At 59.5% G+C, this 57,671-nt stretch carries 51 protein-coding genes (1 of these 51 running past the window's edge); 19 read left to right on the top strand and 32 right to left on the bottom strand.

Annotation, left to right across the window (positions count from 1 at the left end):
* On the bottom strand, window positions 1-907 hold the 5' portion of the coding sequence (locus INR99_RS08250; protein ID WP_194115866.1) for an Asd/ArgC dimerization domain-containing protein. It extends 5 nt beyond the left edge of the window; only the first 907 of its 912 coding nucleotides appear in the window; its start codon is at window positions 905-907; the stop codon falls past the left edge of the window.
* A gap of 115 nt (window positions 908-1,022) precedes the next feature.
* Between INR99_RS08250 and INR99_RS08245 the strand changes: the two genes are divergently transcribed.
* A complete protein-coding gene (locus INR99_RS08245; RefSeq protein WP_194115865.1) occupies window positions 1,023-1,457 on the top strand; it encodes a hypothetical protein in 435 nt (144 codons plus the stop codon).
* Here INR99_RS08245 and INR99_RS08240 read toward each other — a convergent pair.
* From INR99_RS08240 to INR99_RS08165, 16 genes are all read right to left on the bottom strand, one after another.
* Window positions 1,454-3,484 carry a hypothetical protein gene (locus INR99_RS08240; protein WP_194115864.1) on the bottom strand — a complete coding sequence of 677 codons (2,031 nt, stop codon included), beginning with the start codon at window positions 3,482-3,484 and terminating at the stop codon, window positions 1,454-1,456. The two genes, INR99_RS08245 and INR99_RS08240, sit on opposite strands and share 4 nt — an antisense overlap.
* A gap of 151 nt (window positions 3,485-3,635) precedes the next feature.
* Window positions 3,636-4,544 carry a MerR family transcriptional regulator gene (locus INR99_RS08235; RefSeq protein ID WP_194115863.1) on the bottom strand — a complete coding sequence of 303 codons (909 nt, stop codon included), beginning with the start codon at window positions 4,542-4,544 and terminating at the stop codon, window positions 3,636-3,638.
* 12 nt (window positions 4,545-4,556) lie between these two features.
* A complete protein-coding gene (locus tag INR99_RS08230) occupies window positions 4,557-5,054 on the bottom strand; it encodes a nuclear transport factor 2 family protein (RefSeq protein ID WP_194115862.1) in 498 nt (165 codons plus the stop codon).
* Window positions 4,985-5,752, bottom strand: a complete 768-nt coding sequence (locus INR99_RS08225) for an SDR family NAD(P)-dependent oxidoreductase (protein WP_194115861.1) — start codon at window positions 5,750-5,752, stop codon at window positions 4,985-4,987. Before INR99_RS08225 ends, INR99_RS08230 begins: the two co-directional genes overlap by 70 nt.
* 11 nt (window positions 5,753-5,763) lie before the next feature.
* Window positions 5,764-6,282, bottom strand: a complete 519-nt coding sequence (locus INR99_RS08220) for a DUF3833 domain-containing protein (RefSeq protein ID WP_194115860.1) — start codon at window positions 6,280-6,282, stop codon at window positions 5,764-5,766.
* Window positions 6,279-7,571, bottom strand: coding sequence for an MFS transporter (locus INR99_RS08215; protein WP_194115859.1), 1,293 nt, complete (start codon window positions 7,569-7,571; stop codon window positions 6,279-6,281). The genes INR99_RS08220 and INR99_RS08215 overlap by 4 nt, the downstream gene beginning before the upstream one ends.
* Complete coding sequence (locus INR99_RS08210; RefSeq protein WP_228098172.1) at window positions 7,568-8,056, bottom strand: chalcone isomerase family protein; 489 nt, start codon at window positions 8,054-8,056, stop codon at window positions 7,568-7,570. The genes INR99_RS08215 and INR99_RS08210 overlap by 4 nt, the downstream gene beginning before the upstream one ends.
* Before the next feature lie 203 nt (window positions 8,057-8,259).
* On the bottom strand, window positions 8,260-9,480 hold the full coding sequence (locus INR99_RS08205) for an SAM-dependent methyltransferase (protein WP_194115857.1): 1,221 nt from the start codon (window positions 9,478-9,480) through the stop codon (window positions 8,260-8,262).
* Window positions 9,477-10,253 carry a DUF1365 domain-containing protein gene (locus INR99_RS08200; protein ID WP_194115856.1) on the bottom strand — a complete coding sequence of 259 codons (777 nt, stop codon included), beginning with the start codon at window positions 10,251-10,253 and terminating at the stop codon, window positions 9,477-9,479. Before INR99_RS08200 ends, INR99_RS08205 begins: the two co-directional genes overlap by 4 nt.
* Window positions 10,234-11,577, bottom strand: coding sequence for an NAD(P)/FAD-dependent oxidoreductase (locus INR99_RS08195; RefSeq protein WP_194115855.1), 1,344 nt, complete (start codon window positions 11,575-11,577; stop codon window positions 10,234-10,236). Before INR99_RS08195 ends, INR99_RS08200 begins: the two co-directional genes overlap by 20 nt.
* 214 nt (window positions 11,578-11,791) lie before the next feature.
* Complete coding sequence (locus INR99_RS08190; RefSeq protein ID WP_194115854.1) at window positions 11,792-12,643, bottom strand: methylated-DNA--[protein]-cysteine S-methyltransferase; 852 nt, start codon at window positions 12,641-12,643, stop codon at window positions 11,792-11,794.
* Window positions 12,643-13,521, bottom strand: coding sequence for a DMT family transporter (locus INR99_RS08185; protein ID WP_194115853.1), 879 nt, complete (start codon window positions 13,519-13,521; stop codon window positions 12,643-12,645). Before INR99_RS08185 ends, INR99_RS08190 begins: the two co-directional genes overlap by 1 nt.
* 234 nt (window positions 13,522-13,755) lie before the next feature.
* Window positions 13,756-14,559 (bottom strand): endonuclease/exonuclease/phosphatase family protein, encoded by an 804-nt coding sequence (locus INR99_RS08180; RefSeq protein WP_228098171.1) that lies wholly within the window; start codon window positions 14,557-14,559, stop codon window positions 13,756-13,758.
* A gap of 98 nt (window positions 14,560-14,657) precedes the next feature.
* Window positions 14,658-15,650: a hypothetical protein gene (locus INR99_RS08175; RefSeq protein WP_194115851.1), complete on the bottom strand. Its 993-nt coding sequence runs from the start codon at window positions 15,648-15,650 to the stop codon at window positions 14,658-14,660.
* A 256-nt stretch (window positions 15,651-15,906) separates the two neighbouring features.
* On the bottom strand, window positions 15,907-17,340 hold the full coding sequence (locus INR99_RS08170) for a hypothetical protein (RefSeq protein ID WP_194115850.1): 1,434 nt from the start codon (window positions 17,338-17,340) through the stop codon (window positions 15,907-15,909).
* 61 nt (window positions 17,341-17,401) lie between these two features.
* On the bottom strand, window positions 17,402-18,283 hold the full coding sequence (locus INR99_RS08165; protein ID WP_194115849.1) for a LysR family transcriptional regulator ArgP: 882 nt from the start codon (window positions 18,281-18,283) through the stop codon (window positions 17,402-17,404).
* A 98-nt stretch (window positions 18,284-18,381) separates the two neighbouring features.
* Between INR99_RS08165 and lysA the strand changes: the two genes are divergently transcribed.
* Together lysA and INR99_RS08155 are read left to right on the top strand one after the other, a co-directional pair.
* A complete protein-coding gene (gene lysA / locus INR99_RS08160) occupies window positions 18,382-19,617 on the top strand; it encodes a diaminopimelate decarboxylase (protein WP_194115848.1) in 1,236 nt (411 codons plus the stop codon).
* 159 nt (window positions 19,618-19,776) lie between these two features.
* Window positions 19,777-21,006, top strand: a complete 1,230-nt coding sequence (locus INR99_RS08155) for a mannosyltransferase family protein (protein ID WP_194115847.1) — start codon at window positions 19,777-19,779, stop codon at window positions 21,004-21,006.
* On the opposite strand, the gene scpB is transcribed toward INR99_RS08155, so the two are convergent.
* The 9 genes from scpB to INR99_RS08110 all read right to left on the bottom strand — a co-directional run bounded on the left by scpB (window position 21,007) and on the right by INR99_RS08110 (window position 26,919).
* Window positions 21,007-21,585 (bottom strand): SMC-Scp complex subunit ScpB, encoded by a 579-nt coding sequence (gene scpB, locus INR99_RS08150; protein ID WP_194115846.1) that lies wholly within the window; start codon window positions 21,583-21,585, stop codon window positions 21,007-21,009.
* The gene (locus tag INR99_RS08145; RefSeq protein ID WP_194115845.1) at window positions 21,572-22,447 is read right to left on the bottom strand and encodes a segregation and condensation protein A; all 876 of its coding nucleotides are present in this window, start codon (window positions 22,445-22,447) and stop codon (window positions 21,572-21,574) included. The genes scpB and INR99_RS08145 overlap by 14 nt, the downstream gene beginning before the upstream one ends.
* 6 nt (window positions 22,448-22,453) lie before the next feature.
* Entirely contained in the window at window positions 22,454-22,813 is a 360-nt protein-coding gene (locus INR99_RS08140; RefSeq protein ID WP_194115844.1) for a hypothetical protein, read from the bottom strand.
* 61 nt (window positions 22,814-22,874) lie between these two features.
* Window positions 22,875-23,543, bottom strand: coding sequence for a site-2 protease family protein (locus tag INR99_RS08135; protein ID WP_194115843.1), 669 nt, complete (start codon window positions 23,541-23,543; stop codon window positions 22,875-22,877).
* Window positions 23,544-23,663: 120 nt separating this feature from the next.
* Complete coding sequence (locus INR99_RS08130) at window positions 23,664-24,290, bottom strand: L-threonylcarbamoyladenylate synthase (RefSeq protein ID WP_194115842.1); 627 nt, start codon at window positions 24,288-24,290, stop codon at window positions 23,664-23,666.
* A 2-nt stretch (window positions 24,291-24,292) separates the two neighbouring features.
* Window positions 24,293-25,153, bottom strand: a complete 861-nt coding sequence (locus INR99_RS08125) for a 3',5'-nucleoside bisphosphate phosphatase (protein WP_194115841.1) — start codon at window positions 25,151-25,153, stop codon at window positions 24,293-24,295.
* Entirely contained in the window at window positions 25,140-25,424 is a 285-nt protein-coding gene (locus INR99_RS08120; RefSeq protein ID WP_194115840.1) for a SemiSWEET transporter, read from the bottom strand. The genes INR99_RS08125 and INR99_RS08120 overlap by 14 nt, the downstream gene beginning before the upstream one ends.
* A complete protein-coding gene (gene cysM / locus INR99_RS08115; protein WP_194115839.1) occupies window positions 25,421-26,299 on the bottom strand; it encodes a cysteine synthase CysM in 879 nt (292 codons plus the stop codon). The genes INR99_RS08120 and cysM overlap by 4 nt, the downstream gene beginning before the upstream one ends.
* 71 nt (window positions 26,300-26,370) lie before the next feature.
* Entirely contained in the window at window positions 26,371-26,919 is a 549-nt protein-coding gene (locus tag INR99_RS08110) for a hypothetical protein (protein ID WP_194115838.1), read from the bottom strand.
* 182 nt (window positions 26,920-27,101) lie between these two features.
* On the opposite strand from INR99_RS08110, the gene gltS reads away from it, so the two are divergent.
* A complete protein-coding gene (gene gltS, locus INR99_RS08105; RefSeq protein WP_194116092.1) occupies window positions 27,102-28,298 on the top strand; it encodes a sodium/glutamate symporter in 1,197 nt (398 codons plus the stop codon).
* A 10-nt stretch (window positions 28,299-28,308) separates the two neighbouring features.
* Here the strand turns inward: gltS and INR99_RS08100 are convergent, their stop codons facing one another.
* A complete protein-coding gene (locus INR99_RS08100) occupies window positions 28,309-29,607 on the bottom strand; it encodes an EAL and HDOD domain-containing protein (RefSeq protein WP_194115837.1) in 1,299 nt (432 codons plus the stop codon).
* Window positions 29,608-29,708: 101 nt separating this feature from the next.
* Complete coding sequence (gene ppsA / locus INR99_RS08095) at window positions 29,709-32,087, bottom strand: phosphoenolpyruvate synthase (protein WP_194115836.1); 2,379 nt, start codon at window positions 32,085-32,087, stop codon at window positions 29,709-29,711.
* 335 nt (window positions 32,088-32,422) lie between these two features.
* On the opposite strand from ppsA, the gene ppsR reads away from it, so the two are divergent.
* The 7 genes from ppsR (at window position 32,423) to INR99_RS08060 (ending at window position 39,217) form a co-directional block, all read left to right on the top strand.
* Window positions 32,423-33,241, top strand: coding sequence for a posphoenolpyruvate synthetase regulatory kinase/phosphorylase PpsR (gene ppsR, locus INR99_RS08090; RefSeq protein ID WP_194115835.1), 819 nt, complete (start codon window positions 32,423-32,425; stop codon window positions 33,239-33,241).
* Window positions 33,242-33,351: 110 nt separating this feature from the next.
* Entirely contained in the window at window positions 33,352-34,104 is a 753-nt protein-coding gene (gene minC, locus INR99_RS08085) for a septum site-determining protein MinC (protein ID WP_194115834.1), read from the top strand.
* 41 nt (window positions 34,105-34,145) lie between these two features.
* On the top strand, window positions 34,146-34,955 hold the full coding sequence (minD, locus tag INR99_RS08080) for a septum site-determining protein MinD (RefSeq protein WP_194115833.1): 810 nt from the start codon (window positions 34,146-34,148) through the stop codon (window positions 34,953-34,955).
* Window positions 34,956-34,958: 3 nt separating this feature from the next.
* The gene (gene minE, locus INR99_RS08075) at window positions 34,959-35,219 is read left to right on the top strand and encodes a cell division topological specificity factor MinE (protein WP_194115832.1); all 261 of its coding nucleotides are present in this window, start codon (window positions 34,959-34,961) and stop codon (window positions 35,217-35,219) included.
* Between the two features lie 81 nt (window positions 35,220-35,300).
* The gene (gene map, locus INR99_RS08070; protein WP_194115831.1) at window positions 35,301-36,110 is read left to right on the top strand and encodes a type I methionyl aminopeptidase; all 810 of its coding nucleotides are present in this window, start codon (window positions 35,301-35,303) and stop codon (window positions 36,108-36,110) included.
* 5 nt (window positions 36,111-36,115) lie between these two features.
* On the top strand, window positions 36,116-38,686 hold the full coding sequence (locus INR99_RS08065) for a [protein-PII] uridylyltransferase (protein WP_228098170.1): 2,571 nt from the start codon (window positions 36,116-36,118) through the stop codon (window positions 38,684-38,686).
* Window positions 38,687-38,692: 6 nt separating this feature from the next.
* Window positions 38,693-39,217, top strand: coding sequence for a M15 family metallopeptidase (locus tag INR99_RS08060; protein ID WP_194115829.1), 525 nt, complete (start codon window positions 38,693-38,695; stop codon window positions 39,215-39,217).
* Window positions 39,218-39,272: 55 nt separating this feature from the next.
* Here the strand turns inward: INR99_RS08060 and INR99_RS08055 are convergent, their stop codons facing one another.
* Entirely contained in the window at window positions 39,273-40,721 is a 1,449-nt protein-coding gene (locus tag INR99_RS08055) for an MltF family protein (protein WP_194115828.1), read from the bottom strand.
* 104 nt (window positions 40,722-40,825) lie between these two features.
* Between INR99_RS08055 and INR99_RS08050 the strand changes: the two genes are divergently transcribed.
* The 3 genes from INR99_RS08050 to INR99_RS08040 all read left to right on the top strand — a co-directional run bounded on the left by INR99_RS08050 (window position 40,826) and on the right by INR99_RS08040 (window position 47,343).
* Window positions 40,826-42,733: an ATP-binding cassette domain-containing protein gene (locus INR99_RS08050; RefSeq protein ID WP_194115827.1), complete on the top strand. Its 1,908-nt coding sequence runs from the start codon at window positions 40,826-40,828 to the stop codon at window positions 42,731-42,733.
* A complete protein-coding gene (locus tag INR99_RS08045; RefSeq protein ID WP_194115826.1) occupies window positions 42,730-45,642 on the top strand; it encodes a PAS domain S-box protein in 2,913 nt (970 codons plus the stop codon). Before INR99_RS08050 ends, INR99_RS08045 begins: the two co-directional genes overlap by 4 nt.
* A 111-nt stretch (window positions 45,643-45,753) precedes the next feature.
* Complete coding sequence (locus INR99_RS08040) at window positions 45,754-47,343, top strand: peptide chain release factor 3 (RefSeq protein WP_194115825.1); 1,590 nt, start codon at window positions 45,754-45,756, stop codon at window positions 47,341-47,343.
* A gap of 117 nt (window positions 47,344-47,460) precedes the next feature.
* Here the strand turns inward: INR99_RS08040 and INR99_RS08035 are convergent, their stop codons facing one another.
* Window positions 47,461-47,739: a hypothetical protein gene (locus INR99_RS08035; RefSeq protein ID WP_228098169.1), complete on the bottom strand. Its 279-nt coding sequence runs from the start codon at window positions 47,737-47,739 to the stop codon at window positions 47,461-47,463.
* Window positions 47,740-47,929: 190 nt separating this feature from the next.
* Between INR99_RS08035 and INR99_RS08030 the strand changes: the two genes are divergently transcribed.
* Complete coding sequence (locus INR99_RS08030) at window positions 47,930-48,784, top strand: dienelactone hydrolase family protein (protein WP_194115823.1); 855 nt, start codon at window positions 47,930-47,932, stop codon at window positions 48,782-48,784.
* Here INR99_RS08030 and INR99_RS08025 read toward each other — a convergent pair.
* Window positions 48,763-50,262, bottom strand: coding sequence for a mechanosensitive ion channel family protein (locus INR99_RS08025; RefSeq protein WP_194115822.1), 1,500 nt, complete (start codon window positions 50,260-50,262; stop codon window positions 48,763-48,765). The two genes, INR99_RS08030 and INR99_RS08025, sit on opposite strands and share 22 nt — an antisense overlap.
* Window positions 50,263-50,409: 147 nt before the next feature.
* Between INR99_RS08025 and INR99_RS08020 the strand changes: the two genes are divergently transcribed.
* Together INR99_RS08020 and INR99_RS08015 are read left to right on the top strand one after the other, a co-directional pair.
* The gene (locus INR99_RS08020; protein WP_228098168.1) at window positions 50,410-51,279 is read left to right on the top strand and encodes a lytic transglycosylase domain-containing protein; all 870 of its coding nucleotides are present in this window, start codon (window positions 50,410-50,412) and stop codon (window positions 51,277-51,279) included.
* A 207-nt stretch (window positions 51,280-51,486) separates the two neighbouring features.
* Window positions 51,487-52,512, top strand: a complete 1,026-nt coding sequence (locus INR99_RS08015; RefSeq protein ID WP_194115821.1) for an IS30 family transposase — start codon at window positions 51,487-51,489, stop codon at window positions 52,510-52,512.
* Window positions 52,513-52,794: 282 nt separating this feature from the next.
* On the opposite strand, the gene INR99_RS08010 is transcribed toward INR99_RS08015, so the two are convergent.
* Window positions 52,795-55,644 carry a calcium-binding protein gene (locus INR99_RS08010; RefSeq protein ID WP_194115820.1) on the bottom strand — a complete coding sequence of 950 codons (2,850 nt, stop codon included), beginning with the start codon at window positions 55,642-55,644 and terminating at the stop codon, window positions 52,795-52,797.
* 150 nt (window positions 55,645-55,794) lie between these two features.
* Here INR99_RS08010 and INR99_RS08005 point away from each other — a divergent pair, with 150 nt between their 5' ends.
* Together INR99_RS08005 and INR99_RS08000 are read left to right on the top strand one after the other, a co-directional pair.
* On the top strand, window positions 55,795-56,883 hold the full coding sequence (locus INR99_RS08005; protein ID WP_194115819.1) for a helix-turn-helix transcriptional regulator: 1,089 nt from the start codon (window positions 55,795-55,797) through the stop codon (window positions 56,881-56,883).
* A gap of 343 nt (window positions 56,884-57,226) precedes the next feature.
* Window positions 57,227-57,671, top strand: a 445-nt coding sequence (locus tag INR99_RS08000; protein WP_194115818.1) for a transposase, incomplete at its 3' end; no start/stop codon positions are given.

Raw genomic sequence — 57,671 nt, 5'->3', positions numbered from 1 at the left:
GCCGGCTGGCCGCCAGTTGCAGCAGAACCGCCAGAACGGTCATCGCCTGCAGGCGGCTGTTATCCGCCAGCAGCCACAACTGCAGCGTACGGCCATCGGCGCTCAGCGCCACATCACCGACCCAGACCTTGTCCGCGCCGATGACATCCTGCGTAGCAACCAGCTGGCCCTCGGGCAATACCAGCAACCCTTCATTGGCCGCCAGCGCCGCACGCACTTCCGCATCGCTCATGGCGGATTTCAGCCGCATGGTCAGCGATGCACTCATGCCGTAGAACACCGGCATGTGGATCAACTGCAGCGTATCCAGCTGCAGGCCTTCGGTCATCTTGCCAAGCTGGCTGGCAATGCCGCCACGCAATGCGGCGGAGAAATCCGGCAGCAAGTTGAAGGCGATGCGCTTGGCAAAGACCTTGCTGCTGATGTCACCATGGGCAAACAGGCTGCGCACCTGTGCCGAGAGTTCATCCACACCGGCCTGGCCGCTGGCCGATACCGGCAGGAAAACGCTGGCGGAGGCGGCCTCGATACCACCGGCTGCAGCCAGCGATTGCAGCGGCCTTGCCAGCTGCAAGGCGGCTATGTGCGGCAGGCTCAAAAGCCGCCCCTTGTCACCAGCCGCCACGCCGGCATTGCTGGCATCCAGCACGGTCAGGCCGGCCGCCAGCGCCTGTGGAATCGCGGCTTGCGCCAGTTCGGGATCCGCCAGGCACAGCAAGAGGTCGACATCGGCAAAATCGAAATCATCCAGACCAATCACCGGCCATACGTCATCACCATGCTCGAGCAGGCTGCCATCATCCTGGGCGGCCAGCGGATAGAGTGCGCTGATCACCAGCCCGCTGTCGGCGAGCAATTCGAGAAAGGTCGGGGTTGCGCCAATCAGCGCCACTTTCAATCCGGCCATCGGCAGTACTCCATATGAAACACAAAAGGCGATTGTACCAGCCCGGTCAAGCCCTGCTGCAGGCGCTCTGCTAGTCTCGCGATAACGCTTAGCCCGACTGTCCCTGCACGCTGCCATGCCCCGCCCGACATTAGACTTGTACGACGAATCCGCCAGTGCCCTGTTTGACGCCATCCGGCTGGATGGCTGGTGGGCACTGGGTACGCTGCTCGTGAGCGGGGCCTTTTATATCGCGGCTCCGGCCATGGCGCAGATGGCACATCAAAGCAGCGCAGCAAACCGCCAGTTTGCATTGCTGCTTGGTGGCCATGCCTTACTGCGCTTTGTACTGGCGCAACTGGCACAACAGCGGGAGCGCTGGCTCTGGGCCAGCGCATTGGCTTCACTGCCCGCCTGGGTCGTACTGCTGATGGTGATTGTGCTGACAGCCGGCACGCCCATGTTGCTTGCCGGGGCAATTTGCCTGGTCCTGATACTCTATGCGAGCTCGCTGCGCATTATTCCCAGGCTGCTTGTCATCCTGCGCTGGCCAGCCCCGATGGGACGCTAGGATTTCCAGCCTTCGGCCGGCCAGTTTCCAGGCTGGGCCTTGTCCTGCAAGGCTGCCGGCAGCGCCCAGCGCACCAGCCACCGGTCGCTGAGCGCATACAGAAACCGCCCGTCCGGCGAGAAAGCCAGTCCCCGCAGATAGCCATTCCCGATTCCCGCCGGCAATTGCAGATTCACCGGGCTGGTCCCCTTGGCAACATCCCACAGCCCGAAGCGGTTATTGAACTTGCCATCCCACTCCTGCCCCAGCGCCAGCAGGCGGCCGTTGGCCGAGCGGGCCATGACCGGCATCACATTGCCAGGCTGATCCAGTGCGGCTGAAAAACGGATTTTACCCAGCCGGGTATCCACGATATACGCCCCCCAGCCACGCCGCCGTTCGCCATCTGCCTCAATCACGTCACGCAGCCACGGCCGGGCAATCCAGCCGGCATCCGGGGCGGCCAGCGCCGACGCGGTCCAGTAGCTGCTGCGTACATCCTGCGGCAGGGGAATGCTGCGCATTGTCATGCCAGTGGCGAGATCCAGCTCGGTCAGCCCCCAGTCATCGGCAGCCCACTCGCTGGCAGTAAAGTGCCCATACACGGGCTGCAGCTTGCCCACGCCTTCCCGCCCGGAAAAATTCGCGCGCAGGGTCTTGGCCAGCAGCTGCTGCGGCTCGCCCTCGGGGCGCCACTGGCTGATTTGGTAATCCGGTACCGCGTCATAGAATCGCGGCAGTTGCGCGCTATCGAGCTGCCACACAAACCAGTCTGCGTCATCCCCCGGCATGGCCTGGCTGAACACCTCGCCACTTTGCAGATCGTAGCGTTGCATGTATAACGTTTCGCGGGTGCGGGCACTGAACCAGAGGGTTCTGCCATCGCGCGCCAGCGCCAGCCTGAAACTGCTCTCCTTCGGGATCTGCCACAGCTGCTGGCTCTGCACGCCGCTGCTACTAAAACGATGGCGGTACACAGTACTGACATGCGACGAATCTGAATCTGCAGCGGTCGCGCGGCGGGTCTCGGCCAGCAGCAGATCACCGTCTGGCAGTACCAGCAAGGCTGAAGGGCTGGCATTCTTGTTACCCCAGTCAAAACCCTCGCCGACCAGCGCTACCGCCGCAGCGGACGCGGCAGGCACTTCGCGATAATCGGGCAAAGGCGCAGCGGCCGCGGGCTTAGCCCAGTAGAGCGGCGAATCAGCAACCAGGGTATCGGCTGGCAACGCAGCCAGCAGGCGCGACAGACTGGCATAGGGCACTACCCTATAAGACAAACGTGCTGACTTGCCACAGCCTCCCATCATGCAGAGCTCAATCTTGAACGGGTTGTAGTCCGGGTTGCGGTAGCTGTCCTCGCGGCTGAGCGTCACTGCGGTATAGCTTGCCCCCAGCAAGCGGCTGACATCGTAGATCCGGATGGTTTCGCTGCGTATCTGGTCGCCAGAGCGCGAGCGCTGCTCCAGACTGGCCTGCCACACGGTTTGCGGGCTGCGCAGTTCGGCTGCGGCCCTGGCGGCCGGAACCCGAAGCACACTGCCTTGCAATTGCTGCACGCGGCGCTGATTGAGCGCCTCAAGATCGGCCGGCAGGATGGCGCCGCTGGCAAGCCCTTTCTGCCAGTACGGATCAAGCCGGGCGTCGCTGACTTCGGGCAGGATTTCGGCATGATGCGAAAGATACAAGCCCCACCAGCGATCACCCTCAGCCAGATCCCTTCCGCCAAACCCGGCTTGACTATCCAGCAGAACGGCGGTGGTTTCCTGCAACCTGAATCCTTCGCGCTTGAGTACCCCGGCAAGGCGGGCCTGCACATCACTTGCCGGCAAGGGCACCAGCAACACCGCCTGTGTGGCCCGCTCCGGCCTGCCACGACGGCCAGCGGGTACGGACCAGTGCAGCAAAGATTCACCGTTTTGGGCTGCGACGGGTTCCCAGTTTGCACTGGCGGGCCCGCTTTCGCTGGGGCGGCTGGCAAGCGGCATGGCCTGTGCCGGGATGCACAGGAGCAAAAGGCTAGCAAGGGCAAGCTGAATGACGCGCATTTCTTTTCCGGGGCTGACAATTGGGTCCATCATGCCACGGAAAAACATCACAACTCTGCCAATTTCCGTCAGCTCGCCCACTGAACTCCAGGCGCGCAGAAAATGCGCTGCGTGTGCTCTGCAGCGGCCAGAGCGTTACCTCGAGCCGCGTTCAGGCACGCGTACGCCACTCAGCCACAGCCGGGGCGATGGCATCGAGGCGATCAAAAATCTGCAGGCCGGGTACCGGCAACTGCACGCCGCGCAGCCCTGCTCCGCCCGCCCAGATGGTCACCGACGCGGCCAGCGCCTGCCGCAGACCTAGCAAGGCGATGGAGGCGTCGGTGGGGGTGCAGTTGGCGCTGAAAGACAGCACCAGAATGTCGACGCCATAGCGTTCGCTGGCACGCAGGATTTCCTCGAACGGCATTTCCACGCCAAAGGACACGCATTCGCAGCCATTTAGGCGCAGCAGGCCTTCAACCATCAACAGCCCAAGGCTGTGCGCCTCGCCCGGGATGGTGGTGAGCATCACGCGCGGGGCCTGCCGCGTCGCCGGCAGCCGCCCGATCTCCTCGCGCAGCACGACCTTGATGGCCTCGGTATAGAGGTGCTCCTGATGCACGGCCAGTTCGCCGCGCGCCCAGGCCTCGCCCACCGCAATACTGATGGGAGCCATGGCCTGCAGCAGAAAACCTGCCAGCCCTTGTCGCTGCAGCTGCAGGCGCAGGTAAGCGCGCACGGCCTCGGCATCGCTGCCGCGCAGGTGCGCCAGCAAGGGCTCGGCACCGCTAGCCGCTGCGTTTTCTGGGGGGGGCACAGCCAGCTTAACCCACTCGGCTTCCAGCTCGGGCAGCGGCAGGCCGACCAGCTTGCGCGGCCGGCCGCCGTGATCGATCAGCTGGCGCAGCAGCTTCAGCGTGGCAACATCGTCCGGGGTATAGCTGCGGTCGCCATGCTCATCGCGGCCTGGCTGCGGATACCCATAGCGACGCTCCCACTGGCGCAGCAATTCCTTGCTCACGCCGGTATCGCGTTCAACGTCGGCAATCGAATAGCGGAGTAATCGGGCTTCGTTCATCATTGCGCCCCATTATCGCATGCGCGCCGCCAGCCAGCGCATCAGCCCGCCCACCAGGGGAAGATGGGCATACAGGCCGCTGGCAGCATCCCAGTAATCCAGATGCGAGTGCACCAGCCCGTCCATGCCCAGCACCAGCCGGCTGCAGCCGTCAAACGACAGCTCCTTGCCGCGCAGGACAAAATCGAACTGCCATTCGACCATCGCATCCTGCCCGGTGCGCCAGTACCGCAGGATGCGGAATTGCGGCTGCGCCACTGCGGCAAACATGTGGCGGAAGATGGCGGCAATCGCCTCGCGTCCACGCACATCGTTGAACGGATCACGAAAGCGCGCCTCCGGCGCATAGCAGGCCGCAAGCGCCGGAATGCTCGCCAGATCCAGCGCCGCATAGCAGGCCAGCACGCGCGCCAGCCCCTCGGCCAGCAGGGTGTCATCGCCTAGCGGGCAATCCGGCGCAGCAGTGGTCGGCGCAGGGCAAAGGGCAGCAGTCGCAGCAGTTTCAGCCATAGGGTAAAGCGCCTCGGAAAATGGGTTTCGAATTCGCCACGTGCCAGACCGGCGACGATGGCATCGGCTGCCTGCTGCGGGGTCTGCAGCGCGGGCATGGCAAAGTCGTTGCGCGCGGTCAGCCGCGTGGCAACAAAGCCGGGGTTAACCAGATGGACAGCAATGCCCTTCTGGGCCAGATCAACGTGCAGGATTTCGGCCAGATTGATCAGCGCTGCCTTGTGCGGGCCATAGTTGATCGCCTCGGGCATGCCGAAATACCCAGAGGGGCTTGCCAGCAGAACCAAACGCCCGCTTTGGTTGGCGAGCAATACCGGCATAATCGTAGCAAGGCCGAGATACACGCTGTGCAGATTCACGTCCAACGCACGGCTGGCCGCATCAGCATCGAGCTGCCAGGCCCGCGTGGGCTGGTAATCGGCGGCGCAGTGCACCCATACGTCTACCCCACCCCAGCGTTGATGCAGAAAACCGATCGCCGCAGCCCAGCCCGCCTTGCTGCACGCATCAAAGGGCAGGCGCAGCGCATCGTCCGGCAACGCCAGTTCGTCCAGCACGGCAGCGCGGCGCGCACTGATCGCCACACGCGCCCCCAGCCGCCCCAGCGTTTCCGCCAGCGCGCGGCCAATGCCGCTAGAGGCGCCGATGATCCAGACGCGCTGGCCGTGCCAGTCGGTGAGCGGCGGATTGAGTGCCATTTCAGTCTCCCTCAGCGTTTCTTGAACGCCAGCGTGACTTCGCCCAGGTGGAAGCCGAACTTGCTCATGGCGGAGCGGTTGAGCAGCACGCCGTCCTGCTGCAGCCACATCCAGTCATCGAAACTGACTTCATACACCTTGTCGTCGACCGGCAGCTTCAGCGTGTACGCCCACTGCAATGCATTGCCTGCGGCGCGGCCAGTGGCCTTGCCGACCACATCGTCGGCGGTGCCGCTGTAGCGACCGTCAGCCTCTTTGGTGATCGTCCACACGCGCCGGCTGGTACTGCCGTCGCTGTAGCTGAAATGCTCATCGAGCACGCCGGTATTGCCCTGCCACCTGGCGTCGATCACCACCTTGAAGCGTTTGACGACCGTGCCGTCGCGCTTCTGGAACTGGCCCCAGCCGTCGATGGTGCCATTGAAATACTCTTCCAGCTTCAGCACCGGCTGCTGGTCGCGATAGGCATCGACCGAGACGCCGGCACAGCCGGCAAGGCCGAAAGTCAGAATGGCTAGCAGTTTTTTCATGATCGGCATTCCTGCAATGAAACGGGTTTGGTGACGGGGCAAGTCGCTGACTCATTCGCGGCATCGGCCACGGCAAATTCAGCGCGGTAGCGCTGCAGCAACCCGAAGGCCAGCAGTTTGAACACGCAGGGCAAGGCCGCGTAACACACGGCGAGCGCCAGCAGCCCCTGGCCGCTGCCCGAGGAAAAGCCCAGCAGCTGCAACAGCGGCAGCGACAGGCCCACCGCCAGCGCCAGCGCCAGCTTGCCGCACAGACTCCACCAGCCGTAACGCTGCGTGAGTGCCTCTTCACCGCCCAGCGCACCCAGCATCGCCGGCGGAATCACCAGATCGGCTCCCAGCAGCAGCCCGGTCAGCACGCAGATCGCGGCGAAAGGGATGACATCGCCCGCACCCAGCCAGGGCACCGGCACAAAGGCCAGCACACTGGCCAGCATTGCCGCGCGCCAGCAAATCAGCCGGCCGAAGCGTCCCGCCAGCCACACCCAGACTGGCAGCCCAAGGACGGCGGCGAAGAAGTACAGCGCCAGCAAGGGGCCCAGCCAGCGCTCGGCCTGCAGCACGTCGGCAATGAAAAATGGCGCCAGCGTCGCCGGCAGCGCGGCCGACACGGCATTAACCAGGTATACCGCCAGAAACTTGCGAATATTTGATTCTGCGGGCCATACCCCATGCCGTTTATCGGCAAGCATGGCAGGTGCAGCAAGCGCATGCCGTGGCAACAGCACGACCGCGAGCAAAAGCAGCAGCGCCAGCACCGCCAGGGCCAGCAGCAGCCACGCGGTCGCACCCGCAAGCAATGCGGGCAGCAGTGCGCTGGCAAGCAGCACGCCGACCAAGCCAAAGCCTTCGCGGCTGCCATTGAGCCGATTGCTCCCTTCCTGCGGGCCCCCCAGGCGCAGGCCCAGCGCCAGATAGGGCAGTGTGATCAGGCTGTGCGCCAGTGCAATCACAGCCAGCGACAGCATCAGCCAGCCGGCCAGCGCCCAGGCTGACAGCAGAGGTGGTTGCAACAGCGCCAGCAAGCCCAGTGGCAACAACAGCGCCCCCGTCCAGCGCGCCGGTGTTTCCAGCGGCGGATGTCGATCCAACCAGCGCCCGAGCAAGGGATCCTGCAGGGTATCGAAGAGCCGAGCTGCCAGCACTGCGGCACCGGTCAGCCCGAGTCCCAGCCCCAGCTGATCGTGATAGTGCCGTGGCGCAGTGACGTAGAGCGGTAAGGCAGCCATCGCCAGCGGCAGCCCGAGCAAACCGTAGCGCAGCCAGGCACGGCCTGCGGGCGCGCTCATGCTGGCTGCCCCAGCAAGGCACGGCGCAGGCCCGGCTCGCGCGTGCGCGGATCAAGCCAGATCGCGAAGAAGGCACGGCCGAACTCCGGATCGGCAATCTCGCCCAGCAACCGCCCCTGCTGATAGAAGCGCGCGGGACCGCCGGGCTGGTAGACACCGGTGAGCTCGTCGCCGTCCTTCACATCGACAAACACCCGGCGCATGGCATCTTCCCACTGTGCCAGTGCCGGTACCGGCCCGAACAGGCGGCGGATTTCATCGACGCTGGTGCTGACAATGTCATCGCGCTCGATCTCGCGCCGGTAAATCAGCTGCAGCGCATAGGGCTGATTCGGGCTGAGCCTGCCCTGCGGGGCGTACAGGCGTGCATCGTAGATGCGCAAGGCCAGCCAGCGCATCTCGCCCTTGCCCACCAGCTGTGCCTGCGGCAGCTTGTCCTGCAGCCAGCGTGGCGCCTCGGCTAATACACCGGCATGTATTGCCATGCAGCCAAATAAAATCAGAACAAAGCGAGTCATACCCACCCCCTAACAGGCTGTTGTAAAGCAGCCTGTGAACCGTTTTTTCGGCGAAGCCGGAAAAATGTATGAAAAGAAAAAACAAGTCCTTGATTTTTAATGCGCTGGTTTGCGCCGGGCTCAGCCCGGCGCTTGATACCGGTGCAGAAGCCGACTTTTTCACCCCCCTGCTACCCGGCGTGTTCCAGCCACCAGTGCGAGACGCCGATGCTGCCGGCGCGGAAACCCGCTTCGCAGTAGCACAGGTAGAAACGCCACAGCCGGATAAAGCCCTCGTCGTAGCCCTGCTCGCGGATGGCATCAAGATGTGCCTCGAAATCCTGCCGCCAGCGCAGCAAGGTTTCGGCGTAATCGATGCCGAAATCGCGCCGCTCCACCACGCGCAGCCCGGCGTCGCGCGCCTGTGCTTCAAACGCCGTACGGCTGGGGAGCATGCCGCCGGGGAAAATGTACTGCTGGATGAAATCGGTGCCGCGCCGGTAGTCGTCGAACAGGCTCTCGTCGATGGTGATGACCTGCAGTGCAGCCCGCCCCTCGCGCGACAGGTGCCGCTTGAGCGTGGCGAAATACGTCGGCCAGTAGCGCTCGCCCACCGCTTCAAACATCTCGATCGAAACAATGTGATCGAAACGGGCGCTGGCCGGCAGATCGCGGTAATCGGTGAGGCTGCACTGCGCGAGCTTGTCGAGCCCCGCCGCGCGCAAGCGCTCCTGGGCATACGCCAATTGCTCGGTCGACAACGTCAGCCCCTGAACGCGCAAACCGGCACGCGCAGCGGTTTCCGCCAGCCCGCCCCAGCCGCAGCCGATTTCCAGCACGCTCTGCCCCGGACGTGCCTGCAGCCCGTCCAGCAGACGCAGGTATTTGCGCCGCTGCGCCTGCGCGAGATCCAGCGACAGATCACCGTCGAAACAGGCGCTGGAATAGGTCATCGTTTCGTCCAGCCACAGCCGGTAGAAGGCATTGCCCAGATCGTAGTGCGCCGAGATATTGCGCCGGCTACCGCTGCGGGTATTGGCGTTGAACAGATGGCGCAGCCGGTAGGCGAGCTTGCCCAGCCAGTTGCCATTGATCGCGGCTTCCAGCTGCGCGCGGTTGGCGATGGCAAGGCGGATCAGCGCGGTCCAGTCGTCGCAGTCGATCTGGCCGTCCCGGTAGGCTTCCGCCAGGCCGATGTCGCCACTGGCGAGGATGCGGCCAAACGCGGCCCAGTCCCGCACCTGCAGCGTTACCTGCGGCTGGCCATGCCCGCAGGCGCGCTGGCTGCCGTCGGGCAGCTCCAGCAGCAGCAGGCCGCCAGTCAGCTTGTCCAGCTGCTGCAGCAACAGCCGGGCACGCCAGGGGGCCTGGCGAGGTGCAATGCGGGGTTGGGCAATCACTCGGGTATTCATCGTGTCACCTCTTCAAGCGGTGGAGCCGGTTTGCGGAAAAACGGAACTTTTTTCAGCCACAGGCGCAGTGCCTGCCAGTGGATGCGCGCCATCACGCCAAAGGTCATCAGCGGATAGCCCAGCAACAGCCGGCGTACGCTCGAAGCAGCCAGCGGCTGCGGCGCGCCCCACACGGCGGTATGCAGCAGGGGACCTTCCGGGTCGTCATAGCGGATGGCGACGCGCAGCCGGCCTGCCTGGTGGTCGAAACGGAAACGATAGCCACCAGTCACCTCATTGAACGGCGACACATGCAGCACCTTGCGGCAAGCCAGCTCGCAGCCGGCGGCAATCGCCCGGCCGTCGCAGCTGGTCAGCAGATAGCAATGCTGCTCGCCAAAGGTGTTGTGCACCTCGGCCACCACGGCCTGCAAGGCGCCGGCCTGATCGAGGCAATACCAGAAGCTGACCGGGTTGAAGACATAACCGAACATGCGCGGGAAACACTGCAGCCATACCTCTCCATCGGCTCGCGTGAGTTGATGCTGCGCCAGCAGCTCGCGGATCCACGCTTCGGGCGCTCGGCCGCTGCGATCACCATGATCGGCGTAGTGAAAGGACAGCGCGGAGAACCGGTTGATTGCAAAACCGGCGATGCGCGGCAGACTCTCCAGCGCGGCCACGCGCAGCAGCAGAAAGCCCACGCCGTAATCGAAGCGGTGCTCGGCCGGCCGCAGCCGGCGGTGCATCACCCGCCCGAAGCACAGGCTGGCGTCAGGCAGCCCGGCGAACATCGCGCAGCTCCCCGGCAGTCGGCATGAAAACCTCATCCAGTTCGGCCTGCCAGGGCACCGTTGCCCCCAGCGCCCGGGCCACTGCCATGCCGGCCTGCAGGCCGTCCTCGTGGAAGCCATAACGGCACCAGGCGCCGCAGAACCAGACCCCGTTCACCCCCTGGATGGCCGGCAATTCTGCCTGTGCGGCAATCGCTGCAGCATCGAACAGCGGATGTTCGTAGTGGATTTCGCGCAGCAGATGCTCAGGCGCCGGCTCGTGCCAGGGATTGAGGGTGACTATCACCGGCTTGTTGAACGGCAGCGGCTGCAATTGATTGATCAGGTAGCTGACACAGACTGCGCGCTGCAGCTCGTCGCCCTGCGGGCCGCCCTGATAATTCCACGCCGACCACAATTTCTTGCGCCGCGGCAGGAAGGACGGATCGGTATGCACCACGGCACGGTTGGGCTGGTAGCGCACGCTGGCCAGGATGCGGGTTTCGTCTGCGCTGGCGTCCGTCAGCATGGCCAGCGTCTGCGGGGCATGCGTGGCAAAAATCACCTCGTCAAAGCGCTTGCGCCCCAGCGCCGATTCGACCTGCACGCCTTCGTGGTTGCGCCACACGGCGCTGACCGGAGTAGTGACATGCACGGTCTGGATGCGCGGCAGCATGCGGCGCACGTATTCACGCGAGCCACCGAGCACGGTTTTCCATTGCGGGCGGTCATTCACCTGCAGCAGCCCGTGATTCAGGCAGAACTGCAGAAAGGTCGCAGCCGGAAACTGCAGGATTTCGCCATTCGGGCTGGACCAGATGGCCGCCGCCATCGGCAGCAGATACCAGTCACGCATCGTATCGCCGTAGCCTTCGCGTTGCAGCAACTCGCCCAGCGTGGCGCCGGATTCGCGCGCGTCTGCCAGATGGCGCGCGGCTTGCGCATTGAAACGCAAAATGTCGCGCAGCATGCGCCAGAAGGTCGGACGCAGCAGATTCTTGCGCTGGCCGAACACAGTATCGAGATTGCTGCCCGCCCATTCCAGGTCGAGGCTGGGCATGGCGACGGCAAAACTCATGTCGCTGGCCACCGTCTCGACGCCTAGATGGGCAAACAACTGAATCAGATTGGGATAGGTGCGGTCGTTGTGCACCAGAAACCCGGTATCAACCGGATGGGTGATGCCATCGAGGGTGACATCGATGGTATTGCTGTGGCCGCCGACGTAATCGGCTGCTTCAAACAGCGTTACGTCATGCTGTGCCGCCAGCAGCCAGGCGGCAGACAAACCGCTGATGCCACCGCCAATCACGGCGATGCGTTTGCGCTGATCACTGTGAGCCATGATGCCTGCCTTGTAGTTTGTACAACTCACTGTACGCTTTTGTACAATACAAAACAATCAAAAATGGCTATCGCATCAATTTGTACAGGCTATTGGCTGCATCTATCTTGTACAAATTTCGCATATTGACAAGCATGACGAACAGCATACGGGCATAGGCTGGCTGGTATATGCATAACTATCAATCAAAACAGCGATTGCATTCACATACCCCTCAGCGATCGATCAGACCAGCCTCCCAGCCCTGCATCGCCAACTTGCGCTCGCAGCCCCAGCGAAATTGTCCGACTTCGCCGTCTTCGCGAATCACTCGGTGACAGGGAATCAACCAGCCCAGCCTATTGGCCGCCAGCGCCGACCCCACTGCGCGTTGCGCACGCGCAGCGCCGGCTCGCAGCGCCAGATCGCGGTAGGACAGGCGCTCGCCCGGCCGGGTTGCCAGCAGCGCCTGCCACACACGCAACTGGAAATTGCTGCCGCGCAGCAGCAGATGCAATGGCCGGTCAGCTGGCTGAGCGGCAAAAATGCGTGCTGCAAGCGTGGCGGCGCCCGCTTGATCGGCATGCAGCGCAGCGCGCGGCCAGGCCTGACGCAGCCGCTCCGCTTCCGGGCTTACCCCATCTCCCTCCTGTGCGAAGCCGAGGTGACAAAGGCCACGTGCCGTCCATCCCAGCAGCGCAGCGCCAAATGGCGTCGCTGCCGACCCGTAGTAGAGCGCCACTCCGGCGCCGCCTGCCCGCACTTCGGCAGGCGTCATGGCCTCCGTCGTCACCAGCAGCTCATGCAGCCGGCTGGTTCCCGAAAGCCCGCTCTCCAGCGCGGCATCCAGTACGGAACGTCCGGCCAGCAGTGCGGTTCGGGCCTCCCGGGCTGTCAGGTATTGCAGAAAGCGTTTGGGGGAAAGCCCGGCCCATTCGCTGAATACACGCTGGAAATGTGCGGGGCTGAGATGGACCGCCGCCGCCAGTTCATCCAGTGAAGGTTGCTCGCGGACATGTTCACGCAGGTAACGGATGCTGCGTGCGACCAGCGCATAATGCCGGCTGGCTTCATCAAGGGCCTGCATCAGCGAGCTCCACGGAACTGGCGTAACGACAGTCCGGTCACCAGTGCGGTTCCCAGCAAGACCAGTGCGCCCCCCGCCAGCGTATTGCCGCCGATGCGTTCATCCAGAAACAGCACGCCCCACAGCACGCCAAAGACCGGGATCAGGTAGGTAACCGTCAGCGCGGCAGCCGCCCCCAGCTCGTCGACCAGACGGAAATACAGCAGATAGGCGACGCCACTGCAAAGCACACCAAGTGCCAGCACAGCAAGCAGCGCCCCAGTCGTCACAGGGCCGGCGGCGGGTACGACGGGTAACAGTGGCAACGCCAGCAGCGTTGCGGCCCACATACTGCCGTGGGCATTGGCCAGTGCCGGCACGCTGGGGGGCTCTTTGGCATAACTGCTGGCCAGCGCATAACAGAATGGTGCGATCAACCCGGCCACTACAGCCAGGCCGGCGCCCGCCGGCAGCGCCATCGCGCCGCTGCTGGCCAGCACCGCCACCCCGCACAAGCCCAGCAGCAGGCCCAGCTGCACACGCCAGGCCGGCAGCGTGCGCTGCAGCAGTGCGGTAATCACCGCACCCCAGATCGGCGCACTGGCATTCAGGATGGACAGCAGCGAGGCCGGCAGCACCCGCGCGGCATAGGCAAACAGCAGAAACGGCAAGGCGGTATTCAGCAGTCCCAGCAGGAGAAAATGCCGGCGATGGCCACGCCAGACCGTCGGCTGGCGCAGCACCAGCGTGACGGCAAGCAGGAAAAGCGCTCCCAGCGCCACCCGGCTGAATATCAGCCACGCCGGCCCCAATGCCGGGACGGCCAGGCGCATGAACAGAAAGGAAGCACCCCAGATGGCCGCCAGCAGCAACAGGCGCAGCAGATTGAGCGTGGACATGGCAACTCCGCAGGATCAAGCGCAGCAGTGTTACCGATCAGTCAGAGTGCCGCAATCCGCTTCTTGCGCATTTGCCGCTTTGCAGGCTATCGAAAGCTTACTATCCGTTTTGCCGAAGCCGGAAAAAAAGCTTGAAAAACAGAATCCAGCTTGCTGATTCCAAATACATCGGTTTGCGCCGGGCTTGGCCCGATGCTTGATACCGGTAAAGAAAGCGACTTGCTCAACATCCAGCTAGCCTCGGCACAGGCTGGCATACAGCGGCGCATGATCCGACATGGCATGCCAGGGCGCGCCGGAGAGCACTTCGGCGGTTTCAATGCGTAAGCCGCGCGTGTAAATCCGGTCCAGACACAGGAATGGCATGCGCACCGGAAAGCTCTTTGCCGGACGGCCATGCAAGGCCTCGAAGCTTTCTGCCAGGCCCAGCTCGGCGCGCAGGAACGCCGATGCCTGCTTCTGCCAGTCGTTGAAATCACCAGCCAGCACCAGCGGAGAATGATCGGGGACTTCGTTGCGGATGCAATCGACCAGCATTGCCAGCTGGCGCTGCCGGTCGCGGGCACGCAGGTTCAGGTGCACACAGAAGGCATGCAGCGGGCTGGTCCAGTGCGGGATATTCACCACGCAATGCAGCAAACCGCGCTGCTCGAAACGATGCAAGGTGAGATCATGGTTATGCCAGCGACTGACCGGAAAGCGCGACAGCACCGCATTGCCGTGATGCCCGTGGTTGTACACCGCATTGCGCCCGTAGGTTGCCAGCCAGTCGTCCCCCGCCAGAAACTCGTGCTGAGGCTCGGACGGCCAGTGTTCGAAGCGCGCCGCGTGACGCAGATGCTCGCCCTGCACTTCCTGCAGAAAAAGCACATCGGGTGCCAGGCCGCTCAGCGCCGCACGCACGTCATGCAGCACCAGCCGCCGGTTCAGTGGCGACAGGCCCTTGTGGATGTTGTACGAGGCCACCAGCAGGCGTTGCGGCACAGGGCTGGTGGTGATGGCGGTAGTCGGCATACGGGCATTATATGAAGCAGGCATGCCAGCGGCACGGCAGTTTTGCACAAAACGGACTGACGAAAGCCCAAAGGACCGTAGTCAACACGATGAGCGCCGAGCGATTTTTGCAACTCAAACATTCACAGTTTCTGACACACCTGATCAAGATCTTCCACTAACTTGATCAGCTCCATCTCTGCCTGTCCTGCATCAATCGTTTTAGTATCGGGAATATTGATATGCGCGATAACTTGATCAGCATGCCGGCGTAATTGGATATCGAAAAACTGTAATGTCGGATATCTAGCCTCGTCACGCACTGGCCAGAAATCCCCGCTTCGCCCTGATCGATTGTTTTTGCATCGACCAAGAAAAATCTGACTCGCCTTTTTCTCAATCGTAATGAGTTCCTGCACATGAGCCTGCGAGAGACCCTGCATGCTTTTTATCGCCACCTGTTCCAGTTTTTGCGAAATTTCGCGCCGCTTTATTTCTCGATCAAGTGCCACTTTCCTTTTCCATGCGCCCTTCGTCTTTTCTTTACATTGCTGACTCATGGTGGCAAAAAGATCAAAAAGCTCCCCCTGAAACGCCTGTCGAGTATAGCCATCATCAAGCGCGGTATCCGTGAAACGGGGAATCGCTAGCTGATCGAAGCCGAACCTTTCATTCATGCTGCGCCCGAGTGAAAATTTCAAGTATGGAATACCGGTGTACTCCGGATTCGCTCTAGCCGAGAACTGAATACCTTCAGCATTTTTATCATGATCAACACAACGAACCTGCAAATACCCCCCCTTTTCAAGCCGGATTGACCACAGGTCTTGTGCAAATTCGGGCGACTTTTTTTGCATGTTCAGTATGTACCCATTCAAATTAACCTCAATAATTTTCTTGTCATCCTCACCTGCCACCTTGGTAAAGGTCAGATCAACATTATTCTCATCGATATAGATATTCGCAATCATGACCAAAATGGATACACCGATTGCACCAAAACCAAGCACATCCAGCCATCTTGGGGTAGTTTTACTACTCACATGTTGAGCGATATAAGATATCAAAAAGTAAATAACACCAATCAAAAAAGAAAACATGGTCAGACGAAACAGAATGACTTCAACGGCAAACACAAAAACCCCCGCAGTAAAAAACACAACGCATCGATTTGCAGTTCAGATCAGTTACCAAGGATACTCATGCTCCGGCACTCGCGAATGTGCCTGCGGCAAGACCATGCCAGGCTCTCCGATCGCTCATGCTCGGGCGAGGCCCATTTGCCACGCCTGCTGAGCCCTCAGTCCATCCAGTTATGAACACGACGTATCTATCCCCAAGCCTTAATTTTAAAGGCCCACAGACTAATACCAACTGATGTATGAAGCTGCATCAATCCAGTTGCTGGGCGGTTATCCGCATTCCGCCGGCTTGCTCCTCATAACGCAAGACCCGGTTGCTTGCCGGATCGAAGCCCGCAAGCGTTTCATATTGGCGCGTATCAAAGCGCCGCCAGTTGCGTCCCGCATCCGTGGAGTAATAGTGGGCACGACCTGAGATGCTGGCTTCTTTCCCGCCCGTAAAAAACACGGGCGGGGAATGGCGGGCATGCACTTCCGCCAGCAGCAGGCCCTTGCCGGCTCGCAAGCTGCTGATGCTCGTACTGGACGGGAATGGCGCGAACGGATTGGGCGCGTCGCCACGCTTTACCCAGAGTCCTGCGGTAACATCAAATTGCCAGATCTCGTCTGGCGCATCGCCGGCGAAGTTGCGTACGCCAAAAATCTGGCCATCGCTCCCGACCAGGATCGGCTCGAAGCTCCAGTCGGCCTTGGTCTGCGCAGGTGTCACCGACCATCCCTGCCCTTTGCGGCTCAATATCAGCAATTGCGTGTAACTGCTGCGCAGGCCGTTGCGGCTGTCGTCGTTGGCGTCATACAGCGTCACGACCTGCCAGAGCAGTACATGCTGCGCGTCGACGGGAGTCAGATACAGCGTCGTGATATCCGTCAGCGCATCGCGGGGCAGTTTCGTGCGGGCAAGTTGCGCCTCCGGCATACCCAGCATCGCGGTTGTGACCGGATACTGCCAGCTTTTGCCATCATCGGCCGTATAGGCCAGCAAAGGCTCCGCCTGATCCCCTTCGGCCGGCAAGGTCTGCTCGTTGCGATAGAGCACCCAGCGCTCGTGGCGGGACGGAAAAAATACCTGATAGTCGCTGGGGTACTTGTCCGGCAAAGGGCTCAGCCCCTGTTCGTCGATTTGCCAGCTCTTGCCCTGATCGTCACTGCGAAAGGTAGTCAGGACGCGTTTCTTCTCGTCGCCTGTGCCAAGCTCGTGCGTCAGCATGGTGCGCAGCCAGGCCGTGCTTCCATCATGGCTGAATAGCGGACACAGATTATCCTCCACCACCCCACTGAAGCGGATGCGGCCATCACCATCCGCTTTGGCGATGATGGTATTGTCATCGCGGCTGCGCACCAAGAGCGATGACAGCGATGACTGGTTCTGTTCACCAGCCAGAGTCAGAAAATCCAGTGCCGGAGGCTTGGCTTCGAACGCCTGTTGCATGCTGTACTCATCACCCCTAGTAACAACCCAGACCCCCTGCGGGGTGTTGATCGCTCCATCACAGAGTGCGGCAGCTTGCGCATAGCCCGGCAGATTCGCAAGCAGCGTGACTTCCGGATTGCGGCCACCGAGATCCAGCTTCAGACTGAGCATGACCCAGACATACCAAACCGGCACCAGCACACTGACAATCACTGCACTTGCAAGCAACAGGACCTGGCCCGGGCGCTGTTTGAATTTCTGATAGTGGGACATGGCAGAACAGGACACAGAAACGGACATCCTGATCAAAGTTCAGCCAGTGGTCAAATCCATGTCAGCCACAAAGACCCGTCGTGAAGCCGCGGACCGCTTCCGCCAGCTTGCGCTCGGCGGCGGTCTGGCGGCGCCAGTGGTGCCAGTACAGCGCCACCGGCATCGCGGGCAGTGGTAATTGCTGCAGCGCGCCAGCGTTCAGCAAGGCATCCGCCTGCGGGCGCGGTACCAGCCCATAGGCCAGCCCGGCACATACGGCCCCAAACAGTGCGGTCGAATCGGGAATCACATGGCAGGGATAATCACCGTGTTGCAGGCCGTGCTGTTCGCGCAACCAGCGACGATGAATGCTGTCCTGTTGCCCGAACACTGCGGCCGGCGCATCGCTGAGTGCGGCCTCCCCCAGCCCGCCTGAGAAGAATTCCGCCGCAAACGCGGGAGTGGCCACCAGTACATAATCAATACTACCCAGAGGTATAACCCCGCAGCCTGCTATTTCATTAGGCTGCGTACCAATACACCCGGACACCTCCCCCAGCCGCAGTTGATCGAGCGTCTGGGCCTCATCAGCAACCACGCAATCCAGCAGGATCCGCTCGGCCTGCAGTACCGGCGCCAGCGCCCCCAGCAAGCCCAGTGCGAGGCTATCGGCATTCACACCGATGCGCAGTGTCAGCCAGTCTTCCATCGTGCCATCGACATCCTGCTGCAGCTCGGCCTCCAGCAGGCGTACCTGGCGCACATGCGCCAGCAGCTTTTGCCCCGCCACGGTCGGCCGTACCGGTGTATCGCGCACCAGCAGCACAGTCCCGCTGCGTTCCTCCAGCTGGCGGATACGCTGCGAGATCGCCGATTGCGTCAGGTGCAGGCGCCGTGCCGCGCCGTCGAAACTGCCCGCCGTTACCACGGCATCCAGCGCTTCCAGCAGTTTGTAGTCGAGCATTAGGCAGCCTGCATGCGGATAAGAAAGTATCGTTTTACCACGGCCGGGGGCTCTGGTTGAATAGCCGTGAATCCTGAAACCACCATAAAGATCCCGCCATGAAACCGGTCAACGGCCCGCAGCTTGTTTCCATCGCCCAAACCCACGGCACGCCTTGCTGGATTTATGACGCCGCCATCATCCGCGAGCGCATCAGCCAGCTGAAAATGTTCGATGTGATCCGCTTCGCGCAGAAAGCCTGCTCGAACACGCACATCCTGCGCCTGATGCGCGCACAGGGCGTAAAGGTGGATTCCGTTTCGCTGGGCGAAATCGAGCGTGCTCTTGCCGCCGGTTTCACCGTGGGTGGTGTACATAGCGACATCGTATTCACCGCCGATCTGCTGGATCGCGCTACCCTCGCTCGTGTGGTCGAACTGAAAGTGCCGGTGAACGCCGGCAGCCCGCAGATGCTGGAGCAACTCGGCCAGGCCAGCCCCGGCCATCCGGTGTGGCTACGCATCAATCCGGGTTTCGGCCACGGCCACAGCCAGAAAACCAATACCGGCGGCGAAACCAGCAAGCACGGCATCTGGCACGAGCAGCTGGCTGAAGCCTACGCGCTGATCGACCAGTACGGCCTGAATCTGGTGGGGCTGCACATGCACATCGGCTCGGGCGTCGATTACAGCCACTTGTCCGAAGTCTGCGATGCGATGGTCGCCCAGGTAAAAGCCAGCGGCCGCGACCTGCAGGCGATTTCTGCCGGTGGTGGCCTGTCGATTCCGTACAAGGTCGACGGTGAGCGCATCGATACCGCGCATTACTTCAGCCTGTGGGACAAGGCACGCCGCGAAGTCGAAGCGCATCTGGGCCACCCGGTGACACTGGAAATCGAACCCGGCCGCTTCCTGGTGGCCGAATCCGCCAAGCTGATCGCCGAAGTTCGCGCCAAGAAGGATGCCGGCAGCAATCACTTCGTGCTGTGCGACGCCGGTTTCAACGACCTGATGCGCCCGGCGATGTACGGCAGTCATCATGAAATCAGCGTACTGACGCCGGCAGGCGAAGTACGCAGCACAGAGCTGCGCCCCACCGTGGTCGCCGGCCCGCTGTGCGAATCGGGCGACGTGTTCACCCAGGAAGAAGGCGGCACGGTGATCCCGCGTGATTTGCCGGCAGCGGAAATCGGCGACTGGATGGTGTTCCACGATGCCGGCGCTTACGGCGCGTCGATGTCGTCGAACTACAATACCCGCCCGCTAATCCCGGAAGTGCTGATTGATGGCAGCGAGATCAAGCTGATCCGCCGCCGCCAGACCGTGGCCGAGCTGCTGGCACTGGAAGCCTGCTAAGTGTGCAGCAGCCCAATGAAGCCGCCCCAGGGCGGCTTCTCTATTAGCAGTCACTTCTAAACTGACATAAAACCAACATTTTTTCTTACAAGGCTATCGCTTTCTTTGCCTTGCAGAGATCATCGCGGCACTCGGGAAAACCCTTACAAACCGGATGCCATGATCGCCTTCATTACCTTCCTCTGCTTCGCCTGCCTGTTGATGGCGGCGGTAGTCAAACTTCATGACGGTTGGCAAACCCCGCATGGCCAACTGCTGCGCCCCCCTGCGTTACCCGACACCACGCTCGGCATCATTGCGGGGGTCGTGGTGCTGGCGCTGCTCGCTCGCGGCAGCGTCTGGCTGTATGGCTGGCTGTCTTTCATCTTGATCAAGGGACAGTTTGTCAGCCCGATCGAGAGCTTTCGTGAAATCTGGGTTCGCTGGGATGCCTTTCACTATCTGGGCATCGCCGACCAGGGCTATGTAAATCAGGGCGATGAGCGCAACCGGCTGGTGTTTTTCCCGCTCTACCCCTTGCTGATTGCCGCGCTGAAACTGCTGGGGCTCAACAGCTTCCAGGCCGCCACGCTGCTGTCGGTCAGTTTTTTCTGTGCCGCCTGCGTCATGCTCTACCGCCTGACCGAGCGGGAAACAGGCGACAAACAGTGCGCCTGGCTGGCCTGTGCCTTGCTGGCGTTCTACCCGTTTTCCTTCTTTTACGGCATGCCGTACACGGAAAGCCTGTTCCTGCTGCTGACGATCAGCTTTTTCTGGTTCATGCGCCAGCAAGCCTGGCTGCTGGCAGGAATAAGCGGAATGCTGGCGGCGCTGACCCGCAATCAGGGCCTGCTGCTATTGGCGCCACTGGTGATCGAGCTGGTGCTGCAGTGGCAGGCACGCACACTGCAACAGCCCCGGCGCGCTGTTTTGGCGCTGCTGCTGATTCCCTGCGGCTTCATGCTGTATCTGCTGCTCAACTACTGGGTGAGCGGCAATCCGCTGCAGTTCCTCATTTACCAGAAAATCAACTGGCAACAGAGCTTCGGCTGGCTGCCCAATACCCTCAGTGGTGCCGCCGAGCGCCTGTTGACCGGTGATTTCAAGCTGGGGCTGGGAACGTGGCTGCCGACCATTGCGATGTTCTTTGCGGCACTGGCAGTACTGGCCGGAGCCTACCGCCAGCTTCCTGCCAGCTATCTGGCCTACGCCAGCGTGTATCTGCTGATCAGCTATTCGCCGACCTGGCTATTGTCCGGGCCACGCTATCTCGGTGGCTTATTCGTGCTGGCGATTGCTGCGGCCATCATCGCGGCCCGCCATCCGCTGCTGCGTACCGGTTTATTTGCTGCGATGCTGCTTGGCATCGGCCTCTTTGTGCCACTGTACCTGCAGTGGGTGGTGTACTGATTATTCCTGCGGCGATGCCGCAGCGGCGGCATCTGCCAGATCGGGCACGACCAGATTGCCAAGCTCGGTCAGTGGCGGCAGATCCTTGAGGCTGGCCAGCCCCAGATCGGCAAGAAAATCCCTGGTCGTGGCCAGCAATTCCGGGCGGCCGGGGACTTCCTTGTGGCCGACCACGTCGATCCAGCCTCGTTCTTTCAGCGTCTGGATAATCGCGCTCGATACGGTCACCCCGCGGATTTCCTCGATCTCGCCACGAGTCACCGGCTGCTTGTAGGCAATGATCGCCAGCGTTTCCATCACCGCGCGCGAATAACGCGGCGGCTTTTCCGGTTTCAGCCGCTCCAGATAGGGCTGCATGTCCAGCCGGGCGCGAAAGCGCCAGCCATTGGCCAGGCGCACCAGCTCGACGCCGCGCCCATCCCAGTCGCGCTGCAGCTCCTCCAGTACCGCCACCAGCTCGGCGCCTTCAGGCGGCACGCCGAACAAGGCTTTCAGCTGCGCCACCGACAGCGGCTCCTGATTGACCAAGAGCGCGGCTTCGATGACGTTTTTCAGGTGGCGACGGTCAATCTCGCTCATGCACGCCTCGTGGCCGGGAAACATAGATGGGGGCATAGCCGGCATAGGGCGCGTGTTCTGCCTCGCCAGCCAGCGTTTCAGGGTCAAAACCGGCCTGGCTGACGCGAATGAGTTTTTCCTTCACCAGTTCCAGCACGGCCGAGAAGGTCACCACCAGCAGCGGCACGCCCTGCACATGGTCGAACAGCGTCACGAAATCGTGGTGCCGCCCGTCCTCCAGTACCCGCAGGATATGGCTCATCTGCTCGCGCACCGAGATTTCACTGGTGGCGATGGTGTGATGCTTGCGGTTTCGGGCGCGAGTAAGGATGGAGAGCCATGCAGCCTTCAGATCCGCCGCGCGCACCTCCGGCAGCAGGTCGACCAGTTCGCGCTCGAATACGGCAAAGGCCCAGAGAAAATCCCGGCCCGCCTGCGGCAGCTGATCGAGTTCAAACGCCGCCAGCTTGATCTGTTCGTATTCCAGCAAACGACGCACCAGCTCCGCACGCGGATCGTCAGCCTCGCCCTCTTCGCTCGCCGGCGTTTTGGGCAGCAGCATGCGTGACTTGATTTCGATAAGCAGCGCGGCCATCAGCAGGTATTCGGCCGCCAGTTCCAGCCGGGATGACTTCATCGCCTCGACATACTGCATGTACTGGCTGGTGACGGCAGCCATCGGAATATCGAGGATGTCGACATTTTGCTTGCGGATCAGATACAGCAAGAGATCAAGCGGGCCTTCGAAGCTCTCCAGCAACACGCGCAGCGCATCCGGCGGGATGTAGAGGTCGCTGGGAAGCGCCAGCACCGGCTCGCCGAACACATGCGCCAGCGGCTCGGCCACCGGATTGATGACGGACTCGTTCACTGGCGCATTCATTGCGGATCAGGCATCCAGTTCCGGTTCGCTGCGGCGGCGGTGCAGCTTGCGGTAGTGGCCGGGCGGAATGGCCGGATGCCGGCGGATCAACAGCAATACCCCGAGCAGCATCAGCAGCGCAGGCAGAACCAGCCGCAGGGACAGCCCCTGATACTGGCAGAGAAAGGTCGCCAGCGAGGCGCCCAGCAGCAGCGGCGCATTGACGATGGATGACTTGTTCACGCCATCCACCAGCAAAATCGCCATGCCGGCGACGGCCAGCCCGATGATCACCAGCCAGCTTACCTCGGGCATGATGTTCAGCTCATTCAGCAGCCAGCCGGCACCGAGCACGATCAGTACCACCGGAAAGAAAGCACCACGCATACACCCTCCAGTATCAGTTTGAAAACCAACAAAATCAGTACTTACAGAGCCATACACCAATTTAGAGCAATAGCTTCAATGGGATTGCCACCCAATCCATCAAGGGATTCATGATCACGCCCAACAAACTGACCCCAAGAAGCGGACCACTCGCAATTAAGCCGAGCAAAATCCAGAAGCCATACTGCTCGGTGCGAGAAAATGCTTCAGCCTGCTTCCAAGGCAGGAGAGAAACCAGGATACGCCCGCCATCCAAAGGAAGAATTGGGAGCAAATTAAGTACCATCAGACTCAGGTTGATCGATATGCCGGCTTGAGCCATTTTGTACAATGGAATCTGAAAATCACTTCCTGGCATACTGACTGACAGTTTCAGCAGCAAGAGCCAGAAAAAAGCTTGCGCATAATTGGATAGAGGCCCAGCTGCGGCCACCCAGCGCATGTCGCGCTTGGGGTTGCGCAGGTTGCCAAAGCGCACCGGAACCGGCTTGGCCCAGCCGAAGAGAAAGCCGCCCACCGCCATCAGCAGCAGCGGCAGCAGAATCGTCCCCACCGGATCAATGTGCTTGAGCGGGTTCAGCGTCAGCCGTCCCGCCGCATAGGCGGTATTGTCGCCGAAGTACCTGGCCGCATAGGCGTGCGCAGCTTCGTGGATGGTAATCGCGAAGATCACCGGAATCGCCCAGATGCATACCGACGAGATGAAGCTGTTCAGATCAAAGCCACCCATGTCCCAACCTTTTATCCCTGTGTCACCAGCAGATGGCGGCACTATCGCAATAAGCAATACAGCACCCCCTATCCAGCCATACATCAATTATTTCAATACCTACAAGGTAATACCCTACCTTCAGAGGCCAAAGGGTGCCAGCGAGCCCTTGCCCTCGCGCAAAATTACCGCGCCGTCCTCACCGGAAAGATCCACCACCGTGGTCGGATCGGTGCCGCAATAGCCTCCTTCGACCACCAGCTCGACCTCGTGTTCCAGCCGGTCGCGGATTTCCCAGGCATCGGTCAGCGGGTATTCCTCATCGGGCAGCAGCAGACTGGATGACAGCAGCGGCTCGCCCAGCTCTTCGAGCAGCGCCAGCGCAACCGGGTGATCGGGAACGCGCAGGCCGATGGTCAGCTTTTTCGGGTGCGACACGCGGCGCGGCACTTCCTTGGTCGCCATCAGGATGAAGGTGTAATTGCCCGGCGTCGTGGCCTTCAGCAGCCGATAGGTGGCATTGTCCACCCGGGCGTAATTGCCCAGCTGCGAGAGATCGCGGCAGGCCAGGGTGAAGTGGTGCTTGTCGTCGAGCTGACGAATGCGGCGGATACGATCCAGCGCGTCCTTGTTATCCAGACTGCAGCCCAATGCATAGCAGGAATCCGTCGGGTAAACGATGATCCCGCCCTTGCGGACGATGTCGACCGCCTGCTTGATCAGCCGCGGCTGCGGGTTTTCGGGGTGGATGGAGAAAAATTGGGACATGACTATTCCGTTAATTGATTCAATGGCGACAACCACCTCGTCCACACCGGCTCGCAATCCATCGGCAGATCGCCATTCAAGCCGGGATCGCGGGCGCCTTCGCCGGTGGCGTGGTAATCGGTGCCGGCCGATGCCAGATAGCCGTATTCCTGCGCCACGCGGCCAAAGCGGGCGGTGTCAGCGATGCTGTGGCAGCCGCTGAGCACTTCGATGGCCTCGCCGCCCATGCGCTTGAACTCGATCAAGAGCACGCGCAGGGTTTCATTGCCCAGCTCGTAGCGGGCCGGGTGCGCCAGCACTGCGACGCCACCGGCGCCGCGAATCCAGCCCACCGCCTCGTGCAGGCTGGCCCATTCGTGATCGACGTAACCGGGCTTGCCACGCGCCAGATAGTGCTTGAACACCGATTTCACATCCTTGCACAGGCCGATTTCGACCAGATAGCGGGCAAAATGCGCACGGCTGATCATTTCCGGGTTTTCGGCGTAGTTTTGTGCTCCAGCGAGCACGCCGGTGATTCTGGCTTTCTTTTCCAGCTCGGCGGCCATGCGTTCCGCACGCTCCCAGCGGCCGGCACGCACGCCAGCCAGGCCAGCCTGCAAGGCTTCATTTTCCCGGTCAAAGCCCAGCCCGACGATGTGCAGCGTGTGTTTCCCCCAGCTGACCGAAATTTCGACGCCGTTGATGAAGGGCATGCCCAGCTGGCGCGCTTCGTCTTCGGCATCGGCCAGCCCGCGTGTGTCGTCATGATCGGTGAGCGCAAACAGCTGGCAGCCGCGCGCATGCGCCATGCGCACTACGTCACGCGGCGCCTTCATGCCATCAGAGACCGTCGAGTGACAGTGCAGGTCAATCGGCGTCATGCTTGTCCTTGCGATCAAACACCAACTTCATCACCAGTACGGCACCGGCAAGAATGAGTGTCAGGGTATTGGCCACGACCACAGGCACCGCCCTGGCCAGCAGCCCATACCCCAGCCACATGGCCACCCCGGATACAAAAAGCAGATACATGCCCAGCGAAATATCCTTGGCCGAACGGGTTTTCCAGACCTGCCAGACCTGCGGCAGAAAGGCGATGGTGGTGCAGGCCCCGGCGACGAGGCCGAGCATTTCAATGGCTTGCGGACTCATGCGGGGAAGACTCCGGTCGACAGGTAGCGGTCACCGCGGTCGCAGACAATCGACACAATCACCGCGTCGCGCACTTCCTGCGCGAGTTCCAGCGCCGCGCACAGCGCGCCGCCGGAGGAAATACCGGCGAGAATGCCTTCTTCCCGCGCCAGCCGGCGAGTCATTTCTTCCGCCGCAGGCTGGTTCACTTCCATGATGCGGTCGATCAGCGAAAAATCGCAGATGGCCGGCACATATTCCGCCGGCCATTTGCGGATGCCGGGAATCGACGCGCCATCGCAGGGCTGTACACCGACGACTTGCACCGCCGGATTCTGTTCTTTCAGATAGCGCCGCGTGCCCATGATGGTGCCGGTGGTGCCCATGCTGGAGACGAAATGGGTGATGCCGCCCTCGGTATCACGCCAGATTTCCGGCCCGGTCGTTTCATAATGCGCCAGCGGGTTATCCGGATTGGCAAACTGGTCAAGCACCAGGCCGCGGCCTTCACGGACCATCTGCGCCGCCAGATCACGCGCGACCTCCATGCCGTCGACCAGAATCACCTCTGCCCCGTAGGCCTTCATCGTCTGCACACGCTCGATGCTGGAGTTCTTCGGCATGATCAGCACCATTTTGTAGCCCATCATGGCAGAGGCCATTGCCAGCGCGATGCCGGTATTGCCGGATGTTGCCTCGATCAGCGTATCGCCAGGCCGGATCGTGCCGCGTGCTTCGGCATGGCGAATCATGGACAGCGCCGGGCGATCTTTCACGGAGCCGGCCGGATTATTGCCTTCCAGCTTGACCAGAATGATGTTGCTGGGGTGACCAGCGATGCGCTTGAGGCGCACCAGCGGCGTATTGCCGACGAAATCTTCGAGATAGTGATACATGAACGGAAATGGGCGCCTCTTGCGAAGGCGCCCATTATACCGCCAGCAGCGGTCAGCCGTGCGAATGGCTCTTATTCTGCCACGATGGTCACGGTGCGACGCAGGATGAGATCGACCTGATCACCTGCGGCGGCACTGGACAGCAGCTCGGCATCGGCCACCTTGTAGCTCACCAGCCGGTTTTCCGGGTTTTTCACGGTAATCAGTTGCTTGGCGGCATCCACCTTCACAATGTCCGAACGGATACGGGTCGTCAGCACGCGACCGCCACCATCCGCGCTTTCCTGATAGCCCTCCCCTTCGAACACGCCGCGCACCCCAGCGGTGCCCTTCTGCAGCAGCAACGCCATGCCTTCGGTCAGCTTCACATTCACCTTGTCGCCAACGTTCAGGGTATCAAAACGGGTAATGCCGGTAGCGACGTTGTAGATGTCGAGCTTGGTGTCATCGGCAAATTGCAGCACCAGCGAGCGCTGGGTCTTGTTGATCTCGGCCACAACCGCCTGCATCTTGTCATTCACGCTGGTTGCCAGGATCACTTCGCCTGCCGCCTGCGCTGCCGGAATCGCCGCCAGTACGCCAGCGGTCGCCAGCAGAATGGAAATCAGTGTTTTTTTCATATGCTCTTCTCCGTTTGCATCCATGATCAGGGCGGATGCAATCCCGAAAGCAAGTATACGGAATAGCCAACCCCAAGCCAGCCAGGGGCTTTCCGACCTCGAAAAATACAACACAGTCCCGCCGCCAGCAGGCTGCCGCTTGATAGAATACGTGCTGAACACAGCCTTCAGAGATGAGTTTCATGCTGCAACTCGATTTTTACGGCACGCTGGTCGCGGCGTCCCTGGTATTGCTGCTGGGCAAATTCCTGCTCGCCAAAACCCCACTTCTTCGCACCTACACCATTCCCGAGCCGGTGGCAGGCGGACTACTGGTGGCACTGGCATTACTGGGCGCTCACGAGGTGCTTGATGTGCAGGTCCGCTTTGATACCGGCCTGCAGACACCGCTGATGCTGGCCTTTTTTGCCAGCATCGGGCTGAATGCCGATCTGGCGAGCCTGCGCTCGGGCGGCCGCAAACTCGCCATCTTCCTCCTGGTCGTCATCGGCTTGCTGCTATTGCAGAACACGCTGGGCGTGGCGCTGGCCAGCGCCCTTGGTCTTAGCCCCTTGTTTGGCCTGCTGGCGGGTTCGATCACCCTGTCAGGCGGGCATGGGACCGGCGCGGCATGGAGCGCCGTGTTCAGCCAGGACTACGGTCTGGCGAACACCCGCGAATTGGCCATTGCCTGCGCCACTTTCGGGCTGGTACTGGGCGGCCTGATCGGCGGGCCGGTTGCCAATCGCCTGATGAAGCGGGTTAGCCCTCCGGGAACGGAACACGACGCCGATGTCCCACCCACGGCCTTTGAGCAGCCGCAGGCTGTGCGCCTGATCACGACCGAATCGTTTATCGAGACACTGTCGCTGATTGCACTGTGCCTGCTGGGCGGCAATTATCTGGCAGCACTGTGCAAGGGAACGGCGCTGGAGTTGCCCACCTTTGTCTGTGTACTGTTTGTTGGTGTGCTGCTGCGCAACGGGCTGAGCATGCTGGGCTGGTATTCGGTCTTTGACCGGGCCGTATCAGTGCTTGGCAATGTCAGCCTGTCGCTGTTTCTGGCAATTGCCCTGATGAGCCTGCGTCTGTGGGAACTCACTGGACTGGCCTTGCCGATCGTGCTCATTCTTACAGCCCAGACGGTGGCCATGGCCGTTTACGCCAGCGTGGTCACCTTCCGCGTCATGGGCAGCAATTACGATGCAGCGGTACTGGCGGCGGGCCACTGCGGTTTCGGCCTGGGTGCCACGCCTACCGCGATCGCCAATATGCAGGCCGTAACCAGCCGCTTCGGTCCGTCGCACATTGCCTTCCTGATCGTACCGATGGTCGGGGCATTTTTCATTGACCTCGTCAACGCCATCATCATCAAGCTATTCGTCGCGATCCTGGGCTAGACCACAACGCTCACCCCGCCATCGCCGCCAGCACCCAGAGCGTGGCATCGAACTGCAGCCGGGCAAACGCCTCCCGCTCGATCGCACAGCCATCAAGCACGTGCTGATCCACCTCGGCATCCCCTTCGGCGGCTTCGGCCAGTAACAGAAACGGGGTGAGTGGCGTCTGCCGGCCGGCCAGGGTATCGATGACCTCGGCTGGCGCACACAGCTCTTCCAGCAGTTGCCGACGGGGCACACGCAGCAGATAGTCCAGCAGCGAAAAGAGCCCGGTCAGGTACAGCGAGTCGCTACTGATGGTGCTGCCCGCACCAGCCAGTTCCATCAGCCGGGCCCGGGTCAGCGCGGCTTCCAGCAGTGTTGCGTCCAGCGGTTGGGGGTTGCTGGACGAAAACAGCAACAATGACAGCCAGCGGTAGAGTTTTTCCTGTCCCAACACGGCCAGCGCCTGCTCCAGTGAATGCACCGGGTTCGGCAAGGCCAGCGCAGCCGAATTGACATAGCGCAGCAACCTGACGCTCAGTACCGGGTCGGTTTTGAGCTCATTGGCCAGCAAGGAAAAATCTGCCCCCTGACGCAACTGGGACAGCACGTGATTGAGCTTGATGAATTCTCCCGGAAGCTTGGCCGGCGTAAAACGCGGATTGGCGAAGACCTTGCCACTGACATAATTGACACCAAACTGGAATCCGGCTTCGGCGGCCTCCTGACTATCAACCGCCGCAAGCCAGATCTCGCCGCCGCCCATCGCACTGCGCCCATTGGCCACCAGCTTGCTGAGTAATGCCGGATCGGGTGATGCAGGACTGATCATCAGCAGCTGCACATCGGCCAGCAGCGTGGCGTGCTGATTCAGCCAACCGTCCAGCATTACCCCGACCTTGAGCCCCTTTTTGCGCAGCAGGTGCAGCACATCGCGGCTTGCACTGGCGTCCAGCTGGTGCTCGCCATGAAGAATCACCGTGACCGGCCCGGGCAGTGTTTCCGCCATATCCGCCAGCAGAGCGGCACGCTCCCATGGCAGCTCCAGCCAGACCTGCCCGGAATAGTGTCCGGACTGCACCAGCCTTGTCACTTCATACAGCAGAATTTCCAGATCGAGCTGACTGTGGTCATGCACATGATCGGCATGCGGCAAGGGACGCACGGTGAAGGTACTTGCCACGATGCGCCAGTGACGGTCGTATACGGGCTTGCGGCGCAATAATCCTTTGTCCGGCGTAACTGCTGCGGCAACCGCAACAGCAGGCGGAGGAGCCGGAGCATCTGGCGCAGGGCGAGAGCGGAACAAGCCGGAAAACCAGTTCATATCAAGCCGAGAGAAAGGATAGACACGCTTAAAGCATAGCCTCCTGCTCAAAAAAAACCCGATGCGCCTGCACGCATCGGGCTTATTACCGGGCCAGTTGCTTATGCGGCCTGTTTTGCACCGGCGAGGAACAGCCAGGTTTCGATCACGGTATCCGGATTCAGCGAGATGGTTTCGATACCTTCTTCGACCAGCCACTGTGCGAAATCCGGGTGGTCTGACGGCCCCTGCCCACAGATGCCGACGTACTTGTTGAGCTTGCGAGCTGCCTTGATCGACATGCTGAGCATGGCCTTGACGGCATCGTTACGCTCGTCAAACGAGGTTGAGACCGGACCACCGGAATCACGGTCGATACCAAGCGTGAGCTGGGTCATGTCGTTCGAGCCGATGGAGAAGCCGTCGAAATGTTCGAGGAAGCGCTCGGCCAGCACGGCATTGGCCGGGATTTCGCACATCATGATCACGCGCAGGCCGTTCTCGCCACGCTTGAGGCCATTGCGCGCCAACAGCTCGATCACGCATTCGGCTTCGTTGAGCGTGCGCACAAAGGGAATCATGACCTCGACATTGGTCAGCCCCATCACATCACGCACTTTCTTGACCGCACGGCACTCCAGCTCGAAACAGTCACGGAAGCTCTTGTCGACATAACGTGCCGCGCCACGGAAACCGATCATCGGGTTTTCTTCGTGCGGCTCGTATTGCGGCCCCCCGATCAGATTGGCGTATTCATTGGACTTGAAGTCCGACAGGCGCACAATTACTTTCTTCGGCCAGAATGCCGCAGCCAGGGTCGAGATGCCTTCGGCCAGCTTATCGACATAAAAGTCGATGGCAGAACGATAGCCGGCAATGCGGTTTTCCACCTGAACCTTCAGCTCGGGCGGCACGTTCGGATAATCCAGCAGCGCTTTCGGATGAACGCCAATCATGCGGTTGATGATGAATTCCAGCCGCGCCAGACCGACCCCTTCATTAGGCAACTGGCAGAACTCGAAGGCCAACTCCGGATTGCCGACGTTCATCATCAGCTTGACCGGCGGCTCTGGCATTTCTGCCAGCGCCAGCTCCATTTTTTCGAACTTGAGCAATCCCGAATAGATATTGCCGGTATCACCCTCGGAGCAGGATACCGTTACCTCGTCGCCATCGCGCAACACCCGGGTTGCATCGCCACAACCGACCACTGCCGGAACACCCAGTTCGCGGGCGATGATCGCAGCGTGACAGGTCCGGCCACCACGGTTGGTTACAATCGCCGCGGCACGCTTCATCACCGGCTCCCAGTCCGGATCGGTCATGTCGGACACCAAGATGTCGCCCGCCTGCACCTTATCCATTTCAGAAATGTCACGGATGATGCGTACCTTGCCTTGGCCGATCTTCTGCCCGATGGCACGCCCCTCGCAAAGCACTTCGCCCTTTTCCAGCAGACGGAACTTGGTCAGGCGTTCGCTGCCGCTTTCCTGGGACTTCACGGTTTCTGGACGCGCTTGCAGGATATACAGCTTGCCATCGATACCATCACGCCCCCATTCGATGTCCATCGGACGCGCGTAGTGCTCCTCGATGATCAGCGCATAACGGGCCAACTCTTCGACCTCAGAATCCGAAATCGAGAATTTGCGACGATCAGCCGGATCGACATCGACGGTTTTGACCGATTTGCCCGCAACGGCTTCGCGATCGAACTCCATCTTGATGGCCTTGCCGCCAAGATTGCGGCGCACGATGGCCGGGCGACCTGCTGCCAGCGTGGGTTTGTGCACGTAGAACTCATCCGGATTGACAGCCCCTTGCACCACCGTCTCGCCCAGACCATACGACGCGGTGACAAAGACCACCTGATCGAAGCCGGTTTCGGTATCGATGGAGAACATCACACCGGCTGCGCCACAGTCCGAACGCACCATGCGCTGGATACCGGCGGACAGCGCCACCAGCTTGTGATCAAAGCCTTTGTGCACGCGATAGGCAATCGCCCGGTCGTTGTACAATGAGGCAAACACGTGCTTGATCGCGTCCAGCACGTTCTGGTAGCCCACGATATTGAGGAAGGTTTCCTGTTGCCCGGCAAACGAGGCGTCCGGCAGATCTTCGGCAGTGGCCGACGAGCGCACGGCAACGGTGACCTCGCCGTTGCCGAAGGCGGCGTAGTGCTCGGCAATTTCCTTTTCCAGTTGCGCCGGGAACGGTGTGGCCACAATCCAGTCACGGATCTGTTTGCCAACACGGGCCAGCTCCTTCACGTCATCGACATCCAGGCCGGTGAGCGCCGCATCTATACGCTCAGCCAGCCCTTCATGGGCCAGAAATACCCGGTATGCCTGCGCTGTAGTCGCAAAGCCGCCCGGTACACGTACACCCTTGGCTGTAAGCTGGGAGATCATCTCCCCCAGCGATGCATTCTTGCCGCCTACATGCTCTACGTCATGCATGCGCAACTGCGCGAAATCGATTACATAGCTATCGGACATCTTCAGGGCCTCATGGTACTTGGATTATTGTCAGTAATTGTGCGGCGCAATATCGCAGTATCAATTCTAGGCGATCAGCCCGTGACGCCAAGTCGGGTCAAGACCTTAGCCGAAAATAAACTGGAAATCCTGCTGCCGGTGCGACCAGAACCGGCCTGTTTGTAGTCGGCCGATTTCTGGTACATGCTGCCGATTGTGAGGGAGGGGCCATTTTCAGTGTGGTGCGTAGTGTAAAAATTCGTGATAAATCGCAAACATGCACAGTCAGGCCAGACAAAGCTAGATGCATGACACACAATTGAATCTGATCACAGACCCGCCAGCAGGAGACATGCATGCGCCGTAGCGTCTTTTTCATTTCCGACCGCACCGGGATCACCTCCGAAATGCTCGGGCACTCACTGCTCTCGCAATTCGAGGATGTCGAGTTTCATCGCATGACCATGCCCTTCGTAGACTCGGTCGAAAAAGCCGACCAGGTCGCACTGGAAATCCGCAAGCATGCCGTCATCGACGGCTGCCGACCCATCGTATTCAGCACCATCTGCAACCCGGAATTGCGGGCGCGCATCCATGTCGCTGACGCCCAGATCATTGATTTTCTGGAAATGTTCATCGGCCCGCTGGAAGACGAACTGGGGGTCAAGTCATCCCACACCGTTGGCAAGACACATTCGATTACAAACTATGACGAATACAAAAACCGCATCGACGCAGTCAATTTCGCCATCAACCACGACGACGGCCTTTTGCCCCGCGATCTGGCCGAAGCCGATCTGATCCTCGTGGGTGTTTCGCGCTGCGGCAAAACCCCGACCTGCCTGTATATGGCGTTGCAGTTCGGCCTCAAGGCGGCCAATTACCCCTTGACTCCGGATGATTTTGGCAACCATACCCTGCCCAAGCTGTTGCTCCCCTATCGCAGCAAGCTGTTCGGCCTGACCATCGACCCCGAACGCCTCGCCCAGATCCGTGCCGAGCGCAAACCCGACAGCAAGTACTGCTCGCTGGAAAGCTGCCAGTTCGAGGTGGCCGAATCCGAAGCCTTGCTGCGCCACGTCGGCGTCCCCTACCTCAATACGACACGCATGTCGATCGAAGAACTGGCCACCACCATCATGCATCGTGCCGGCCTGAGCCGCCGCACCTACTGAGCACAGTGTTGCCGGCCGGCTGCCGGCAGCAGCTTTCAGCTTTCGTAACGGGGTCTGACGCGATAGAATCGCGACTTTATGGCCATGCCAGCCCCGGAACGATTTTTCGCATGAACACGCGCAGTAGCGACATCACCCTGTTCGAATTCAAAAGTGTCGGCCTCAATGTGCTCTCCTTCGTGCCCGTCACGCTGGACACCACGCAACTCGAAACCGCACTGGGCGAAAAAATCGGTCGCGGACAGCACTTCCTGTCGGGGAGCCAGCTGGCGCTGGATTTCGATGCGCTCCCTGAAATTCCGACGGCCATCGACGTGAAAGCCGTCATCATGCTGCTGCAGCAATTCTATCTGCACGCGGTAGCGTGCAAGGGCGGCAACACGGCACAGCAGGCCGCAGCCCGCGAAGCCGGCCTGATAGTTCTGGACAGTGACAGCATCCTTACCTCAGCTCCGGGTGCAGCTGCCAACTCGCCAGCCGAGGAAGTCGTAACACCTGCACCTGCTGCGGCAGCAGAACGCAATCCCGCACTGATCATCACCCGCCCCGTGCGTACCGGCCAGCAGGTCTACGCCCGAGGGGGCGACCTGATCGTCACCGCACTGGTCTCGGCCGGCGCCGAGCTGATCGCCGACGGCAATATCCATGTCTATGCGCCGCTGCGCGGCCGTGCGCTGGCCGGCGCGCGTGGCGATACCATGGCCCGAGTCTTCACCACCTGCATGGAAGCCGAGCTGGTGTCCATTGCCGGTGTCTACCGCACACTGGACGACTCGCTGCCGGCCAGCATCCGCAGCAAGCCCAGCCAGGTCTACCTAGACCAAGACAAACTCGTTATTGAAGCCCTGCAGGGCACCAACTGATCGCGCTGCAGGCGCACGAATATCTACCAGGGGAACATAAAGTGGCAAAAATCGTTGTCGTGACTTCCGGCAAGGGCGGCGTGGGCAAAACCACCACCAGTGCAAGCTTTGCGTCCGGCCTTGCGCTGCGCGGCTTCAAGACTGCGGTCATCGATTTCGACGTGGGTCTGCGCAATCTCGATCTGATCATGGGCTGCGAGCGCCGCGTGGTCTACGACTTCGTCAATGTGATCCAGGGTGAGGCCACGCTCAAGCAGGCACTCATCAAGGACAAGCACTGCGACAACCTCTACATCCTGCCGGCTTCGCAAACACGCGACAAGGAAGCCCTCTCGAAGGAAGGCGTGGAAAAAGTTCTCAAGGAGCTTGAGCACGAAGGCTTCGATTACATCATCTGCGACAGCCCGGCCGGCATCGAAACCGGCGCCTTCCTGGCGCTGTATTTCGCCGAAGAAGCCGTTGTCGTGACCAACCCGGAAGTCAGCTCGGTGCGTGACTCCGATCGCATCATCGGCATTCTGGACGCCAAGTCCCGCAAGGCCGAAGAAGGCGGCACCGTAAAAACCCACCTGCTGATCACCCGCTACAGCCCCAAGCGTGTCGACAGCGGCGAGATGCTGTCTCTGGACGATGTCCAGCATCTGCTGCGGATCCCGCTGATCGGTATCATTCCGGAATCCGAAACCGTGCTGCAGGCCTCCAATGCCGGCAATCCGGCGATTCACCTGGCTGGCTCCGACGTCTCCGAAGCCTACAAGGATGTGGTTGCCCGTTTCCTCGGCGAAGAAAAGCCGCTGCGTTTCATCGAAGTACCGAAGCAGCCGTTCTGGAAACGCCTGTTCGGAGGTTAAGCCATGTCGATCCTCAGCTATTTCTTTGGCGAAAAGAAAAAAACCGCCTCGGTCGCCCGCGAGCGCCTGCAGATCATTCTGGCCCACGAACGTGCCGGCCGTGACGGTCCGGATTACCTGCCACAGCTGCAGAAGGAGCTCATCGAGGTAATCTCCAAGTACGTCGCCATCAATCCGGACGACATCAAGGTGCAGCTCGACAAGAAGGATGAATTCGAAGTCCTCGAAGTCAATATCGTTCTGCCCGAAGCCGGCCGCCGCTAGAGGGCTGTAAGCCTCCCTGCTCTACCCCGCCACAGCCCCGGAAATCCGGCGCTGTGGTTTGCTTTTATAAAGGTTATTGCCATGTCGATTGTGATCAAGACTGCCGAAGACATCGCCAAAATGCGCATCGCCGGCCGTCTGGCCTCCGAAGTGCTCGACTACATCACACCCTTCGTCAAACCGGGCGTCACCACCGCCGAGCTGGACAAGCTGTGCCATGACTACATGGTTACGGTACAAGGTACCATCCCGGCGCCCTTGAACTACTGTCCTCCTGGCTACATACCCTACCCGAAGTCCATCTGCACCTCGGTCAACCAGGTCATTTGTCATGGCATTCCGGCGGACAAGCCACTGAAAAACGGCGACATCGTCAACCTGGACATCACGGTCATCAAGGATGGCTATCATGGCGACACCAGCCGGACCTTCCTGGTCGGCGACGCGGTCGCCAGCCATGCCAAACGCCTGGTGCAGGTCACCTACGACTGCATGTGGCTCGGCATCGATCAGGTTCGCCCCGGCGCCCGTCTGGGAGACATTGGTGCAGCCATCCAGAAGTACGCCGAGAAAGCTGGCTATTCAGTGGTGCGCGAATTTTGCGGCCACGGCATCGGCCAGGGCTTTCATGAAGAACCACAGATCCTGCATTACGGGAAGCCGGGCACCGGGGTCGAACTGGTTCCGGGAATGATCTTCACCATCGAGCCGATGATCAATGCCGGCAAGCGGGAAATCAAACAGATGAACGACGGCTGGACCATCGTCACCAAGGATCGCTCGCTGTCGGCCCAATGGGAACACACCGTGCTGGTTACCGAAACCGGCTATGAGGTATTGACCGTTTCGCAAGGTGCACCGGCGCGTCCGGAGCAATACACACTCGGGTAATGTCCATGCGCACGGTAGCAGCCCTCCGCGAAGACTATGTCAGCAGCAAGCAGGCGCTGCGTGCGGCCCATAGCCCTGCACAGGCGGCAGAACTGCTGCAGGCGCTGACCGCGCTGACCGACCGGATTCTCGGTGAACTCTGGCAACGCCACGAATTCAGCGACGACGTGCTGCTGGTCGCCGTGGGCGGCTATGGCCGCGGCGAACTGTTTCCGCATTCCGACATTGACCTGCTGATCCTGCTGCCCGAGCAACCGGCTCCCGGCCTGCTGGAAAAGCTCGAAGTTCTGGTGGGTGAGCTGTGGGATACCGGGCTGGAAGTGGGGCATTCGGTGCGCACCATGGCCGATTGCCTGACCGAGGCCGAGAAAGACATCACCGTGCAAACAGCGCTGCTGGAATCGCGGCTGCTCTGCGGGGATGCCGCACGCTTTGTGGCCTTTCGCGATACCGTGCACCGGCACATCGATGCCAAAGAGTTTTTCGACGCCAAACTGCTTGAGCAACAGGCACGTTACGGCAAATTCCAGAATGCCACCTACAAGCTCGAGCCCAATATCAAGGAAGCACCCGGCGGGCTGCGCGACCTGCATCTGGTTGGCTGGATCGCCGCTGCGCTGGGTCTGGGGCGCGACTGGCACGCGCTGGCCTGCCTGGGCCTGCTGACAACCGAGGAAAACCAGAAACTGCAGCGCGCCGAACACGTTTTGCGCAGCTATCGGATCGCCCTGCACTGGCAGGCGCGCCGCCGCGAAGACCGCATCCTGTTCGACTACCAGCACCTGCTCGCGAGCCAGTTCGGCTTTGCCGATACCGTCACCCACGGCAAGATTACCTTACGCGCCAGCGAGGCGCTGATGGCCGATTACTACCTCGCCGCCCGCGTGGTCAGCCAGCTCACCCCGCTGTTGCTGCACGCACTGCGCAGCCGGATATTCAGCCAGATCGGCCAGGCACCGGTTTGCCTCAACGAGCGCTTCCAGCTGCGTGGCAATACCCTGGAAATCACCGCCCCCGATGTTTTCCAGCGGCAACCGTCCGCCATTCTGGAATTGTTCCTGCTTTACGAGCGCGAGCGCGAAGTCGCCGACATTGCGCCGGAAACCTTGCGTGCGCTCTGGCATGCGCGACTGTCCATCGACGATGCCTTCCGTGCCGATGCGGTCAACCGCCAGCTCTTTATCGATATTTTCCGCGAGCCAAGGGGGCTTACGCGCGTATTGCGCCGGATGAACCAGTACGGCGTACTGGGGCGCTACATTCCGGAATTCGGCCACATCGTCGGGCGGATGCAGCATGATCTGTTTCACGTCTACACGGTGGACGAGCACACGCTGATGGTGCTGCGCAATCTGCGCCGCTTTGCCGTACCGGCCTTCACTCACGAATACCCGTTGTGCTCGCGCCTGCTCGAGGAATGCGAACATCCGGAAGTGCTGTATCTGGCGGCACTCTTTCACGACATCGGCAAGGGTCGCGGTGGCGATCATTCACAGCTTGGCCGGGATATTGCAGCACGCTGGGTCGCCGATCAGCCACTGCGCGACGCAGACCGCGAACTGATTGTCTGGCTGGTCGAGCATCACCTGACCATGTCCTCGGTCGCCCAGAAACAGGATGTCTACGATCCGGAAACCATCCAGGAGTTCGCGGCACTGGTACAAACCCCTCGCCGGCTCAATGCACTGTATCTGCTGACCGTTGCCGACATTCGCGGCACCAGTCCCAAGGTATGGAATGCCTGGAAGGCCAAGCTGCTCGAGGATCTTTACAAGGCAACGCAAAAGCTGCTGGCCAGCCGCAACATCACCGCACACTCGTGGGTGGAAGAACGCCAGGACGAAGCCCTGCGCCTGCTGCAACTCTACGGCCTGCGCCGTGATGCCCACGAGGCGTTCTGGAAGGAGCTCGACACCGTCTACTTCCTGCGCCACGATGCCCGCGAGATTGCCTGGCACACCCGGCAACTGTTCGGTCGCGTCAACGCCCCCGAGCCCGTCGTACGCGCCCGGCTTTCGGAATCGGGCGAAGGCTTGCAGGTGCTGGTTTACACGCCGGATCAGGTCGATCTGTTCGCGCGCATCTGCAGCTTTTTCGAGAAGGCCGGCTACAGCATTTTCGATGCGCACATCCACACCACACGCAACGACCATGCCCTGGACAGCTTTTATGTCTTCATTCCGGACAGCCGCAACACCAATTACCGCGACCTGATCAACTACGTGGAATTCGAGCTGGCCGCCAGCCTCGCCAGAGCCGCACCACTGCCCACCCCGCAGAAGACACGCGTGTCACGCCAGCAAAAGCACTTCCCGGTACAACCGCATGTGCTGATCCGGCCGGACGAGCGCGGCAAATATCATGTGCTGGCGGTTACCGCCGGAGACCGTACCGGCCTGCTCTCAACGATTGCGCGCATTCTCGCGAACTACCGCATCGACATCCAGAGCGCGAAAATCATGACGCTGGGCGAGCGCGCCGAGGATAACTTCCTGATCTCCGGCAAGGCACTGGGCGACGAGCGCACCGTGCAGCAGCTGGAAACCGAGCTGTTGCAAGCTCTGCAGCCGCAATAATCCGCCATGCATCCCGAACTGCTCGACTGCTATCTGCAACTTTGTCTTGACCCCGGCCTGCCCCGAGAGCGTGGCTGGCCGCTCTTTGCCGAGGCCACTGAGCTGGTCGAGCTGCCGCCCGATCGCTGGCAGCGCATTCCGCGCCTGACCCCCGCGGCAGCGCAGGCTTGGCAATCGATGCAGGCTGCCGCAAAACAGGATGGCATCGTACTGGAGCTGATTTCGGCCTTTCGCAGCTATCGCTATCAGGCCGAGCTGATCGCCCGAAAACTGGATTCCGGGCTGGCGCTGGAAGCGATCTTGCGTGCTTCGGCCTTGCCGGGGTGCAGCGAGCACCACACTGGCCGCGCCATCGATCTGGCCACGGACGACGGGATGCCGGTGCTGGAACCGCAATTTGCCGAAACACCTGCCTTTACCTGGCTGCAGCAGCATGCGGCAAGCTTCGGGTATTTCCTTTCTTTCCCGCCGGACAATCCCTGGGGACTGATGTACGAGCCATGGCACTGGTGCTACCAGCCAGATAGATAGACACCTATCAGCCCACAGCCATCAATAATCGCCAGCTAACAGCGTATACCCCGTATTACTCCGGTGCCGAGGCCGCCGGAGCCATTTTGCCCTTGCGTGTGACGCGACTGTTTTCCGCGGCCTTGTACGCCAGATAGATCTTGTTGACGCTGGCAACATAATCCACCATGCGCCGGCCGACGCTATTGTTTGCTACCGTTTCGACATGACCGACCCAGCGGTTCGGGTCCAGCCCCTGCGCAGCAGCCTGGCGGCGCAACTGCTGCAGCCGCCCTTCCCCGGCGTTATACGCACCGATCATGAAATAGAGCGCATCCGTATCGGACACGCCCTGTTTCTTGTACTGGTCGCGCAGATAATCCAGATAACGGCCGGCGGCCATGATGTTCTGTTCGGCATCGTGCGGATCCTTCACCCCCATCGCCCGCGCCGTAGCGGGATTGACCTGCATGATGCCGGTCGGCCCGCCATTCCTGCGGATGTAGTTGGTGAATTTGCTTTCCTTTTGCGCGATGGCAGCCAGCAACAGCCAGTCCATATCGGTGGCCTCGGCCACCATCTGGAATGCCGGGGCAAACAGACCCAGCTTGTCACTGGCGGAAAATTCGGTGGCTGTTCTGGCCTTGCCATCCGGACGCAAATAGAGCTGTGTCTGGCTGATGGCGCGCCCGACCAGCGCGCTGCCCTGCGTGGACAGGTAGCGATTCAGTGAATCGCGCAAACCCTCGTTGCCCTTGCGCACAGCCCAGGCCAGCGGCAGCGGGTCACCGCTGCAAAACAGCCGCTTTGCCCCGGGCGCGGCCTTGGCCCAGAGCTCGAGCTGCAACTGCAGCGCTACCGTAGGAGCACTGTCTGCCTGCATGCCTGCCAGCAGGGGCTCGATCGCCGAACCGGCAGAAAGGAGCTCGCTGGACACTGTACTTTTGCCCTCAAGCTGCCGTGCTTCATTCAGCCCCTGCAACCAGCGGGCCTGATAGCTGGCCGATGGAATCTGCAGCTTCTGCTCGCCCAGCTCGTCGAAGCTGGCCGCATTCATGCTGCGCGGGCCGGCAACACAATAGCGGTCATTACGGTAGGGTATGGTGAAGTCAACCACCCTGCCGGTGCCTTCGCTCGCCGGTAAAAAACCCGCGGCCACTTCGCCGCGTCCGGCCAGCAATGCCGGCAGCAGCTCGGTTGCATCCACCGGAATGAATTGCAGCTGCACCGGAGCACGGTTCTTCTTGCGGCCCTGATTCAGGTAACGCTCGTAGCCGGTCAGCATCGCAAGCTCGACCCCGTGCGGCGCACCATCCTTGAGAAAATAGGTGCTGGGCCCGAGCGCCACCAGCACGCGGATACGCTCCGGTGGATTGTCAGGATCGAAATCGGCCAGCTCGCTGGGTTCGCGCAGCAATGCCGGATGTGGCGCGCTCGCGCTGCCCACCTCGGCAGAAAATGCCGGATTGCTGAAGGAAATCAGCGCAGTGGCACACAGCAGCAGGGACAGTATTTTTCGGCTCATGGGCGGATTCTACGGGCTGGGGCGCCAGTTCCCAAACGGAAGAAGGTCACTGTGTAACCGCCGCCACGTTTATAATCGCGTCTTTGCCTGTCGCGGTTACCTCCATGCCCTTGCTGCTTGTCGAACATGCCCACCTTGCTTTTGGCCACTGGGCCTTGCTGGATGATGCCAGCTTCGTGGTCGAACCTGGCGAACGAGTCGGGCTGATCGGGCGCAACGGCGCCGGTAAATCGTCGCTGCTGAAAGCCGTGGCCGGCCTGCAGAAACTGGATGACGGCATCATCCGCATCATGGACGACGTGCGGGTGGCCTTTGTGCCGCAGGAGCCGCAATTCGACCCTCAGCACAGTGTCTTCGAAGCGGTTGCCGACGGACTGGGGGCCCTGCGCCAGCTGCTGCTGGATTACCACCATGCTGCCAGCCATCTGGATGGCAGCGAAGCGGCGCTGGCCCGCCTGACCGAACTGCAGCATGAACTGGAGGCGCGCGATGGCTGGCGCATCGACTCCCTTATCTCTGCAACCCTCAGTCAGCTTGACTTACCGGCAGATACCCCGATCAGTAACCTGTCCGGGGGCTGGAAGAAGCGCGTGGCGCTGGCGCGCGCGCTGGTGCAGGAGCCGCAATTGCTGCTGCTGGACGAGCCAACCAACCACCTGGATGTTGCCGCGATCGAGTGGCTGGAAACCCTGCTGAAGGGTTTTGCCGGCAGCGTGCTGTTCATCACGCATGACCGCCGTTTCCTCGACAATGTCTCGACCCGCATCATCGAGCTGGATCGTGGCCGGTTGCTGAGTTTTCCGGGCAACTTTGCCGCCTACCAGCTGCGCAAGGCGGATCTGCTGCAGCAGGAAGAAACCGTCAACCGCAAATTCGACAAGTTTCTTGCCCAGGAAGAGGTCTGGATCCGCAAGGGCATCGAAGCACGCCGTACTCGCAATGAAGGCCGGGTGCGCCGGCTGGAGCAGTTGCGCCGTGATCGAGCCGCCCGTCGTGACCGCGTCGGCAATGTGTCCTTCCAGCTGGATGCCGGCGAACGTTCGGGCAAGCTGATCGCCGAGCTGGAACATGTCAGCAAGGGCTTCGGCGGACGTACCTTGATCAAGGATTTCACCACCCGCCTGTTGCGCGGCGACCGCATTGGCCTGGTTGGGCCCAACGGCGCAGGCAAGACCACATTGCTCAAACTCATTCTGGGCGAGCTGGAGGCGGATAGCGGTGTGATCAAGCTCGGTACCAATCAGCTGGTGGCCTACTTCGATCAGTTCCGCGAGCAGCTGGATGAGGAACAGGCGCTGATCGATGTGGTGGGTGACGGCAAGGATTATGTCGAGATCGGCGGCCAGAAAAAGCACGTCATGGGTTATCTGGAAGAATTCCTGTTTCCGGCCGAGCGCGCCCGCAGTCCGGTCAAGGCACTCTCCGGCGGCGAGCGCAACCGGCTGTTGCTGGCCAAGCTGTTTACCAAGCCGGCCAACATTCTGGTGCTGGACGAACCGACCAACGATCTGGACATCGACACGCTGGAATTGCTGGAAGGCCTGCTGGCAGATTACCCCGGCACCGTATTCCTGGTCAGCCACGATCGGGAATTTCTCGATAATGTCGTCACCCAGGTCATTGCTTTCGAAGGTGAGGGCAAGCTGTATGAAAATGCCGGCGGCTATGCCGACTGGCTGATCGCCCGAGAACGGATGCGGGCCGCGCAAGCAAGTCCAGCGCCCCGCCCGACCGAAGCGACCGCAAAGCAGGCCAGCGAGCGCAAGCGCAGCTCGGTCAAACTGAGCTTCAACGAAGTACGGGAGCTGGAGCGTCTGCCCGACGAAATCGCCGCACTGGAAGCCGAACAGACTGATTTGCAACAGTCGCTGCTTGATCCCGAGCTGTATCGCAGTGCACCGCTGAAAGCCCGCGAAATGCAGGCTAGAATCGAGGCCATTGATGAAGAACTGATGGTTAAGCTCGATCGCTGGGAAACCCTCGAAGCGAAGCAGCAGCAATCTGCCACATGAAATCACTGCGCAGCAGCCGCCCACCCATGCTCCCCGGAGCAGGCAACCCTTCCCTGTCCCGACTCCGGCTCGGACTGCTGCTGGTGTTTTTCCTGCTGAGCATGGCCGTCATCCTCTCGGCAATCTGGGTATCGATCCGCGAATACCGGCACGAGCTCAACCAGGCGGTTCAGCAAAATGTAGGGCTGGCTCGTTCTCTGGACGAACATGCTGCGCGCAGTTTCATTTCGGTAGAGCAGGCTCTCGACAATCTGGGCGAAATCCTCACCCGCAGCAACGGGGTAGATGGGAGCAATCAGGCCGACATGTACCAGATGCTGGTCAGCAAGAAGGCGTTGACTCCGCAGATTCGCGGCATTATCACCATCGACAGTCAGGGCTTCATCCACACCCATGGACTGGAATTTCCAGCCCGCCGCATTGATCTGTCCGATCGCAGTTATTTCAAGTTTCACCGCAGCAACCCCGATACCCGCAGCCAGATTGGTCAGCCAGTCATTTCCCGTACTGACGGCAAATGGCTGATCCCGGTCACCCAGCGGGTTAACCGCCCGGATGGCAGCTTCGGCGGGGTACTGCTGGCAGCCGTTGAACCGGCCTATTTCCTGGATTTCTACAAATCGCTGCATCTGACCGAAGGGCAATCCGTACGCCTGATGCTTGATGATGGCACCATCCTGCTCAACTACCCATTCAATGATCGCGAACTGGGCAATAATGAACGCCCGATGATGCCCGCCCTATCCGGCAAACAGGCTGAAGGTGACACCCTCAACAAAGAATGGACTGACCCGAAAACCGGACAGACCGAGCTGGTGTCCTTCCATGAACACGGCGGCGCGCATCCGCTGATTGTCATGGTCAGCAGCAACAAGGATGTTTTGCTGGCGAAATACCGACAGGACACGCTGCTGCGCATCATTGCCACTCTGGCGCTGATGCTGGTCATTACCGGCCTCTTGTATCTGCTGTTCCGCCAGATCCGGCATGCCGAGCAGGTTGAATCCCGGCTTTACCTCACCCAGTTCACGGTTGACCACGGCCCTGATCCGGTGCTGTGGTGTGACAGCGACGGCTACCTCAGTTACGCCAACCAGAACCTGATCCGGCTGGCCGGGCTGGATGAAAACGAGTGGTATCACCTGCGCTTTACCGATTTCCTGCCACGGATCACTGCCGAGAAATGGCAAAGCCTGTGGAGCGAATTGCGGGAAAAACAGCATCTGATGCTGGAGACCCAGCTGCGCATCAAGGATGACCAGTTGCTGCCGGTTGAAATCACGCTGGCTCTGATCGAATACCAGGCGACCAAGTACCTGTGCGTCACGGCCCGGGATATCAGCCAGCGCATCCAGACGCAAACCGAATTGCGCCGCCACCGTGATCAGTTGCAGGAGCTGGTTCTCGAACGGACTGCGGAAGTCAGTACCGTTCTGGATGCAAGCCCGCTGGCCATCATGCTGGCCGTGCAGGGCAAGATCAGGCTGGTCAACCCGGCTTTTGAAATCCTGCTGGGATTCCCGGCATCCGACATTATCGGTCGTCCGACGCATACCATTTTCGCGTCAGCCAGCCATTACACCGAAAAACGCGCCCAGATCAGCCAGGCACTGCTCAGTGGTGGCGCCTACCGCGACGAAATCGAGCTCTACCGTCACGATCACTCGCCATTCTGGGCCATGGTGAATATCAAATCGCTGGTTCCTGGCGACACCAGCAAGGGTGAGATTGCGGTCATTGAGGACATCACGGCACAACGCATCGCCGCACAGACCCTGAAGCAGTCAGAACGCCTCAAGCGGACGGTCATCGACCAGAGTGCGGATGGCTTCCTGCTGCTCAACCACCGACAGCGCGTGGTGGAAATTAACCCGGCCATCTGTCTGATGCTGGGATTCAGCCGCGAGGAACTACTGGATCGTGACCCGGCCTTCCTCTGGGGCGAACCGTGTTTCCGTCAGGTATTTCCCAAGGAAATCCAGCTGCATCCAGGCTACAACCATGTTGGTGAAGTCACACTTCCGACGCGCGATGGGGAAAGCCGCCCCTTCCTGATCAATAGCGGCGCCATTCATGCAGATGATGGCAAGCTCGAACACTTGTTCGCCTTTTTCACCAACATCAGCCAGCTCAAGGAAATCGAACGCCACCTGGTTGACGCCAAGGAAGCCGCCGAGGCGGCCAACCAGGCCAAGTCGACCTTCCTCGCCAATATGTCGCACGAATTGCGCACGCCGATGCATGCCATCCTGTCCTTCTCGGAGATCGGCATGGCCAAGGCGGACAAGGTGCCCGGCCCGAGCCTGATCCGCTACTTCGACCGCATCCATGCCTCTGGCCAGCGCCTGCTGGTCCTGCTGAACGACCTGCTCGACATGTCGCGACTGGAGGCCAACAAGATGCAGTACGACAAGGAATACTGTGCACTGCTGGATATCGTCCAGTCGGCCGCCAACGAACTGGGGGGGCTGCTCAGTGCGCGCAATTTGTCGGTGCATATTGATGAAAGCACGGGGCAGGAGATTGCGGCACTCTTCGATCGGGCACGCATCACCCAGGTTGTGGTCAATGTGCTCTCTAATGCCATCAAGTTCAGCCCCGCGGATTCTGCCATTGAAGTCAGCATCCAGGCGGATTTGCGCCTGCCCTCCGGTGAAACGGCGGTTGGCATTCTGGTGCGCGATCATGGCCCCGGTGTACCCGACGAAGAGCTGGAGTCCATCTTCGACAAATTCATCCAGAGCAGCAAACTGCGTGTCGACGGGGGCACCGGCCTTGGCCTGGCCATCAGCCGGCAGATCATGGAAGACCATGGCGGTGCGATCATCGCCAGCAACCATCCGCTGGGCGGTGCCATTTTCAGCCTGCTGCTGCCACAGGGTGCAGCGCACGGTCAGGATCTGTTCTAAGCCTGCGCTGTGAAAGCTGCCCTGTTTCGCGTACAATTGCGCGTTTTTTAAGCGCCCGGACTACTGCGGGCGCTGCCTGCGCACGCTGCGCCAGCCAGATACCTAATACCCATGACCGACATTGCCCGTGAAGTCGCCAGCCGGCGCACCTTTGCCATTATTTCCCACCCCGATGCGGGTAAGACCACGCTGACCGAAAAGCTGCTGTATTTTTCGGGCGCGATCCAGAGTGCCGGTACGGTCAAGGGCAAGAAAGGCGGCAAATTTGCTGCATCCGACTGGATGGAAATCGAAAAGCAGCGCGGCATTTCGGTCGCCTCGTCCGTGATGCAGTTCGAATACCGTGACCACATGGTCAACCTGCTCGACACCCCGGGCCACCAGGATTTTTCCGAGGATACCTATCGCGTACTGACTGCGGTGGATTCGGCGCTAATGGTCATCGATGCGGCCAAGGGTGTCGAGGAGCAAACCATCAAGCTGCTTAACGTCTGCCGCCTGCGCAATACGCCGATCGTCACCTTCATGAACAAGTACGATCGCGAAGTGCGTGACAATCTGGAGCTGCTCGACGAAGTCGAAAACGTGCTCAAGATCCGCTGCGCGCCGGTCACCTGGCCAATCGGCATGGGCAAAACCTTCCGCGGCGTGTATCACATCCTGCGCGACGAGGTGATCATCTTTACCCCGGGACAGGGTCCTCTGGATGAAGTCGAGATCATCAAGGGGCTGGACAATCCGCGTCTGGATGAACTCTTCCCGCTGGAAATCGGCAATACCCGCATGGAGCTGGAACTGGTGCAGGGCGCCAGCCATCCCTTTGATCTGGATGACTTCCTTGCCGGCACCCTCACTCCGGTCTTCTTTGGTTCGGCGATCAACAATTTCGGTGTGCGCGAGATTCTGAACGCACTGGTTGACTGGGCGCCACCGCCGGGCGAGCGTGACGCTACCGTACGTGCGGTCAACCCGAATGAGGAAAAGTTCTCCGCCTTCGTGTTCAAGATTCAGGCCAACATGGATCCGAAGCACCGCGACCGCATCGCCTTCCTGCGGGTGTGCTCGGGCAGGTTTGAGCGTGGCATGAAATTCAAGCACCTGCGTCTCGGACGCGATATTGCGGCCAATTCGGTGGTCACCTTCATGGCGCAGGGTCGTGAGCAGATTGAAGAAGCTTTCGCCGGCGACATCATCGGCCTGCCCAACCACGGCAATATCCAGATCGGTGATTCGTTCTCCGAGGGTGAAGTGCTGTCCTTCACCGGCATCCCCTACTTTGCCCCCGAACTGTTCCGCGTGGTGCGCATCAAGAATCCGCTGAAGCTCAAGCAATTGCAGAAAGGGCTGCAGCAGCTCGGTGAAGAAGGTGCCGTGCAGGTATTCAAGCCGCTGAACGGTGGCGACCTGATTCTTGGTGCAGTCGGCGTGCTGCAGTTCGAAGTCGTAGCCTCGCGGCTATTGAACGAATATGGCGTCGAGGCCATTTTCGAATCCACCAGCATCTACACGGCCCGCTGGGTTACCTGCGACGATGCACGCATGCTGGCGGATTTTGAAAAGAATCTGGTCAACAACCTCTCGCGCGATGCGGCCGACAGTCTGGCCTATCTGGCCAGCAGCCGCGTCAACCTCGAGCTGATCCAGGAACGCTGGCCGAAGCTGCAATTCCACGCTACTCGCGAGCATGCGGTCACGCTTTAAAGCGCAATCCCGCTAAATGCGGTTTGCGTTACCCACGCTCGTAGCGAAGCCTGCCCGTGGTTCGTACAAACAAAAACACGCAGCGTTGCTGCGTGTTTTTGTTTCAAACCAGACCGATTACTGCGCGGGCCCACCATCCTTGACGCATTTGTTCACAAAACTAGTCTTGGCTGCCCCTGCCAGTTTCTTGTCCTTGGCGGCGCCCTCACAACGCTGAGTCACTGCGGCAGCAGTGTCCTTCTCGCATTTCTTGGTGAAACTGTTCTTCGCTGCACCGGCCAGTTTTTTTTCTGCAGCCTGGGCTGCGCACGTTTCAGCGGGTGTAGCGGCCATGACCATACCGCTGAACAGCAGGCCGGAGATAAGACAAACAAGACGCTTCATTGCAGACTCCATTCGGTAGGTTAATTGCCCGCTGACTATAGCAGTATGTCTGCAGTTCTCCAATCGGCCACACCGCCAAGCATACCCATAACCATATACATCCAAACACATTTTATTTATTGCCTTTTATTTGCATACCCCTATATTGCCGTTTGCAAGTGGGACTCCTATGCTGAGCTGATACTTCATCTGCGGAGCCCTCATGCAAACATTGCCACGTCGTAGCCTGCTCGAAGGCCTGCTTGCGACCGGTTTTGCCCTCGCAGTTCGCCCGGTCAGTGCAACAACCATCGTCACCCCTGCTGCCGGACTGCAAACCGGCTTCAGCGAGATTCCCGTTGCCGATGGCAGCATTCCCGCTTTTCATGCAGCACCGCTGGAGTCCGCAGCTCCGCTCCCGGTGATTCTGGTCATTCAGGAGATTTTTGGCGTACATGAACACATTCAGGATCTGTGCCGGCGACTGGCCGGCTGCGGCTATCTGGCCATAGCGCCGGAACTGTTTTTCCGTGAAGGCAATCCGCGCCAATACAGTGATATCGCTGAGCTGATCCGCACGATTGTCAGTCGGGTTCCCGATGAGCAAGTGCTGGCGGATCTGGATGCTGCACTGCGCTGGGCCGCCCGCCACGGGGGCGACCCGGCCAGAAGTGGCATCACCGGTTTCTGCTGGGGCGGACGCATCAGCTGGCTGTATGCGCGGCACAACCCGGCCATCCGCGCAGCGGCGGCTTGGTATGGCCGCCTTGGTGGCGAGCAGACTCCACTAACGCCACAGTACCCGCTCGATATTGCTGCTGAATTGCGTGTGCCGGTGCTCGGCCTCTATGCCGGTCGCGACAAGGGAATCAGCATGCAAAGCGTGGACAGCATGCGTCAGGCACTTGGCTCCAAGAGCGGCAGCAAGATCATTGTCTACCCTGATGCGGAACATGGCTTTAACGCGGACTATCGCCCGAGTTACAACGCGGCAGCGGCACAGGACGGCTGGCAGAACATGCTGGCCTGGTTCCGCGAACACGGGCTTGGCACGGATCAATCCAGGCCGAAGAAGTGACGGATGCGTGCCAGTAATTCGCCGTGAGCACTGACCGCGTTCGCGCTGGCTGCGGCAGTGTGATTGGCATTGGCCTGCTGGCGGTGTGAGAGCACTTGGGAAATGGACTCCGCCAGCTCGGGCCTTGCAGCCAGAATGGCCTGAAAGCCCTTGCGATCAAGCCGATAACACTCGACATAGCTTGCCGCGACCACGGTTGCCATTCTGGGTGCGCCGGTCATCATGCCCATTTCGCCGAAAATCTCGCCTTCGCCAAGCGTCCCCAGCATCCGCGCCTGCGGATGTCCGTAATCAAGCCAGATTTCCACCGTGCCGAAGGTCAAAATATACAGCCAGTGCGCCACCGCGCCCTGGCGGGTAATGACATCCCCTTTTTCGAAAGGGGCATAGAGCAATTCCTCGGCCAGCTGGATGCGCTCTTGCTCACTGAGGCTGGCAAACAACTCGATACGCTGCAATGCAGCACAACGATTGTGCAATTCGGTCGGCGATAGCTGTGCCTGGGCATCCGGCTGACGATTAAGCAATTCGAACTGGCGTCGCGCCAGCGGTGCAATTCCTTGCCGCCCCAGTGCTGCCAGCAGGTGGGCCCTGACGTGTGAATCAGTCAGGTCGTCCGCCTGAAAACGGGTCAGCCAGTAGCGCACGACATAATGGGCAACACCCTCCTGACTACCCATCAGCACCGTTGAGGGGGGCGGCTCACTGGCGACCCCCTCGATCGAGGTGTCAGCCAGCGCCTGCTCCGTCACGGCGATGATGCGCGCGGGAGCCAGCGCGGCATCGAGCTCCAGCGCAATATTGCGCCGCCATGCCGACTGCTCGCCAACTTGTCGCCCCAGCACGACAAAGGCGTTCTTCATCAGCCAGCCATTCGGGATCACGACGGTTTCACCACTGCGTGTTTCCAGCTGGGTCGATCGCCAGCCGATCTGGCTGACCCGCCCGCTGAATTCCCCGGCCTTTACCCATTGCCCTAGCCGCAGCGACTGATCCGCCTGCAATGCGATTCCCGAGAGGATATTGCCCAGCGTGTCCTGCATGGAAAAGGCCAGCACCGCCGTCATGACAGCCGAGGTGGTGACCAGCTGGGAGAGATCAAGGCCGGCTTCACGCAGGCGCAGCATCAGCCAGACCGCATACGCAGCCAGCAGCGCCATGTCCTCGGCAATACGCAAAGGGCGATAATGCAGCAGCGGCAACAACACGCGGAACAGCACCAGCCCGATCAGACGCAAGTAGAGCATGCCCAGCAGCAAGCGCAACAACTCTGGAATCAGTGCGCCGGCCTTGCCCAGTCCATGCTCAAGCCAGAGATTGCTGCTGCCATAGGCCGCCAGCCCGGCTCCGGCCAGCAACAGGGTCAGTCGCAGCGAACCACGTTCCTGCGGGTCACGCCACCACAGTATCCCGAAAAGCATGATGCCGCTGCCCAGCAGACTGGGCCAGGGATGGATCAGAAAGGGGCTCAGCCACATGGCATGCCTCCGGGTGGTGACAATTTGATTGTTGACCCGGCATCTGTGGAACTCAAGTCTGCCATCCATCAACGCAAGCGCAGTGCCGCAATTGTCACGACCTCCAGCCACACTATGCTGGAATCCCTGCCTGCATGGGAGTACACCATGCACCATCCTCTGCAGATCCCCTTATCAGTGGCACTGGTGCTCACCGGCTCGATACTGGCGGCACTAGCCCAGGCCAGCGACAGCTGGATGGATCAGGATCGCGCCGTTTTGCAAAAACTGGAACGCACGTCGCCCTGGAGTGCGGCGCGCGGCTATTGCCGGGCAGCACGAAACGGAACGATCGAAGCACAGTACCGGCTGGGCATGCTGTATGCATTCGGCAACGGAGTACCGCAAAATCGCGATTACGCGGCAAGCCTGTTTGCCGTGGCGGCGCAGCAAGGGCACGCCGAAGCTGGAGCCATGCTGGAGACCATCCGTCTGAACAGCGAGCAACTGCCTCCGTGCATGCTCGCCGATATCGACCCGGCACCGGCCCCCGCAGGGCAACTGGCCAGGCTGGATCGTCTGAGCCCGGGACAGAAACAGATTGCCCAGATCATTACCCAGCTCGCCATCTGGAATGATGTCGATCCACAACTGGCACTGAGTATTGCCATGGTGGAATCCGGGCTGAATCCGCATGCAGTCTCGCCGAAATCCGCCGCAGGCATCATGCAGCTGATGCCGGCCACGGCCGAGCGGTTCAATGTGCGCGATACATTCAATGTCACGCAGAACGTACGCGGGGGGATCAAATACCTACGCTGGTTGATCGTACGCTTTGATGGTGATATTGATCTGGTCGCCGCGGGATATAACGCAGGCGAAAAGGCCGTAGAACGCTACAAAGGCATCCCGCCATATCCGGAGACGCGCAACTACGTTGCCAAGGTTCGCAAGCTCTATCCAGCGGCCGTGCACGTGATTGATCGGGAGCGCTGGCAGGCCCAGCAAAGCGACCGACTGCCCCGCAGCAAAAAATAGCCACTCTTTGCAAGAAGTGCAACGACAACTTCAGGCCAGCGCAACCATTCTTGGAACGCTGTCGGAGGGTTACCACTCCTTGCTTCTGGCGGCGGAGTACGTGGTCAGAACCTTGAAAAAGTTAGTGACCCAATAGTGACCATGCAGTGACCAAACCAGACATGGCGGTCTCAAGATCCACGTGCAACACCCTGATAAGGTGTCGCCATGGCTTCTCACTACCACCATCTCAGCCCTGAAGAGCGGGCCTGCATCATGCAGATGCTCGCTCAAGGTCATAGCCTGAGGCAGATTGCCCGCGTGACCCATCGCGCACCCAGTTCACTCAGTCGTGAATTGCGTCGCAATGCGGCGACACGGCATTCGTATGATGCATCCCAGGCTGGGCTTCGCGCCCGGCGTTGCCAGCGTCAGCCCCGTCGACTTCCCAAGCTGCGCCCGGAGACGCTCGCCTTCGACGTAGTGATCGATTTGCTCAGAGAAGGCTGGTCTCCCCAGCAGATCAGCGGCAGACTGCGGGAACGCTACCCCGATGATCCCTCCCATCACATGTCACACGAAACCATTTACAGCGCTATCTACGCCATGCCGCATGGTGAATTGCGCAAAGAACTGATCCGCTGCCTGCGGCAAGGGCATGATGGGCGACGCAAACGCAGTCAGGGTGAAGATCGGCGCGGGCGATTACCGAATATGCTGAGCATCCACGAGCGTCCAGCGGAAGTGGAGAGCCGCCTGATTCCTGGTCACTGGGAAACAGACCTCATCAAGGGAGCAGGCAATCGCTCCTGTGTCGCCACACTGGTAGAGCGCAGCAGCCGGCTGGTGATGCTCGCCAAGATGCCTGATGCCAGCGCTGCTTCTGCACTGGAAGCGCTGACCCAGATGCTTAATCGCATCCCCGAGGCCGAGCTGCGCCAGACCCTGACTTACGATCAGGGGAGAGAGATGAGCCGGCATCAGGAGCTGACGGCGCGCACCGGCATCAAGGTGTACTTTGCCGATCCGCATAGCCCCTGGCAGCGGGGCAGTAATGAGAACGCCAACGGCTTGATTCGCCAGTATCTGCCCAAGGGAGAGGATCTGTCGGTGTTCAGCCAGGAAGAACTGGATGCGATCGCCCATCGTCTGAACACCCGGCCACGCGCCGTACTGGGTTTCAAGATGCCGATTGAAGTATTTGCCGAGTACTTTGATGCTGTGATCGAATCACGGCAGGCAAGCAAACATTAACCCTGTTGCACTTGGACCTTGAGACCGCCCATATTTTTGTGACAATGGCACCGCACAAAAACAAAAACCGCCAAATCAATGACTTAGCGGCAGACATCTGGAGCGGGCGAAGGGAATCGACTCCATCTCCGAATCAAAAATCTGATTTATATTCAGACATTATGGTATTACCACTAGGGAGTTGAGACTCAACAGTGACCACGAGCAATTGAAAATACAAACATAGTCCTGTCCTAGGGTTGATAACAAAGCAAGCAGAGTCTAGATTTCAACGTATCGGCGTCATGCCTGCAACCAATAATCAGTGTGTACAGTAGTTCCATTAATATTAGCAAGCAATATCAACTCATTACTTTCAACAAGTGCATCCGAGTCGCCGGCCTTGAAAAGAAACAATGATGACTGGATCCCGTTATCCACCACAAATATCCGCTCCGCTCCGATTGTAAAATTAGCAGTTGCAGCTCCTATTTTTGCTGCAGCGGAAGCAGCCGAAATATTTCCAGCAATATTGCTACTAAAAACGACCAATTCATTAGACAGCGAAAATACCCCTGAAGTAGTGCGAGTTATTGCACCTTCTAACACCCCATCTCGATCACCGACCCCTCCAAGCGACGAGCTATCGAGCACAATCCGATCTATTTTACTGGTGAAATCATTGACTTTATCCACCCCGCTTAAACTACCGAAAATAAAGCTATCAGATCCTGCTCCGCCAAACAACTGATCGTTCCCGCCGCCCCCCGACAGCGTATCATTGCCAAGGCCGCCACTCAAAGTATTGCCTCCCTCATTCCCAGTAATGAAATTCGCAGCAGCGTTACCTGATCCGTTGATACTTTGCACACCTTCAAGAGTCAGATTTTCTAGGTTGGCACCAAGGGCATAACTAAATCCGACATAAACGCTATCAATTTCAGTTGCCGTTGCACTTGTTTCAACAATTTGGTCAACTACATTATCTAAATGATAAGCATCATTTCCAGAACCACCATTAAGCGTATCCGCCCCCAAACCGCCATTAAGGCTATCATTTCCAAGCCCACCATACAGCACATTACTTGCTGAGTTTCCAATCAGCGAGTTCGAAAGAGAGTTGCCTATCCCATTAATCGCCATACTACCGGTCAAGGTCAATCGTTCGACATAATTTGCCAGCACTGCAGATACAGATGCCAACACCAAGTCATTACCATCGAAAGAGTGGGCCTCGATGACTTTATCGCCAACATTATCAACATAATAGACGTCATCACCTGCACCACCGACCATTGTATCGGCAGATGCGCCGCCATTTAATCTGTCGTCACCATTCATTCCTGTCAGAACATTAGCTGCGACATTCCCGGAAATTATATTATTAAGATCATTCCCCGTCCCATTAATCGCAACAATGCCAGTCAGAGTCAGCTTTTCTAAATTGCTACTCAAGGCGTAACTTACCGTAGATGAAACGCTATCATCCCCGGAATCATTCCCATCCACTTCGACAACCACATCTGCCTGATTATCTACAAAGTAGACATCGGAGCCGGCGCCGCCAACTAGGCTATCAATTCCAGCGCCCCCATTCAAAATATCATTGCCACCCCAGCCACTGATCGTGTCATTCCCGGCATCTCCAAGCAAGGTGTTAGCCCAGTTATTTCCCGAGAGTTTGTCGGCATAGCCAGTTCCAGCCAAGTTTTCGAAGCCAGTAAGCGCATCCCACCCTGACCCAACAGTATTTTGGGCTGTACTCAAGCCAAGGTCGACCACTACACCACGACCATTTGTCGCATGCATATACGATACAGTATCAGGATTGACACCCGTACCGGCATCAATAATATTATTACCCAGGCCTGCGTAAATAAGATTACCGAGCGAATTACCCTTCATATTTGCAGACCCTGTACTGGCTATCCAGCCACACTCGATTCTGTCGCCGCTACCGAACATGTTCCAATCAGCAAGATCAATATCTGCCAGATAACTTTTGACAGTATCGACACCTTGCACAGCATACTCATAAGCATAATCCATAGCACGATCGGCCATATTATCTATGATATATAAATCCCCTCCGTCCCCACCCTCCATATAATCTGCGCCGCTGCCGCCATCCAGCGTATCTCCTCCTCCCCAGCCACGCAAAGTATCATTCCCAGCCCCCCCAAAAATCAGATCATAATCTATATCTTGCTTCGACAATCCATTTTCCACGTAGGTCCAACCAGCATCGATTTCATCATTGCCATCCCCACCATAAATGGTATCATTCCCTGCCCCACCCAAAACACTATCGTTGCCGATACTCCCATCTACCGAATCATGCCCATCCATTGATCTTATTGTGTCATCACCGCCTGCACCACGGATAGTGTCTGCACCACCCCCACCCCAGAGCTCTTGGGAGGTATTATTTCCTGCGACTGTTAGATATGCGAACTTTAACCGTGTTGGATCTACACCATCGGAAACCACCCCAGGAAAAATCGAATTCCCATTGAAAACCCCATCATCGAATTTAATGGTAAAATCAACTCTTTTTATTGAATTAACTCCGGGGACATACATATTAAGAACCTCCCCGCCTTTGAAGTGCAATGCGATCCCACCGCGTGAAACCTGCCCATCATAAACCACCACACCCTCACTGATACTCAGCAAGTCGGTCGACTTGAACCCACGAAATACCAGATCAAATTCATATGGCGTTTCATAACCAGCCGCATTCAGGTCGCGATACGTACTAATTGTATCCATCCCGAATCCAGGATCAAAGATGAATACATCCCTCCCAAATCCACCTTCCAAGAGGTCATTTCCTGCACCACCAATAATCGTGTCCGCAAAGCGGCCATGTTCATATTGACTTGCACCTATAATAGTATCGTTGCCATCACCACCGATCATCACACAATGATCACCAAATAAATAATCGTCCCCAGCCCCACCATCCAAAGTATCGATGGGATGCAATACATCCCCTAATCCATCGTCGCGATGAACATCAATCGTATCATTACCGTCATAACCAAAGTATTGCTCGGCACTTGAACGGCCATCAAATAGGACATTTCCATTGTTGTCTTCAACATATTCATAAAGTTTGTCCGAAGCTGAGCTACCAACAGTGTATGACATACAACCTCCGTAGTTCTGTTGACTTGTGAAAGCGTGGCGTTGCCGTTAGCATGGATAAGAGCGGACCCCATGTCATCATCAATAGTGTGGATGACACACTGAACAGGTACTCCGATCATCATCCCATCGTCTGAACAGGGTCAAAACCTGATGGACCAGCTTCACCGCACCATTCATGCCATCTACGGCTTAGCCCTTGACCACAATGGCATTCCCAGCGTACTCAGCCAGATTGATCAGCTGGTTGGTCTTGCAGGGAGCCATTTAATGGGCATGAACCGCTTGAATCAGCAGGTTGTTTACAATGGCTGCACGATCGATCGCCCCAAACTGGTTGAGGATTATCAGTCTTATTTTCATGCCATCGATCCACGCCGGAGTTACACTGCTCGGCAGTCCGCCGGGCAACTGCTATTCTGCGCAGATGTTTTTGACAACAACTTTGTTCGCCATGATGCGTTTTACCAAGAGTTTCTTTCGGCGAATGATCTGCTCAGGGTAGCTGGTGGCTGCATATACCGTGATGCGCAGACCGAATTTTATCTTGCGCACAATACAGATGGCAGAAAGGCTGAATTTTCTGCTCAGCAGCGACAAATGATTGGGCTGATTTTTCCGCATTTCATGCAGTCGATGACGCTATGCCTCAAGACAGCCCAACTGCAGCAAGCATTGCATGCTGGTGAATATGGCTGTTCTGCACATCAGCAAGCCGCATTCTTCATCAATGCGGAAAGCCGACTTATCTATGAGAACACTGAAGCAAAACGGCTTATTGATGCCGGTCACAGTTTAATTCTTCGTAACGGTAGACTTGATAGTAAAGGTAAACCAGGAATGCTGGCAGGGAAAATTACAGCGGCACAGCAACTGGGAAGGCCACAATATCTGAAATTAGCTGTAGAGCCAGCACTATATATAACCATCATTCCTTTGCATAATGCACATACATTGACTTGGCTTGCAGGCCACTCTCCGAGCCTGATCGTACTTGCGAACCATGCGTTAATGGATGGACGCAATGACAACCAAAGGCTGCAGAATTGGTTTAGTCTGACGGATAGCGAGGTAAAATTGGCCAAAATGCTCTTGGCTGGGCATGCTCCGCAAACGATTGCCGAGCTTAATGGCGTGGCAATCTCAACAATCCGCACCCAGATTCGCTCGCTGCTAGGAAAAACTGGCATGCAATCATTGCAAGATTTACTGCGACTTCTAGCTAGACTCCCTCAGCTCTGAACTGAATTATTCCTCGCTCGGAATGGTATGCATTACAACCGTCGAGTAAATCACTGCGGGACTGCTTCAACACGAAGGCAACGACGTAAGCGGTGTAACACCAAACCGCTTAAGCTTTTGAATAACAAATACCAGCGATGATGAGCGCCTTGATCTGGGTTGATGACTTTGGCTCCTGCCCTTAGGGTAGAAGGTTAATGGCCAGGGTATCGCCATGCTGATTAGTCGGCCCTGAATAATTCATATGTCAATGATTTCAATGGTAAAACATGTCATTCCCCCCCATGAATTTGCAAGTTTTCATTAAAATCGACGCGTTTCCTTGCAAATTTTCGAGACCCGCATGGGCCCCAAACCGCTGCCACCGAAGCCCAATGATCTGTTTCGCCAACGTCTGGATGAGCTGGTCAATCTCCGGCACCCGCTGGTACAACTGGCGGAACACATCGACTGGAGTGTGTTCGAGCGGGAATGGGCTGGCCTGTTTCCCTCTCAGCGTGGACGACCGGCGCTGCCACCAAGGCTGATTGCCGGTCTGCTGTATCTGCAGCACACCTTTGATTTGTCAGATGACGACGTGGTCTGGGGCTGGGTGGAGAATCCCTACTGGCAACTGTTCTGCGGTGAAACCTGGTTTCAGCATCAGCCGCCGATTGACCCCAGTTCGCTGACCCGCTGGCGCAAACGCATTGGCGAAGAAGGGTTGGAATGGCTGCTCACACAAACCATCCGTGCCGCCGAATCGACGGGCGTGGTCAAACGGCAGAGTTTCGACAAGGTGATTGTCG

Source organism: Chitinilyticum piscinae (genome assembly GCF_015223195.1).
GTDB lineage: Bacteria > Pseudomonadota > Gammaproteobacteria > Burkholderiales > Chitinibacteraceae > Chitinilyticum > Chitinilyticum piscinae.
Note: the sequence above shows the minus strand (reverse complement) of the source record. Positions and strands in the feature narration are given on the sequence as shown.

Bases quoted from the DNA above. Each gene is read 5' to 3' on its own strand.
- INR99_RS08245 (WP_194115865.1), top strand. From the start codon at position 1,023: ATGCCCCGCCCGACATTAGACTTGTACGACGAATCCGCCAGTGCCCTG.
- INR99_RS08240 (WP_194115864.1), bottom strand. From the start codon at position 3,484: ATGCGCGTCATTCAGCTTGCCCTTGCTAGCCTTTTGCTCCTGTGCATC.
- INR99_RS08235 (WP_194115863.1), bottom strand. From the start codon at position 4,544: ATGAACGAAGCCCGATTACTCCGCTATTCGATTGCCGACGTTGAACGC.
- INR99_RS08230 (WP_194115862.1), bottom strand. From the start codon at position 5,054: ATGGCTGAAACTGCTGCGACTGCTGCCCTTTGCCCTGCGCCGACCACT.
- INR99_RS08225 (WP_194115861.1), bottom strand. From the start codon at position 5,752: ATGGCACTCAATCCGCCGCTCACCGACTGGCACGGCCAGCGCGTCTGG.
- INR99_RS08220 (WP_194115860.1), bottom strand. From the start codon at position 6,282: ATGAAAAAACTGCTAGCCATTCTGACTTTCGGCCTTGCCGGCTGTGCC.
- INR99_RS08215 (WP_194115859.1), bottom strand. From the start codon at position 7,571: ATGAGCGCGCCCGCAGGCCGTGCCTGGCTGCGCTACGGTTTGCTCGGG.
- INR99_RS08210 (WP_228098172.1), bottom strand. From the start codon at position 8,056: ATGGCAATACATGCCGGTGTATTAGCCGAGGCGCCACGCTGGCTGCAG.
- INR99_RS08205 (WP_194115857.1), bottom strand. From the start codon at position 9,480: ATGAATACCCGAGTGATTGCCCAACCCCGCATTGCACCTCGCCAGGCC.
- INR99_RS08200 (WP_194115856.1), bottom strand. From the start codon at position 10,253: ATGTTCGCCGGGCTGCCTGACGCCAGCCTGTGCTTCGGGCGGGTGATG.
- INR99_RS08195 (WP_194115855.1), bottom strand. From the start codon at position 11,577: ATGGCTCACAGTGATCAGCGCAAACGCATCGCCGTGATTGGCGGTGGC.
- INR99_RS08190 (WP_194115854.1), bottom strand. From the start codon at position 12,643: ATGCAGGCCCTTGATGAAGCCAGCCGGCATTATGCGCTGGTCGCACGC.
- INR99_RS08185 (WP_194115853.1), bottom strand. From the start codon at position 13,521: ATGTCCACGCTCAATCTGCTGCGCCTGTTGCTGCTGGCGGCCATCTGG.
- INR99_RS08180 (WP_228098171.1), bottom strand. From the start codon at position 14,559: ATGCCTGCTTCATATAATGCCCGTATGCCGACTACCGCCATCACCACC.
- INR99_RS08170 (WP_194115850.1), bottom strand. From the start codon at position 17,340: ATGTCCCACTATCAGAAATTCAAACAGCGCCCGGGCCAGGTCCTGTTG.
- INR99_RS08165 (WP_194115849.1), bottom strand. From the start codon at position 18,283: ATGCTCGACTACAAACTGCTGGAAGCGCTGGATGCCGTGGTAACGGCG.
- lysA (WP_194115848.1), top strand. From the start codon at position 18,382: ATGAAACCGGTCAACGGCCCGCAGCTTGTTTCCATCGCCCAAACCCAC.
- INR99_RS08155 (WP_194115847.1), top strand. From the start codon at position 19,777: ATGATCGCCTTCATTACCTTCCTCTGCTTCGCCTGCCTGTTGATGGCG.
- scpB (WP_194115846.1), bottom strand. From the start codon at position 21,585: ATGAGCGAGATTGACCGTCGCCACCTGAAAAACGTCATCGAAGCCGCG.
- INR99_RS08145 (WP_194115845.1), bottom strand. From the start codon at position 22,447: ATGAATGCGCCAGTGAACGAGTCCGTCATCAATCCGGTGGCCGAGCCG.
- INR99_RS08140 (WP_194115844.1), bottom strand. From the start codon at position 22,813: ATGCGTGGTGCTTTCTTTCCGGTGGTACTGATCGTGCTCGGTGCCGGC.
- INR99_RS08135 (WP_194115843.1), bottom strand. From the start codon at position 23,543: ATGGGTGGCTTTGATCTGAACAGCTTCATCTCGTCGGTATGCATCTGG.
- INR99_RS08130 (WP_194115842.1), bottom strand. From the start codon at position 24,290: ATGTCCCAATTTTTCTCCATCCACCCCGAAAACCCGCAGCCGCGGCTG.
- INR99_RS08125 (WP_194115841.1), bottom strand. From the start codon at position 25,153: ATGACGCCGATTGACCTGCACTGTCACTCGACGGTCTCTGATGGCATG.
- INR99_RS08120 (WP_194115840.1), bottom strand. From the start codon at position 25,424: ATGAGTCCGCAAGCCATTGAAATGCTCGGCCTCGTCGCCGGGGCCTGC.
- cysM (WP_194115839.1), bottom strand. From the start codon at position 26,299: ATGTATCACTATCTCGAAGATTTCGTCGGCAATACGCCGCTGGTGCGC.
- INR99_RS08110 (WP_194115838.1), bottom strand. From the start codon at position 26,919: ATGAAAAAAACACTGATTTCCATTCTGCTGGCGACCGCTGGCGTACTG.
- gltS (WP_194116092.1), top strand. From the start codon at position 27,102: ATGCTGCAACTCGATTTTTACGGCACGCTGGTCGCGGCGTCCCTGGTA.
- INR99_RS08100 (WP_194115837.1), bottom strand. From the start codon at position 29,607: ATGAACTGGTTTTCCGGCTTGTTCCGCTCTCGCCCTGCGCCAGATGCT.
- ppsA (WP_194115836.1), bottom strand. From the start codon at position 32,087: ATGTCCGATAGCTATGTAATCGATTTCGCGCAGTTGCGCATGCATGAC.
- ppsR (WP_194115835.1), top strand. From the start codon at position 32,423: ATGCGCCGTAGCGTCTTTTTCATTTCCGACCGCACCGGGATCACCTCC.
- minC (WP_194115834.1), top strand. From the start codon at position 33,352: ATGAACACGCGCAGTAGCGACATCACCCTGTTCGAATTCAAAAGTGTC.
- minE (WP_194115832.1), top strand. From the start codon at position 34,959: ATGTCGATCCTCAGCTATTTCTTTGGCGAAAAGAAAAAAACCGCCTCG.
- map (WP_194115831.1), top strand. From the start codon at position 35,301: ATGTCGATTGTGATCAAGACTGCCGAAGACATCGCCAAAATGCGCATC.
- INR99_RS08065 (WP_228098170.1), top strand. From the start codon at position 36,116: ATGCGCACGGTAGCAGCCCTCCGCGAAGACTATGTCAGCAGCAAGCAG.
- INR99_RS08060 (WP_194115829.1), top strand. From the start codon at position 38,693: ATGCATCCCGAACTGCTCGACTGCTATCTGCAACTTTGTCTTGACCCC.
- INR99_RS08055 (WP_194115828.1), bottom strand. From the start codon at position 40,721: ATGAGCCGAAAAATACTGTCCCTGCTGCTGTGTGCCACTGCGCTGATT.
- INR99_RS08050 (WP_194115827.1), top strand. From the start codon at position 40,826: ATGCCCTTGCTGCTTGTCGAACATGCCCACCTTGCTTTTGGCCACTGG.
- INR99_RS08045 (WP_194115826.1), top strand. From the start codon at position 42,730: ATGAAATCACTGCGCAGCAGCCGCCCACCCATGCTCCCCGGAGCAGGC.
- INR99_RS08040 (WP_194115825.1), top strand. From the start codon at position 45,754: ATGACCGACATTGCCCGTGAAGTCGCCAGCCGGCGCACCTTTGCCATT.
- INR99_RS08035 (WP_228098169.1), bottom strand. From the start codon at position 47,739: ATGGAGTCTGCAATGAAGCGTCTTGTTTGTCTTATCTCCGGCCTGCTG.
- INR99_RS08030 (WP_194115823.1), top strand. From the start codon at position 47,930: ATGCAAACATTGCCACGTCGTAGCCTGCTCGAAGGCCTGCTTGCGACC.
- INR99_RS08025 (WP_194115822.1), bottom strand. From the start codon at position 50,262: ATGTGGCTGAGCCCCTTTCTGATCCATCCCTGGCCCAGTCTGCTGGGC.
- INR99_RS08020 (WP_228098168.1), top strand. From the start codon at position 50,410: ATGCACCATCCTCTGCAGATCCCCTTATCAGTGGCACTGGTGCTCACC.
- INR99_RS08015 (WP_194115821.1), top strand. From the start codon at position 51,487: ATGGCTTCTCACTACCACCATCTCAGCCCTGAAGAGCGGGCCTGCATC.
- INR99_RS08010 (WP_194115820.1), bottom strand. From the start codon at position 55,644: ATGTCATACACTGTTGGTAGCTCAGCTTCGGACAAACTTTATGAATAT.
- INR99_RS08005 (WP_194115819.1), top strand. From the start codon at position 55,795: ATGGACCAGCTTCACCGCACCATTCATGCCATCTACGGCTTAGCCCTT.